This is a genomic window from Vibrio natriegens NBRC 15636 = ATCC 14048 = DSM 759, assembly GCF_035621455.1.
Taxonomy (GTDB): domain Bacteria; phylum Pseudomonadota; class Gammaproteobacteria; order Enterobacterales; family Vibrionaceae; genus Vibrio; species Vibrio natriegens.
Window position 1 is genome coordinate 1,671,684 of sequence record NZ_CP141823.1, and the last position, 57,671, is coordinate 1,729,354.

The 57,671-nt window shown below is 44.4% G+C and carries 42 protein-coding genes (2 of these 42 cut by a window edge); 23 read left to right on the forward strand and 19 right to left on the reverse strand.

All coding sequences use genetic code 11. From position 1 onward, the window contains the following. On the reverse strand, positions 1 to 1,935 hold the 5' portion of the coding sequence (gene katG, locus VER99_RS21910) for a catalase/peroxidase HPI (RefSeq protein ID WP_020335989.1). Its footprint begins 240 nt before the window's first position; 1,935 of the gene's 2,175 nt are visible here — the first part of the coding sequence; its start codon is at positions 1,933 to 1,935; the stop codon falls past the left edge of the window. Positions 1,936 to 2,815: 880 nt separating this feature from the next. Between katG and VER99_RS21915 the strand changes: the two genes are divergently transcribed. The 6 genes from VER99_RS21915 (at position 2,816) to VER99_RS21940 (ending at position 9,269) form a co-directional block, all read left to right on the forward strand. Further along, positions 2,816 to 4,201: an FAD-binding oxidoreductase gene (locus tag VER99_RS21915; protein ID WP_020335987.1), complete on the forward strand. Its 1,386-nt coding sequence runs from the start codon at positions 2,816 to 2,818 to the stop codon at positions 4,199 to 4,201. A 410-nt stretch (positions 4,202 to 4,611) separates the two neighbouring features. After that, positions 4,612 to 5,340 (forward strand): arginine ABC transporter ATP-binding protein ArtP, encoded by a 729-nt coding sequence (gene artP / locus VER99_RS21920; protein ID WP_014234361.1) that lies wholly within the window; start codon positions 4,612 to 4,614, stop codon positions 5,338 to 5,340. A gap of 100 nt (positions 5,341 to 5,440) precedes the next feature. After that, positions 5,441 to 6,172 (forward strand): lysine/arginine/ornithine ABC transporter substrate-binding protein, encoded by a 732-nt coding sequence (locus tag VER99_RS21925; protein WP_014234360.1) that lies wholly within the window; start codon positions 5,441 to 5,443, stop codon positions 6,170 to 6,172. Between the two features lies 1 nt (position 6,173). Beyond that, on the forward strand, positions 6,174 to 6,863 hold the full coding sequence (artQ, locus tag VER99_RS21930) for an arginine ABC transporter permease ArtQ (protein ID WP_020335985.1): 690 nt from the start codon (positions 6,174 to 6,176) through the stop codon (positions 6,861 to 6,863). After that, a complete protein-coding gene (artM, locus tag VER99_RS21935; RefSeq protein WP_020335984.1) occupies positions 6,860 to 7,528 on the forward strand; it encodes an arginine ABC transporter permease ArtM in 669 nt (222 codons plus the stop codon). The genes artQ and artM overlap by 4 nt, the downstream gene beginning before the upstream one ends. Positions 7,529 to 7,838: 310 nt before the next feature. Beyond that, positions 7,839 to 9,269 carry an alanine/glycine:cation symporter family protein gene (locus VER99_RS21940; RefSeq protein ID WP_231113068.1) on the forward strand — a complete coding sequence of 477 codons (1,431 nt, stop codon included), beginning with the start codon at positions 7,839 to 7,841 and terminating at the stop codon, positions 9,267 to 9,269. Between the two features lie 84 nt (positions 9,270 to 9,353). Here VER99_RS21940 and thpR read toward each other — a convergent pair whose 3' ends face one another. Next, positions 9,354 to 9,884, reverse strand: coding sequence for an RNA 2',3'-cyclic phosphodiesterase (gene thpR, locus VER99_RS21945; RefSeq protein ID WP_024372977.1), 531 nt, complete (start codon positions 9,882 to 9,884; stop codon positions 9,354 to 9,356). Positions 9,885 to 9,919: 35 nt separating this feature from the next. Then, a complete protein-coding gene (locus VER99_RS21950; protein WP_020335981.1) occupies positions 9,920 to 10,810 on the reverse strand; it encodes a LysR family transcriptional regulator in 891 nt (296 codons plus the stop codon). Positions 10,811 to 10,953: 143 nt separating this feature from the next. On the opposite strand from VER99_RS21950, the gene VER99_RS21955 reads away from it, so the two are divergent. From VER99_RS21955 to VER99_RS21970, 4 genes are all read left to right on the forward strand, one after another. Then, positions 10,954 to 11,424, forward strand: coding sequence for a nucleoside deaminase (locus tag VER99_RS21955; protein WP_020335980.1), 471 nt, complete (start codon positions 10,954 to 10,956; stop codon positions 11,422 to 11,424). A 120-nt stretch (positions 11,425 to 11,544) separates the two neighbouring features. Further along, the gene (locus VER99_RS21960) at positions 11,545 to 12,138 is read left to right on the forward strand and encodes a cysteine dioxygenase family protein (RefSeq protein WP_020335979.1); all 594 of its coding nucleotides are present in this window, start codon (positions 11,545 to 11,547) and stop codon (positions 12,136 to 12,138) included. A gap of 1,310 nt (positions 12,139 to 13,448) precedes the next feature. After that, the gene (locus VER99_RS21965) at positions 13,449 to 17,225 is read left to right on the forward strand and encodes a S8 family serine peptidase (RefSeq protein WP_020335978.1); all 3,777 of its coding nucleotides are present in this window, start codon (positions 13,449 to 13,451) and stop codon (positions 17,223 to 17,225) included. Positions 17,226 to 18,169: 944 nt separating this feature from the next. Then, positions 18,170 to 19,252 carry a YkvI family membrane protein gene (locus VER99_RS21970; protein WP_014234351.1) on the forward strand — a complete coding sequence of 361 codons (1,083 nt, stop codon included), beginning with the start codon at positions 18,170 to 18,172 and terminating at the stop codon, positions 19,250 to 19,252. Between the two features lie 189 nt (positions 19,253 to 19,441). On the opposite strand, the gene VER99_RS21975 is transcribed toward VER99_RS21970, so the two are convergent. Next, complete coding sequence (locus VER99_RS21975; RefSeq protein ID WP_020335977.1) at positions 19,442 to 20,323, reverse strand: LysR family transcriptional regulator; 882 nt, start codon at positions 20,321 to 20,323, stop codon at positions 19,442 to 19,444. 162 nt (positions 20,324 to 20,485) lie between these two features. Here VER99_RS21975 and VER99_RS21980 point away from each other — a divergent pair, with 162 nt between their 5' ends. Next, entirely contained in the window at positions 20,486 to 21,805 is a 1,320-nt protein-coding gene (locus VER99_RS21980; protein WP_020335976.1) for a DUF1254 domain-containing protein, read from the forward strand. 390 nt (positions 21,806 to 22,195) lie between these two features. After that, positions 22,196 to 22,675 (forward strand): YehS family protein, encoded by a 480-nt coding sequence (locus VER99_RS21985; RefSeq protein ID WP_020335975.1) that lies wholly within the window; start codon positions 22,196 to 22,198, stop codon positions 22,673 to 22,675. Positions 22,676 to 23,233: 558 nt separating this feature from the next. On the opposite strand, the gene VER99_RS21990 is transcribed toward VER99_RS21985, so the two are convergent. The 3 genes from VER99_RS21990 to VER99_RS22000 form a co-directional block, all read right to left on the reverse strand. Beyond that, positions 23,234 to 24,187 (reverse strand): DUF2860 family protein, encoded by a 954-nt coding sequence (locus VER99_RS21990; RefSeq protein ID WP_020335974.1) that lies wholly within the window; start codon positions 24,185 to 24,187, stop codon positions 23,234 to 23,236. Between the two features lie 129 nt (positions 24,188 to 24,316). Continuing rightward, positions 24,317 to 25,246: a LysR family transcriptional regulator gene (locus VER99_RS21995; protein ID WP_020335973.1), complete on the reverse strand. Its 930-nt coding sequence runs from the start codon at positions 25,244 to 25,246 to the stop codon at positions 24,317 to 24,319. A gap of 7 nt (positions 25,247 to 25,253) precedes the next feature. Beyond that, positions 25,254 to 26,216, reverse strand: a complete 963-nt coding sequence (locus tag VER99_RS22000; RefSeq protein ID WP_020335971.1) for a LysR family transcriptional regulator — start codon at positions 26,214 to 26,216, stop codon at positions 25,254 to 25,256. A gap of 153 nt (positions 26,217 to 26,369) precedes the next feature. Here VER99_RS22000 and VER99_RS22005 point away from each other — a divergent pair, with 153 nt between their 5' ends. After that, positions 26,370 to 27,431: an alpha/beta hydrolase fold domain-containing protein gene (locus tag VER99_RS22005; protein WP_020335970.1), complete on the forward strand. Its 1,062-nt coding sequence runs from the start codon at positions 26,370 to 26,372 to the stop codon at positions 27,429 to 27,431. Between the two features lie 550 nt (positions 27,432 to 27,981). Here the strand turns inward: VER99_RS22005 and VER99_RS22010 are convergent. After that, entirely contained in the window at positions 27,982 to 28,896 is a 915-nt protein-coding gene (locus VER99_RS22010; protein WP_020335969.1) for a LysR family transcriptional regulator, read from the reverse strand. Between the two features lie 98 nt (positions 28,897 to 28,994). Between VER99_RS22010 and VER99_RS22015 the strand changes: the two genes are divergently transcribed. Then, the gene (locus VER99_RS22015; RefSeq protein WP_024372979.1) at positions 28,995 to 29,474 is read left to right on the forward strand and encodes a GNAT family N-acetyltransferase; all 480 of its coding nucleotides are present in this window, start codon (positions 28,995 to 28,997) and stop codon (positions 29,472 to 29,474) included. A gap of 281 nt (positions 29,475 to 29,755) precedes the next feature. After that, complete coding sequence (locus tag VER99_RS22020) at positions 29,756 to 30,694, forward strand: LysR family transcriptional regulator (protein WP_020335967.1); 939 nt, start codon at positions 29,756 to 29,758, stop codon at positions 30,692 to 30,694. A gap of 114 nt (positions 30,695 to 30,808) precedes the next feature. Here VER99_RS22020 and VER99_RS22025 read toward each other — a convergent pair whose 3' ends face one another. Continuing rightward, positions 30,809 to 31,300, reverse strand: a complete 492-nt coding sequence (locus VER99_RS22025; RefSeq protein WP_020335966.1) for a VOC family protein — start codon at positions 31,298 to 31,300, stop codon at positions 30,809 to 30,811. 277 nt (positions 31,301 to 31,577) lie between these two features. Between VER99_RS22025 and VER99_RS22030 the strand changes: the two genes are divergently transcribed. Next, the gene (locus tag VER99_RS22030) at positions 31,578 to 32,174 is read left to right on the forward strand and encodes a tyrosine-type recombinase/integrase (RefSeq protein WP_020335965.1); all 597 of its coding nucleotides are present in this window, start codon (positions 31,578 to 31,580) and stop codon (positions 32,172 to 32,174) included. A 201-nt stretch (positions 32,175 to 32,375) separates the two neighbouring features. On the opposite strand, the gene VER99_RS22035 is transcribed toward VER99_RS22030, so the two are convergent. Further along, the gene (locus VER99_RS22035) at positions 32,376 to 33,455 is read right to left on the reverse strand and encodes a LacI family DNA-binding transcriptional regulator (RefSeq protein ID WP_024372981.1); all 1,080 of its coding nucleotides are present in this window, start codon (positions 33,453 to 33,455) and stop codon (positions 32,376 to 32,378) included. A 249-nt stretch (positions 33,456 to 33,704) separates the two neighbouring features. On the opposite strand from VER99_RS22035, the gene VER99_RS22040 reads away from it, so the two are divergent. After that, positions 33,705 to 35,807 carry an alpha-galactosidase gene (locus tag VER99_RS22040; protein ID WP_020335963.1) on the forward strand — a complete coding sequence of 701 codons (2,103 nt, stop codon included), beginning with the start codon at positions 33,705 to 33,707 and terminating at the stop codon, positions 35,805 to 35,807. A gap of 115 nt (positions 35,808 to 35,922) precedes the next feature. Continuing rightward, positions 35,923 to 37,692 (forward strand): solute:sodium symporter family transporter, encoded by a 1,770-nt coding sequence (locus tag VER99_RS22045; protein WP_020335962.1) that lies wholly within the window; start codon positions 35,923 to 35,925, stop codon positions 37,690 to 37,692. Positions 37,693 to 38,151: 459 nt separating this feature from the next. On the opposite strand, the gene VER99_RS23035 is transcribed toward VER99_RS22045, so the two are convergent. Next, complete coding sequence (locus tag VER99_RS23035) at positions 38,152 to 38,289, reverse strand: helix-turn-helix domain-containing protein (RefSeq protein WP_076633463.1); 138 nt, start codon at positions 38,287 to 38,289, stop codon at positions 38,152 to 38,154. A gap of 373 nt (positions 38,290 to 38,662) precedes the next feature. Here VER99_RS23035 and VER99_RS22050 point away from each other — a divergent pair, with 373 nt between their 5' ends. Then, the gene (locus VER99_RS22050) at positions 38,663 to 40,792 is read left to right on the forward strand and encodes a D-(-)-3-hydroxybutyrate oligomer hydrolase (protein ID WP_236614677.1); all 2,130 of its coding nucleotides are present in this window, start codon (positions 38,663 to 38,665) and stop codon (positions 40,790 to 40,792) included. A gap of 135 nt (positions 40,793 to 40,927) precedes the next feature. Here VER99_RS22050 and VER99_RS22055 read toward each other — a convergent pair whose 3' ends face one another. The 3 genes from VER99_RS22055 to VER99_RS22065 form a co-directional block, all read right to left on the reverse strand. Continuing rightward, a complete protein-coding gene (locus VER99_RS22055; RefSeq protein ID WP_236614676.1) occupies positions 40,928 to 42,439 on the reverse strand; it encodes a sigma-54 interaction domain-containing protein in 1,512 nt (503 codons plus the stop codon). 665 nt (positions 42,440 to 43,104) lie between these two features. Beyond that, positions 43,105 to 43,527, reverse strand: a complete 423-nt coding sequence (locus tag VER99_RS22060; RefSeq protein ID WP_020335958.1) for an NAD-dependent epimerase/dehydratase family protein — start codon at positions 43,525 to 43,527, stop codon at positions 43,105 to 43,107. A 123-nt stretch (positions 43,528 to 43,650) separates the two neighbouring features. Beyond that, positions 43,651 to 45,441, reverse strand: coding sequence for a S8 family serine peptidase (locus VER99_RS22065; protein ID WP_020335957.1), 1,791 nt, complete (start codon positions 45,439 to 45,441; stop codon positions 43,651 to 43,653). Between the two features lie 352 nt (positions 45,442 to 45,793). On the opposite strand from VER99_RS22065, the gene VER99_RS22070 reads away from it, so the two are divergent. Then, the gene (locus VER99_RS22070; protein ID WP_020335956.1) at positions 45,794 to 46,366 is read left to right on the forward strand and encodes a dioxygenase family protein; all 573 of its coding nucleotides are present in this window, start codon (positions 45,794 to 45,796) and stop codon (positions 46,364 to 46,366) included. Here VER99_RS22070 and VER99_RS22075 read toward each other — a convergent pair. After that, positions 46,359 to 49,076 (reverse strand): cation-transporting P-type ATPase, encoded by a 2,718-nt coding sequence (locus tag VER99_RS22075; protein ID WP_061778629.1) that lies wholly within the window; start codon positions 49,074 to 49,076, stop codon positions 46,359 to 46,361. The two genes, VER99_RS22070 and VER99_RS22075, sit on opposite strands and share 8 nt — an antisense overlap. Before the next feature lie 260 nt (positions 49,077 to 49,336). Here VER99_RS22075 and fdhF point away from each other — a divergent pair, with 260 nt between their 5' ends. From fdhF to VER99_RS22090, 3 genes are read left to right on the forward strand one after another with little or no spacing between them, the layout of a single operon-like run. Further along, positions 49,337 to 51,529, forward strand: a complete 2,193-nt coding sequence (gene fdhF, locus VER99_RS22080; RefSeq protein ID WP_020334981.1) for a formate dehydrogenase subunit alpha — start codon at positions 49,337 to 49,339, stop codon at positions 51,527 to 51,529. Further along, complete coding sequence (locus VER99_RS22085; protein WP_020334980.1) at positions 51,526 to 52,578, forward strand: 4Fe-4S dicluster domain-containing protein; 1,053 nt, start codon at positions 51,526 to 51,528, stop codon at positions 52,576 to 52,578. The genes fdhF and VER99_RS22085 overlap by 4 nt, the downstream gene beginning before the upstream one ends. Further along, positions 52,568 to 53,392 carry an iron-sulfur cluster-binding protein gene (locus VER99_RS22090; RefSeq protein ID WP_020334979.1) on the forward strand — a complete coding sequence of 275 codons (825 nt, stop codon included), beginning with the start codon at positions 52,568 to 52,570 and terminating at the stop codon, positions 53,390 to 53,392. Before VER99_RS22085 ends, VER99_RS22090 begins: the two co-directional genes overlap by 11 nt. A 17-nt stretch (positions 53,393 to 53,409) precedes the next feature. Here VER99_RS22090 and ppsA read toward each other — a convergent pair whose 3' ends face one another. The 4 genes from ppsA to pdhA all read right to left on the reverse strand — a co-directional run. Beyond that, positions 53,410 to 55,824, reverse strand: a complete 2,415-nt coding sequence (ppsA, locus tag VER99_RS22095) for a phosphoenolpyruvate synthase (protein ID WP_020334978.1) — start codon at positions 55,822 to 55,824, stop codon at positions 53,410 to 53,412. Between the two features lie 61 nt (positions 55,825 to 55,885). Continuing rightward, complete coding sequence (locus VER99_RS22100) at positions 55,886 to 56,131, reverse strand: acyl carrier protein (protein ID WP_014234339.1); 246 nt, start codon at positions 56,129 to 56,131, stop codon at positions 55,886 to 55,888. Continuing rightward, on the reverse strand, positions 56,128 to 57,441 hold the full coding sequence (locus VER99_RS22105) for a dihydrolipoamide acetyltransferase family protein (protein WP_020334977.1): 1,314 nt from the start codon (positions 57,439 to 57,441) through the stop codon (positions 56,128 to 56,130). The genes VER99_RS22100 and VER99_RS22105 overlap by 4 nt, the downstream gene beginning before the upstream one ends. Before the next feature lie 13 nt (positions 57,442 to 57,454). Beyond that, positions 57,455 to 57,671, reverse strand: partial view of a pyruvate dehydrogenase (acetyl-transferring) E1 component subunit alpha gene (gene pdhA, locus VER99_RS22110; RefSeq protein WP_020334975.1) — the 3' end only. It continues 1,790 nt past the right edge of the window; only the last 217 of its 2,007 coding nucleotides appear in the window; its start codon lies beyond the right edge, outside the window — the gene reads right to left on this strand; the stop codon is at positions 57,455 to 57,457.

Below are 57,671 nucleotides of genomic sequence, written 5' to 3' on the forward strand. Positions count from 1 at the left end.
GTTTACGAAGAAGTCATTGGTCAGCGCACCTACACGGTCAGTAAACACACCATGTTGAGTACCGCCGTGGTTAGTACCAAGTACACGCATACCACCTAGTAGTACCGTCATTTCTGGACCGGTCAGACCAAGCAGCTGTGCACGGTCTAGCAGCATTTCCTCTGGTTTAACGGCATAATGCTGTTTCTGCCAGTTTCGGAATCCGTCAGCCACTGGTTCAAGGACATCGAATGACTCAACATCGGTTTGCTCAGCCGTAGCATCGCCGCGACCAGGTGTAAATGGCACTGTAACGTCAAAACCTGCCGCTTTAATTGCTTGTTCAAGCCCGACATTACCAGCAAGCACGATAGTATCCGCCACGCTGACACCAGATTCATCTGCAATCTTAGTTAGTACATCAAGTACGCGAGCCAGACGTTGTGGTTCGTTGCCTTCCCATGCGTTTTGTGGAGCTAAGCGTATACGTGCGCCGTTAGCACCACCTCGAAGATCCGAGTGTCGGAATGTACGTGCACTGTCCCAAGCTGTTGAAACCAAATCAGAAACGCTTAAGTCCGTTGCTGCAATTTTTGCCTTTACTGAGTCTACGTCGTAGTTGGTCGTGCCAGCAGGGATTGGATCTTGCCAGATAAGATCTTCGGCTGGTACATCTGGGCCAATGTAACGCGCTTTAGGGCCTAAATCGCGGTGCGTCAGCTTAAACCAGGCTCTCGCGAATACTTCGTTGAAGTACTCTTGGTCTTGGTAGAAGCGCTCAGAAATCTTGCGATACTCAGGGTCAGCCTTCAAAGCCATATCGGCATCTGTCATCATTGGGTTGTAACGAATTGACGGATCTTCAACATCGACCGGCTTATCTTCTTCTGCGATATCTACAGGCTCGTATTGCCAAGCGCCGGCAGGGCTTTTAGTTAGTTGCCACTCATGTTCTAGTAGCATTTTGAAATAGCCGTTGTCCCATTGAGTCGGATGGCTTGTCCAAGCGCCTTCAACTCCGCTAGTTACGGTGTCACGGCCAATGCCGCGAGATTTGTGGTTATTCCAACCAAGACCTTGCTCTTCAATATCCGCACCTTCAGGGTCTGGACCTAAGTTTGCCGCGTCGCCATTACCGTGAGCTTTACCAACCGTGTGACCACCTGCCGTTAAAGCGACGGTCTCTTCATCATTCATCGCCATACGTGCAAAGGTAACGCGCATGTCGGCTGCGGTTTTAAGAGGGTCTGGATTACCGTCCACACCTTCTGGGTTCACGTAAATCAAACCCATCATCACTGCTGCCAGAGGGTTTTCAAGGTCACGTTCGCCAGAGTAACGGGTACCTTTACCACCACTTGGCGCTAACCATTCTTTTTCTGAACCCCAGTAAATGTCTTTTTCTGGATGCCAGATATCTTCTCGGCCAAAGGCAAATCCAAAGGTTTTAAGACCCATAGATTCATATGCCATGTTACCCGCAAGAAGCATTAAATCCGCCCAGCTTATTTTGTTGCCGTATTTTTTCTTAATTGGCCATAACAAGCGACGAGCCTTATCTAAGTTACCGTTGTCTGGCCAAGAGTTAAGTGGCGCAAAGCGTTGGTTACCAGTTGAACCACCCCCGCGACCATCAGTGGTGCGGTAGCTACCAGCGGAGTGCCACGCCATACGAATCATTAAGCCGCCGTAGTGTCCCCAGTCTGCTGGCCACCAATCTTGACTGTCCGTCATTAGCGCTTTCAAATCATTTTTTAAGGCTTCAACGTCAAGTGATTTAAGTGCTTCACGGTAGTCGAAGTCTTCTCCAAGTGGGTTTGTTTTTTTGTCGTGCTGATGGAGAATGTCTAAGTTAAGCGCGTTCGGCCACCATTCCATCACGGTCGAACCGGTGGAAGTCATGCCACCATGCATTACCGGGCACTTTCCTGCTGAGTTATTATCGCTGTTGTTCATAGGGTGTCCTTTTAGCAGTGAAATATTATTTTTTCTTAAAACAGAAAATGTAAGTGTTTTATCACTGTTTGATTATCTGTTTAGAAGTTAATGTTTATACATCTCAGTAACTTGTAATTGATAATAGTAAGGAACATGAGATTTATCATATCACTTAGACCGATTAATTTAATAAGCTAAGCCTATCAATCTAGAACTGATTTCTTAGCGCGATAAGAGGTAAATAACGTTTATGGATTCTCTGTGGAAGGGAGAGTGTTTTAATCTGAAATAGGAGAGGTGATAACGTGTGCTTGAAGTATTAGTAATATTCGTAGGCTAAAAATTATCTCGCCTTTCATAAATTAGTTTGAATAATAGATAAAAGGCCAGTGAAGTCGTTTTATATAATTAATGGTTATTAAAAGAGCCTAAATTTGCATAACTTTATCACCTTCATAAGCTTTGAACATTCATACACCTTTAAACTGAAGTTATTGGCTAACTATATGAAAATAAGGATGACTCTTATTTAATTGATTTAATTATCAGTAATGAGACGCTTTTTCATAACTATCTCAATGAATTGCTCATACACTTTAAGCGTTTTAAAAACTGTATCACCCCGAATCTATTGTTGGAGCTCGGGTTCCAAGGTAGACAAGTAAATTAGACGATTAAACCTAATTACAGTGACCTGATTAAACTCGAAAATACTGTTTTCCTTATCTTGCCTACTTTAGAAAATGGACGATCTACTTTTTAGCAATATATTGAGGTTTAAGAAGCAGATCATTGTAACTGGATAATAGCTACTCTAAATAAACGTTTAAGTATGAGGAGCTTGGGTGTCTTATTCAATACTCGCAAGTGCTCATGCAAAACGTATGAGGCAACTTGTATGAAAAGTATCGAAAGCGCTAAGGTCGAAGACTTTATAAAACATTTCGGTGGTGAGGCTATTTTACCTGATGATGCGTCTTATGATGAGGTTCGTAAAATTTGGAACGGCATGATAGACCGCAAGCCCGGTATGATCGCTCGCTGTAAATCGGCGGAAGATGTTGTGTTGTCAGTGAATTTCGCTAGAGAAAACAATTTGCTCGTCTCTGTTCGAGGAGGAGGGCACAACATTGCTGGTAATGCCGTGTGTGATGATGGTTTGATGATAGACTTAACTCTTCTTAACGAGGTTCAGGTCTATCCGTCAGCACAAAAGGCGATTGTCGGACCCGGTTGTACCCTTGGTGACATCGATGCGAAGACACAAAATTATGGTCTGGCCACTCCTGTAGGTATTAATTCTACGACGGGTATTGCTGGTTTAACGCTAGGTGGCGGCTTTGGCTGGCTAAGTCGTAAATATGGTATGACGATTGATAGCTTGGTATCTGCGAACGTGGTGACAGCAGATGGGCGTCAATTGCTTGCTAGTGAGACAGAAAATCAAGATTTATTCTGGGCACTTCGGGGGGGCGGTGGTAACTTTGGCATCGTTACTCAATTTGAGTTCCAGCTTCACCCTGTTGGTCCTGATGTACTTAGCGGCCTGATCGTATTCCCATTTAGTCAAGCCAAGTCCGTCATTAGTCAATTCGCCCAATTCACGAAAACCGCTCCAGAAGAACTCAGTGTTTGGATGGTTAGCCGTAAAGCGCCACCTTTACCTTTTTTGCCGGAAGAGGTTCATGGTAAAGAGGTCGTCGTTCTTGCCATTTGTTATGCGGGAGATCCTTCCGAGGGTGAAAAGCTGATTGAACCGCTTCGGTCATTTGGTGATGCTCATGGTGAGCACATCGGTGTACAACCTTTTGCCGCATGGCAGCAAGCCTTTGATCCACTTTTAACGCCGGGTGCACGTAATTATTGGAAGTCACATAACTTTACCGAGCTCAGCGAAGGGGTGATAGACGCTGCTATCGAATACGCAGGGAAATTACCGTCACCTCAATGTGAGATTTTTATCGCCTCTCTAGGCTGTGCCGCTTCCCGCCCTGCGCCTGAATCGATGGCGTATTCTTGTCGTGATGCTGAGTACGTTCTTAATGTCCACGGGCGTTGGGATGCCGCGGAGGATGATGAAAAATGCATTACTTGGGCGCGTGATTTCTTCGCGAAAACCAGACCTTTTGCCAGTGGCGGTGCTTACATCAACTTCCTGACTCAGGACGAGTCGGAACGCACCGAGTCTGCTTATGGCCCAACGTACGCACGTCTTCAGGAAATAAAGAAAAAGTATGATCCGAATAACTTATTCAGAATGAATCAGAATATTCCTCCGCAATAATATTTAGTTTCGGATATGTCTAACTCGTTCTAATTCAATGCCCTGATAGCTCAAGGAGTTGCGCTATTAGAACGTTGGCTGATTACAGCGGCACGTCGCATTACTAAAGGTTCCCCCATTACTGATTATGAATTTATCCAAGTGGTGGGGGACACCACGGCGAGTAAATCGCAATCCAATCCAAAGGTTACCTCCTGCACTTAATCACGTCTCAACTCATCGTTTTTGATGCACTTTCTTATTTACTCGACTCTGTAATTTGTTTACTCATCAAACCAGTCATATGCTCTGAGATGCTGTAATTTACACATACAATAATTTAACAAAATATATTTTTATACATATATATTGCATAAAACACACTTATTGGTAATATTAACGCCCGATGACAATTAATGCGGTATGACAGCATGAGTATTCAGGTTTGCGGGATCAACAAATCCTACGGTGATACACAAGTTCTTCACGATGTCAGTTTTAATTGTGAAAGCGGTGAAACATTGGTGTTATTAGGCCCAAGCGGCGCAGGGAAAAGCTCTCTGCTGCGCGTTCTCAACCTTTTAGAAGGTGCAGATAATGGCCAGTTAAACATCGCGAATGACGCTTTCGACTTTTCAACTGAAATTAAAGAAAAGCATGGTTTAGCGCTTCGCCGTAAAGTCGGTATGGTGTTCCAGCAATACAACCTTTGGCCTCATATGACGGTGATGGAGAACTTGATTGAAGCACCAGTCAAAGTCTCTGGCATGGCAAAAGATGAAGCTAAACAGCAGGCGATGCAGATTTTAGCGACCTTACATTTGGCCGATAAAGCGGATGCTTGGCCAATGCAGCTATCCGGTGGTCAACAGCAGCGAGTTGCGATAGCACGTGCTTTGATGATGAAACCAGAAGTTCTTTTGTTTGATGAGCCAACGGCTGCGCTTGATCCTGAGATTACGAACCAAGTAGTTAAGATCATTAAAGATTTAAGTGGCACGGGCATTACTCAGGTTGTGGTGACACACGAAGTGGATTTTGCCAAAAAGATTGCCAGCCATGTTTTGTACCTTGAGAAAGGGCATATTGTTGAGCATGGTACAAACGACGCCTTTACCAATCCGCAGACGACTCAGTTTGCTGATTATTTAAAACATTAAAAAATGTATACCCATAAAAGGGTGTAGCTATAAACAACCATCACAGATGACCGGCTGTCATTGCGAGTGTCAGCCCAAGACGTACACACGGAGTATTGCAATGAAAAAGATTTTACTAGCTTCACTAATCGGCCTTATGTCTGCAAATGCAGCAGCTCAAGAAGAAATCAAATTCGCGATGGAAGCGACGTACGCACCATTCGAATACATGGATGAAAATAACCAAATCCAAGGCTTCGATGTGGATCTTGCGAACGCACTTTGTAAAGAAATGGAAACAAAATGTAGCTTCTACAACCAAGCTTTTGACAGCTTGATTCCTGCATTAAAATTCAAACGTTACGATGCGGCTATCTCAGCGATGGACATCACTGATGCGCGTTTAGAGCAAGTAAACTTTTCTGATTCGTACTACGACAACTCAGCTGCATTCGTTTCTGTGAAAGGCAAAGTTGCGGATAAAACTCAGCTAGAAGGCAAGCGTGTCGGTGTACAAAATGGTACCACTCACCAAACATACCTGCTTGAGCAGCTTCCTGGTGTGACTGCGGTTCCTTATGCAAGCTACCAAGACGCATTCATCGATATGAAAAACGGACGTATTGATTCTGTTTTCGGTGATACAGCCGTTGTCGCTGAATGGTTTAAGAAAGAAGATAACCTGACTTACGTTGGCGAACGTGTAACGAATGCGAAGTACTTCGGTAACGGTTTTGGTATCGCGGTAAACAAAGACAATGAAGAACTTGTAAACAAACTGAATACTGCGCTTAAAACCGTAAAAGCAAACGGTCAATATGACGTGATCTTCAACAAGTACTTCGGTAACTAATATGGTGTTAACGGGTTACTCTTTATCGCTTGTGCAAGCTAGTTGGATGACAGTCCAGTTAGCTTTTACAAGTCTGTTAGTCGGTTTGATTCTGGCAGTGTTATTCGCCAGCGGTGAAATGTCTCGTCGTTTATTCGTGAAATGGCCAACAACAGCCTTTGTCACGGTGATTCGCGGATTGCCAGAGCTTCTTGTTGTGTTGTTCATCTATTTTGGCTCAACACAGGTTCTGTTTTTGATCACCGGTGACTTTATTGAAGTTAGCCCGTTTTTGTCTGGTGTGATTGCGCTGTCATTGATCTTCGCCTCTTACGCTTCTCAGACGTTGCGTGGTGCTCTCAAAGCGGTCGGAAAAGGGCAGAGAGAAGCAGCGAGCGCGCTGGGGATCGGTCCGATTCACGCCTTTGTACGCGTTGTTTTGCCCCAAGCGGTAAGACACGCTTTACCAGGGCTCACTAACCAGTGGTTGGTGTTGCTCAAAGATACCGCATTGGTTTCTCTGATTGGTGTGACTGACCTTCTTAAGCAAGCTCAGCTTACATCTGCTGCGACACACGAGGCGTTTACTTGGTACGCGACAGCGGCTGCCGTTTATTTGGTGATTACTTTGATAACACAACGAGCGGTGAAGCTAATCGATAAGAAGTTTTCGGTTAAAGGAATCAGCATGGGTCAGGAGGCTACCGCATGAACGAACAACACGTTTGGCAATTGCTTGAAGGTCTTGGCACCAGCATCCAACTGACCGCAGCGTCGTTGGTTGTCGGCTGTATCCTTGCTTTGTTGATGACACTAACGTTGATTCTGCGTACGCCAGGCTTGCATTGGTTGAGTCGAGGCATCATTACCTTGTTTACGGGAACACCACTGTTGGTACAGATTTTTCTGGTCTACTACGGCCCAGGGCAATTTGATGTCATCAGGGAGAGCTTCTTGTGGTCATGGCTAAGCCAGCCATGGTTCTGTGCCATGTTCGCTTTAGCGTTGAATACCGCGTCATACAGTACTCAGTTGTTTAAAGGTGCTTTCAACGCAATTCCATCAGGCCAGTGGCAAGCTTGTCGTGCGCTCGGCATGAACAAGTCCACTACGTTAAAAGTATTGCTTCCGTATGCGATTCGCCGCGCGGTTCCGGCATATTCCAATGAAGTGATCTTGGTCTTCAAGGGGACTTCTCTGGCGAGCACCATCACCATCATGGATCTTATGGGGTACGCGCAGCGTATCAACGCTCAAACTTACGATACGCTTACCGTATTTGGTGTTGCGGGTGCATTCTACTTAACGGTCAACGGCATTCTGACGCTGATTTTCCGTCAGGTAGAGAAGAAAGCTTTAGCATTCGAAGCTGCATAACACGCTATTACAAAACGCCATTCAATTTTAAATGCCTCTATTCACGGACTCTCGAATAGGGGCATTTTTTTGTTTCTCATCCTGTAGAAAAACAAATGCTACTTGCCATTTAAAGCGATCGCTTCCCGATGATCTTTAGCTACGCAATCTTTATTCCTATCCCCAAATTCACTGACTATCATAATAGTTACATGATGTTTTATCGAAAAAACAAAACTGATGTGCCGATTATCATGGACTGAAAAATTTATACTTATTTATCAAATGTATAGTTAATAAATCAGAAAGCCTTTAATTAATTTGAGGAATAATGATGCAATTACTTGAATCCTTTTTTGGTATTATCGGAGACCTCACATGGGGTTGGGCTCTTGTCCCGTTCCTCGTGATCTTTGGTCTATTCTTTACGATCGTAACTGACTTTGTTCAATTCCGGTTCTTCAAGCGAATGTTTCGCGTATTGCTGACGAAAAACCAGACTTCAGATGAAAAAGCTATCTCTGGTCGTGAAGCGCTTTTACTCTCTATTGGTGGACGTGTAGGTGGCGGTAACATCGCTGGTGTTGCTGTTGCAATCACGCTTGGTGGGCCGGGAGCCGTCTTCTGGATGTGGGCGGTGGCATTGGTTGGTATGGCGACCAGTTTGGTCGAATGTTCTCTCGCTCAGCTTTATAAACGAAAGGAAGGCAATGATTTTCGTGGCGGTGCTGCGCGTACGATTATTCATGGTCTTGGTGAGGACTATCGTTGGCTCGCCTACGTTTATGCGGTTTGTCTGATCGCTTCTTTCGCTATCGGATTTAATGCATTTCAGGGCAATACCGTTGCAGGTGCCGCTTCAGACAGCCTTGGTATTGACCGTTTGTACACTGGTGTGTTTCTTTCTATTGCTGTTGGATTCATTATCTATGGTGGTATCCATCGTATTGCGAAAGCGGCCGATGTTATCGTTCCAATCATGGCGGTTGCGTATGTTGCCTTAGCGTTGCTTGTCATCATTATCAACATTGCGGAGCTCCCAGGCGTTATTATGACTATCGTTAAAAATGCTTTCGGTATTGAGGAAGTCGTGGGCGGTGGTATGGGGGCTGCGTTGGCTAACGGTCTACGACGAGGTTTGTTCTCAAATGAAGCGGGTTTAGGTTCAGCGCCTAATGTCGCGGCAACGGCAGATGTATCTCATCCTATAAGTCAGGGGATTACTCAGTCACTGTCCGTATTTATCGATACGATTGTTGTATGTAGCTGTACCGCCTTCGTGATTCTACTCGGAGATGTCTATGTGCCGGGAGCCGAAGGTGTTGATGGCGTTGTCCTTACTCAACAGTCTTTGGTGTCTCACCTCGGTCAGTGGTCTCAGTACTATCTAACCGGTGCTATTTTGTTGTTCTCGTTTAGTTCGGTTATCTACAACTACTATCTGGGTGAAAACGCACTTACCTTTATGTCTCAGCGCAAATTGTCGCTGCACATTTTACGAATTGCCGTTATAGCTATCGTATTTGTTGGCGCGGTTGCACCAGGCGCGACTTCAGTATTTTTCTTCTCTGACCCGATGATGGGGATACTCGCCATCGTAAACTTGCTGGCATTGATTATGCTATTCCCAACCGCAATGCGTTTGTTAAAGGATTACAGGAAGAAACTTGCTGCCGGTGCTGAGCATCCGGAATTCAATCCCGATGAGTTCCCTGATTTGGATATTGACCGCACGGCTTGGGTACCGAAAAATAAAAAATAGCAAACCTGCTTTTCAATCCTGTTGAGATTACTTAGAAGGGGAGAGAGCGTTAATCGCGTTTGTTATAGTCACGAGTCAGGGAGCCTATCCCTGACTCTGAAGCACCTCATCGACAACTCGATAAGCTAGCTTATTGTCAACGTATATACTTTCCATTAGCGCAATTGAATAAACATCAACGTGTCGCGCCTTAACATCGACGTACTTTAGCTGTGTATCGCCAGTATCATGACGGAAAAGCGTAATATGGGGCATATACTTTTTTGCTTCAGTAGCAAAGCCTTGTGCTTTCAGTGCTGTCGTCAATTCTCTTTGTAAATTCATTAATGCGCGATTGCTTGCTATTCCCATCCAAACCAACCGACTTCGTTTTTGGTGAAACGCACCTAAATGATCGATTTGTAGACCATCACATTTTGATTTCAACTGACGCAAGATACGGATTAACTTTTGCTTCTGCTCTTGCGTCGCTTCACCGACAAAAGCCAACGTGAGATGGAGGTTCGCTGTACGAGTATGTCGGCCATTTATACCGCTTGAACGCAATAAATTTTGGTACGTCATTAAGTTGCGCTTTGTATCATCATCAAAGGTCAGTGCAAAAAATAACCGCATAAAACGCCCTCTCAAACCAGAATCGGTGTTTGTGGTCACTGGATTACTTTAAGAATACTATTGATTATACTTTGGGTCTGTTCGTTCATTTTTACAGTAGACGGCAAGCACACGCAGAGTTCTTCTTCTAGTCGTTTGTCTTTCAGTGGCGTAAACGCCAATTCACCATTCATCACTTGTTTTTCAATGTCATACCAAGTCATAAAACTGACTCCGGCACCTTCACGAACCAGGCTAGCAAGCAAATTAAACGAATTGCTTGTGGCGGAAATATCAAAGCTACTGTTCTGTCTCAGGATCTCCGAATAAAGACGCGTATGCACTGATAAGTTTTTGTCAGGAAAGCAAAGTGGCCATTTGAGGCACTCGTACAATTCTATGGATTTCGTTTTTTCATCGAATAGTTTTGGGAGGTGGACCAGCCCAATCTTAGTCCTGTGCCGTGCTGCAAATTGGATTTTTTCATGTCTGGCGACGTTAAACGCGATAATGAAATCCAATTGATTATCCAAAAGCAAGTTTGTCAGTGTTTGTGTGTCTCCGGTTGTAAAGTGAACACGTAAATTGTCGAATTGAGAGGAAAGCAAATTGTAAAGTTTAGGCAGAACACTGTGGCTTAGGCAGTCAACTGCGCCGATACGTAGTTGAATTAAGTTTTGCTGAGCCTCTTCCTTTAAGCTCCGTCGAAAGCGGTTTTCTTCAGTAATCCATTGTTGCGCTTGTTTATAAAGCGCCTGACCTTGCTCCGTTAGCTCAATCCCTTTTGGGAGTCTCACAAGTAATTGAGTACCGAAATCTTCTTCAAGAATATTCATCTGACGGCTCAACGCTGACGCGGCAATATGCAGCTTTTCTGCGGCTTTACGTACAGATTTTTCGTGTGCGATGACGACAAACGATCGAATTTCTTTTGTTAATGCAGACATGACTAATATCCGAGAATAAAAATACTGTTCTAAATATTAGCACGCAGCTTTCTAAACGTTCTAGTTTGAATAACGGTTACGCTCTCTTATAGTGTTTTCAGATTCAATAAGGGACTTAAAAACATCAATATATGGAGTTAGTGATGAAACACGACATTGAAAATCTGAAACTCACCATTGAGTTAGCAAAATTGAGTGTGGAAAGTGGGAATCATCCTTTTGGCGCAATGTTGATTGGTCCAGACGGAGAAATACTGATTCGTTCTGGTAACACTTATCAGCAAGATAAGGGAGTTGGTCATGCTGAGTCCAATGTCGCTCGCCTTGCCTCTCGTCAATATAAACCGGAATTTCTAGAGAAGTGTACGTTAGTGACATCAGTCGAACCTTGTTGTATGTGTGCCGGTTCGATTTACTGGGCTGGTATTGGTAGCGTGGTGTTTGGGCTTACAGAAAAGCGTCTTGCTGAATTAACCGGCGACAACCCTGAAAACTTAACGCTAGATTTAGCCTGCCGGGATGTATTCATGGCTGGACAGCGCAAAGTTGAAGTCCGTGGGCCATACGTTCAGCTAGAGGAAGAGATTGCTGCTGACCATATTGGTTTTTGGTAAGGCGGAATATCAAGAGGCTTCTACCTCTCAGTTCTCTGCATAGCGCGAGCGGAAATCCAAGGCCGACCGCACTACCTGCTATAGTTAAAACGTTTTATCCAACGAGACGGAAAGTCAGCAATGAGTAACATATCCAGGTTAAGGGACTTTATTAACGCCTTCACACATTTGGTCGATAAAGCGGGCCAAGATGAAGCGCGTATTATCATGGACGGCAAACGGCTCCTCTCCGAACTTGTCAGCTGCGATGATTGGTTGCCTGATCAGTTCGCTCAACCAAATCCAGAAACGTATCAGCAATACTTATTGCATTGCGACCCATTGGAGCGCTTTTCCGTGGTGAGTTTTGTTTGGGGACCCGGTCAGCAGACGCCAGTGCATGATCACACCGTGTGGGGTATGGTAGGAGTAATGCGAGGTGCTGAGTGTTGTGAAGAGTTTTATTTGGATCCAAAATCGAATAGATTACAACCGAATGGGAAACATGAACTCCAATGTGGTGACATTGACCTAGTATCACCTCGTATAGGAGATATTCATAAGGTATCAAACGCTCACTCAGATCGTACCTCGATCAGCATCCACATCTACGGTGCCAACATTGGGTCTGTGAGTCGACATCTCTATGACTTACAGACAGGGGAGGTAAAGCGTTTTATTTCTGGATATTCAAACAAAGTGCTGCCGAATATATGGGACCGTTCAACGGAGTAATGAACGGTCTGTTGATAAGTAATGACCAATGAGACTAGAAAGGTGCTACGCCGAAGCAGCTGTCTTCTTCAACGGTCAATATCAAGCTCAAGCTTTAGCACGAAGAACATTTTACTTGTACCACGAAAATATCCCTTAATATATTGGCTCACTTCATTCGTTATTTTGTGCAATAGCGATTAATATTTACCCAATACTCATAAAAATAAGTAGTCGTCGTTTAAAACGAACACGTAAGTTATTTAAAAATCATGCAGTTTATGGAAGTGAGTGTTTATATAGAGTAGTTGGTCCTGAAATAATACAGAAACTAAGAACTCGTATATCATTATAATTACTATGGGCAAATAGTATAAATATTGTCTTCAATAACAGCGGGAATTGTGTACGATCTTCCAACCATTATCTCTGCATTAGCGCCTAGGGTAATAAAATATTCCGCACTCGGTATCTCTACGCATTAGTTCAATTTGTAAAGAACGGTAATCGTGACGATATTTATAAATCTTGGCAACGTCTGTTCAAAAATTAATCTCGGCGCATGGTGCTTAAAGGCTTGGAAGAAGTCCTTAACAGACGTCGATTTACGTGTACATTCTGAACCTATTGAATGAAAGTCAGGTATTTTGTGGTTCTGTGTAGTCATTTGTCATGAACGGATTGCCAATGAGTCTCTTATGAAAATGATGCAACGTACGTGTAGGAAAATCACTAGTATCCCATTAGTGACTTTATCCATTTAACTCATCACGTCATTAATTTAGCGGAGTATTATATTTTAAAATAACACCTTTGAATTAGAATCACATTTTGTGCGGTAAATGAATGAAAATATAAATATTAAAAACATTTTAATATTTTTGATGCGGCTAGGCTTTTATTTTGATTTTAACTTAGATTTCGATGATATTTGAAGCTAAATGTTATCGATTATATTTTTAAAACGACGATTTTATTGAAAGCACTTTGCATTATCTGGCGTGATCTTATCCGCATGTATAGTGTTTCTTGTATCCATTAATATTGGTTTTAGAGGGTTTATTTAATATAACTACTCTCTGTTTTAAGGAGATAATAAGATTTTTAAACCGTACGCTAGTACGTTTAAATATAAATTTTATCCTCATAAAAACGAAAGTTGACGGTAAAAACACATAGTGATTATCTGGTGTAAATAATGTGGTAGTCATTTTTCTCATACTCAGGGGCTGTATGTACTGTGTTTGAAATAAAAGAGATTTGGTTTGCAGTCTGTAAAATCAAACGATAGCAAACTGTATAAATATAAAAATTTAGATATAAGGGAATATATGAGTAGTCGCTTTAAGCGCAGCAAGGTTGCTGTGCATTGTTTAGCGTTATTAGGTGCAAGTATGTCACTATGTACGCAAGCTGAAACGGAATTGGCTGCGGTACAAGGGGGAGCTAAAGGGCTTGAATTCACCTTGATTACTGGCGACAAAGTCAGTGCAGTTGTGAATAATGCCGGTGAACTTGGTGGTATTCGCATGCTGAATAAAGACGGTGTGGAAATTGCCACTTCTGTTTTCAAACGTGGTAACGACACCTACTTGGTGCCAGCCAAAGCACAGCCTTTTGTAGACTCACGCGCCATTGACTTAGAGTTGTTTAATATCAATAAGCTCTATCAGTCAAATTATGATGACGCGAGCACAGACCATCTTCCTGTGATAATCGAATACGCAGATGGATCGCTTGCAGGTGCAGCAACGCCCACTGTAATCGAAGGTACTTCGCTGACTGGTGAAATCGAATTAATCGACAGTGCCGCATTTGGCATCGAAAAAGAGAAAGCCGAGGCTGTATGGGAAAGCCTGACACAGGATGGACGCATTGAAGGAGTTTGGCTTGATGCTGTGATTCATGGTCATAAGCAATCTGTTGGCACCACGTTAACACCTACTGTACCTTTGACAGGCGCGTTGGGCCCTTCAGCCGTCACGTTTAATGGTGAAGGCGTCACAGTAGCGGTATTGGATACTGGCTACGATGTTGAGCATAGTGACTTGAGAGGGCAGGTGATTGGCGCAAAAGACTTTTCATATTCAGCAAACGGTGTTGATGATTTAAATGGTCACGGCACTCACACGGCTTCAACCATTGCTGGTACGGGGTCAGAATCGAATGGGTATTGGGCAGGCATGGCGCCTGGTGCTGATCTTCTCGTTGGTAAAGTTCTGAGCAACAGCGGTGGTGGCAGTACTTACGGTATTATTAATGGCATGATCTGGGCCGTCGAAAATGGCGCAGACATCGTCAATATGTCTCTAGGTGGTTCAGCCACAGCCTGTGAAGGCCCAATGGTAGACGTGGTTGAAGCATTTAGAGATCAAGCTCTGTTTGTTATTTCAGCCGGTAACAGCTTTACCCGTGAAACGGTGGGTTCGCCGGGCTGTGCGCCAAGCGCCTTGACTGTAGCTGCATTGGATCGTGAAAATCAGACGGCTGTGTTCTCTTCGCGTGGTCCATCACCAGATGGCCACTCAGCGAAACCAGATATCGGCTCACAAGGTGTCGATGTCGTGGCTGCTGCATCTGGAGGCGTGGGTAGCAACGCTTACCGCTCTTTGTCGGGTACATCAATGTCGGCACCTCATGTTGCAGGTGGTGCGGCGATTGTATTACAGGCTCGTCCAGATCTATCTCCAGTACAACTCAAACGCGTTTTAACTTCTTCAGTCTTTGATAATGACGCTCATGTGTTAGAGCAGGGCGCAGGCCCAATGGATGTGAACCGCGCAATTACTCAACCAGTTATTGCCGCGCCAAACGTAGAACTAGGTCGCTTTGTTGACGTGTCATCTGCTGTTAGTGTCGATGCGCATGTGACGCTGACCAATATCAGCAACAGTGATGTAACTTATAAACTGAGCATGGATCTGATCGGCGAAGACGGTATAACGCAATTGCCTGCGACTCTGGCGGGTTTAGGCGTTAAATCAGTAACGGTACCTGCGAATGGTTCAGTGGACGTGCCAATTTGGATTGAGCCACAAGTGGCGCTGCGCGATGGCGCTTATGGCACCATAACTGGACGTATTAAAGGCGAGGGTACTGGTCAATCGGATGATCAAATTATTGTGCCTGTTTCGTTTTTGATCCAGCCGCCAGAAGTCGAGCTGACATTAAACGCGTACGATAACCGCGGCAAGCCTGCAAACAGTTTCTCTAAAGCCTATATCATTAATGAAGAAGATGACTGGGGGCATGCACTTTCCTTTACCAATGGTCAAGCCAGCATTAGCCTGCCTAAAGGTAACTACAGTGTTATTTCACACATTGTAACTTACGACAATGATTCTGATTTTGGTGGACTACCAGAATCCGCAGCGCAGATGGCCTACCTTGATCACAAAGTCACTTCAGATACGGTACTGACTTTTGATGCTGGTGTGGCAGAAAAAGTGGAGTTTAAAGCGGATAAGCCAATTGATACACAGGGCTTCTCGTTTGGTTTCACCTACGCTCTGGATGACAATAAAGTAGCGAAACTCGCTGCGATTGATTTGATGCCGGATTATGTTGAAAACATGTATCTGTGGTCACAAGGTTACGACAGCCGTTTCCGTGCATTTTTATCTACTCATGCAACCGCTCCTGAAACTGTGCTAACCATGGAAAATGGTCAGCAGCTAAATGCCGTCGCACAAGGTCTTGCTGTTGGTTTTGATGGTGAAGGTAGCGCTGAAGTAGTACCTGTTGGTGAAGGTGGTTACAGCACAGATTGGAGCCAATTTGATTTGGCTGGCAAAATTGCTTTGATCCAAAACCCTTACAATGTCACTTCTTACATGGTGAAAGGTGCGCTGGAACAAGGTGCAATTGGTGTACTTTTCTATCGTCCAGGCACTAATGGTCGTTATAAAACAGCCTTTACTGGTATCCCGACTAAGCCGATTGTTGGCTTAAGTGCTGAAGAAGGTGAAATGTTGTTTGCAGAAATCCAAAGTGGTCGCAACAAGGTGAGCTGGTCAGGTACTGCCGTTGATAAGACGCCTTATACTTACCAACTACATCACATCACTGAAGGTCACAACAAAGGTGGCTTAATTCGTGTGCATGATAAAGACATGTATCACATTAGTGCAGCGTACCATGCTCAAGGTGAGGAACGCCCTGTTTTCCGCGACATGATGGCTCAAACCAACAGCACTGGTGAGTTCTATTCAACGGGCAGTCCACAAATGTTAGTTGCACCGGTTGTACGTGATGAATATTACACCGCAACCAGCAAAAACACCTGGACCAACATTGTAATGCAAGGCAGCCGCATTCAATCGGATGGCGCGTATTTTGATGGCCCACGAATTATGGAAGCTGGCGCTAAAGAAGAGACTACCTGGCTAAGAGGACCAAAAGGCGCAAGCTTGAACACGAGTTCTCATTCTGTTGGTTACCGCGATACCAATTTGATTCGCTGGAACTTCCCGCAGTTTGGGGATGCGTCAGGTCACGATGCTATTGCAGGTTACAATGGTCGAGCAGCCTATGGTTTATGGGTAAATGGTGAGAGCACGTACATGGACACTGGCACCTTAACCCTGCCTATAGAAAGTGCGGAAGTGCGCCTGGAGCTACGTAATTATAACCGTGGTGTTGCCGAGCGTTCACCGATTGACGACAAGCTAGGTTCGTTTTATCAGGGTATCTTTACCTTCATGACTGACCAAAGCATGCAAGGTGCGCAACCTATTTTGGTACCGAAAATTGATGTTCCAGTCGATATGCATAACAGCCATCCTGCAGGCGAGCCTGCAAAAGTTGTTCTTTCGGGTGAAATGGACAGCAATGAAGATGTGACTCTGGCAGAAGTGACCCTGCAATACGCTTATGGTCAGGAATGTGTAGTGAGCTATGTTTCTGCTTACTCGTACTGTCCAGTTTATGACAAACTGAATGAATCAGATTGGGTCAATGCTCAAGTGGCTTATGAAGATGGCCAGTGGGTTGCTACCGTGCCAAATGACGGTGAAGCAGGTGAATTTGTTCACTTACGTGTAGTAATGAGCGATACAGACTCAAGTTCTGCGCAAGTTACAACATTACGTGCTTACATGCTCAAATAAAGCTCGCTTATTACAGCCACAGTGACAATCTTTGGCGCGGTGTGGTTTTCTAGAAAGTAAAAGCCCCGAAAGGGGCTTTTTTATTGTTCCCATTTCCGTATTAGGCAAAGGCTAGGGTTACTACAGCAGCACTTTTAGGTGAAAACTCGGCATTAAATAGATCAGAGATAAATACTTTAGGCTGAATTAATCTACAACGCCCCTTAAATGGTACTGATTTAACGAATGTCTACTTTGTCATAACTTCTTATCCGACTGATCTAGCAAGACAGAGCTGCTGCTCAATGAATGAACATATCAACACATTTGAACACACATATCACATGTCTAAAAAATAGATAACTTGTAAAAAAACTCTGATTCCTCAGCGCAATGTTTTCTTATCTTTATTATTTATCTTATTCTAATTTAAGGAAATTTCACCTTTTAATGCTGAGGTTCTTAGTCGGTGTGTCACGAAGATTGTGTAATATCGAATATTTAACATCACTCAGTAGTGAAATGCTTAAATGTACACAATATCATCACAAAAATAAGAAACATTCCCATGGAAAAATAGATCGTAGTGAATAGTTAAATGAGAAGTAGGTTATAGTAAAACTATAATCAATTATAAGAGAGGTTATTTTTGTTAATTTAAATATTTGATATGTATAGAAAAATAATTAAAATTTCTCATATCTCATCCATATTGTTTAGATTAAATAAACGTCAATAATAGCACTATACTCTAAGGGTTAAACTTTCAAGAGTTTTAACAAAAAATTAGCAAACTTCCACTTTTGATCACATATAAAACAACACACTATGCAGTTCTGTTAACAGATGTGATACTTATTGCCCCCGCTGTTGTTACATCAATTAACAACAAGTAACCAAAAGAACTACAACTACAAATACAATTACATAAGTTGATTAATAGTCGACAAGGAGATTTGCCTACCATGTGGAACATTCTTAAAATCGCGAGTGCGTTTATCGGAATTATTGTCGGGGCCGGATTTGCCTCCGGACAGGAAGTATTGCAGTACTTCACAAGCTTTGGACATTGGGGCACAGCAGCTGCGGTGCTGGCAACGGCCCTATTTGCATACCTAGGTATGATGCTGACAATGCTTGGCTCTCAAACCAAGACCATGTCACACAAAAAAGTCATCTACCAAATTAGCGGCCGTTGGGTTGGCGTTATCGTAGACTATGTGATTATCTTCACCTTGTTTGGTGTAGGCGTAGTAATGATTGCCGGAGCTGGTTCCCTTCTAACACAACAATTTGACCTGCCAGGATACGTCGGAAGCGCTCTTCTAACGGTCCTAATCGGCCTGACCGCAATGATGAATGTAAATCGTGTTGTCGCGGTTATTGGTAGTATTACACCATTTTTGATTGTTGCTCTGGTTGTTATTTGTGCCTACAGCATCATCACAATGGATCAATCTTTTGATACCTTAGCGCCAATTGCTGAAAGTGTTGAATCAACACTACCTAACTGGTTTATCTCAGCAATCAACTACGTATCTTTCAACCTAGCGGTGGGCGCGGCCATGGCACTGGTTATGGGCGGTGCGGAATCAAACCCTAAAGTTGCAAAACTGGGTGGACTTCTTGGTGGTGCTGGAGTCGGCGTACTAATCGTACTTAGCCACTTAGCACTATTTTCTAAGATTGAAGTGGTCGCAGAATACCCAATGCCGCTACTAAAAATCATCGATATGATTTCACCAGCACTGTCAACCTTCATGACATTCATTTTGTTAGGTATGATCTTCAATACCGCAGTGAGCATGTTCTACGCATTTGCAGCTCGCTTTGTACCAATGAAAACGGCTAAAGCGAACAAGTTTATCTTTGCTACCTTGATTGTTGGCTTTGTGGCTAGCTTTGCCGGTTTCACTCAGTTAGTTGCTGTATTCTACCCGCTGATCGGTTACTTAGGTCTGTTCCTTGTTGGTGCACTTATCTATGCTCCAATTAAACTAAGAAAAGACGAAGCACAACTTCAGCAACCCGCTTTTGCTGCCGAATAATGTTGATTAACATTGACTAATAGTAAAAACGGCAGACCGGACCAATCGGGATGCCGTTTTTTATAAGAGTCAGTACATTACCTATCCAAATTTAAAGTTGAAATGGTAATGCCTCATACCACTCCCAGTAGGATTTTTCTCTACTTTTTCTTGTGTGGTAATCGATCTTTTTCCTAGCCTCTATTCACGTTATCTTTCAATAAACATCTTTGAGAACAATAAGTGTAGGCATTGATATAAGGGGGATTTTCTATCAGTCGTACGTGTATTTGATGCCCAAATGATGTCGAAATTAATAAATTCTGTTCCCGCAACCTGCATAAACTCTTTACCAAGCACCTTGCTAGGTAACACGTTTGCTACCTTTCTGCTCGTCATTATCTTTAACGCAAAAGAGGCACTGTCAATCTCATGGGCATAGTTGAGATCGATTCCATTGTTATGCAAATGTTCTATAAACTGGAATTTTTGCTCGTTCCAACCAATTGCTCTTTGTTTAATAAAAGGCCAGTGCTTCACTTCATCCCAATGGTACTCACCATGTTTAGCAGCAGACGCGATGATTAATGCGTCATCGCATATATGTTGCTGGTAGACCCCTGAAGATCTTTCAGGGTGAAGAAGGTGAACACCGAAATTAATTTGTCCTGATACGATTTTATTTTCAGTCTCATCTCCCCAAGAATGAAGAGTGACAGATGTGGAAGGGAACTTTTGCAACAGTTTTTCGTACAACGTGATACCAAACCTTTCTATCACTAAATCAGGCAAGGCAATATGAATAGGATCTGAGTATGTCGATGGTTCAAAGGTGGCTGGTTCGACCGCTTCTTCTAGGTCGCCAATAGCAACTTTTACTTTCGGAATAATGGATTGAGCATAACTGGTCGGTTCAAGCTTACCAGACATTCTAATAAACAGTTCGTCATTAAGTTGCTCTCGAAGGCGAGTCAACTGTTTACTAACCGCACTTTCTGTTAAACCTAAGGTCATCCCCGCTTTTTTCAGGTTTTGCTTTTCGGCAAGCACTAGCAGTGTTTTTAATAGATTGAAGTCGAGGTCAAAGCGCATTGATGGATCCTAATCTCAAGCTAAATTGAAAATTATTCAAGATTGAATTTTCTCACATTCCGGAAATTCCTAATAATATAGCAACAATTAGTTCAAAGGTTCTAATTATCAACTATATTCAATCGGTTGATTAGGTGATTGTTCATATTCTCGGAGAAGAAAATGATTGGTAAAAAACCATTTGTCTCGTTGCTAGTCGCTTCAGCGATGTTAAGCCCTTTTGCTACTCAGTTCGCTTTTGCTAAGCCTATCCCCGATAAGCTAGCTCAAGACGCTTTTATTTATGCTTATTCTATCGATGAAGCTTACAAATTTTTCTACGAAACTGCTGTTGAAACGGATACACCGCTCAATCGTTTTCAGAATATTCGTCATATTGCTGACGACTCATACACTGCCCATGTAACCATAAACAATGACACATTACATTTAATGGGGTGGTTAGATGTAGCCGCAGAGCCTGTTGTGGTAAGCGTGCCTGACATGGATGAAGGTCGCTATTGGATTCTACATACTATGGACATGGGTCACTACACTACATCCATGATTGGCTCTCGTTTAAGAGGGAACAAAGGTGGCAGCTTTATGTTTGCTGCCCGTTCGTGGACGGGGGATGTTCCTGCAAGTGTCGATGAAGTTATTTATGTTGATTCCAATATCATTAAGTTAATGGGCCGAATCATGGCTGTGGGCAAAGAAGACGAAAAGGTTGCCCTAAATTATATGGATGATTGGAATATTAGAACGTTATCGGCGTATCTTGGTGTTCCGGGACCAAAAGAGAAAGTCAGAACCTATCCTAAATATGACGAAACAAACTGGTTGCAACGAGTTAATTACGTTCTTTGTGATGGTGACATGGGTACCGCTGATAAGAAATGGCTCGATCAATACAAAGACATTGGTTTAGAACCTTGCAAAGAAGACTTTACCAAAGAACAACTCGCCGCCGCCAAAGTGGGTAAAGAGTTAGGGATGAAACATCTTCAAGAGCTCGCTCCGCAAATGACTAATGCAGGTAAATTGCTTGGTACGAGAGAGCAGCTGGGAGATGGTGAACGCGATTTGTTTGCTGAAGGTACATACTTGGGACAGTGGGGATTGCCGCCTGATGAATCTGTTTACCTAAAAGCAGAGACGGGAGGAGATGGTAAGAATATCAACGGCTCAGATGGTAAAAAATACGTGATGCACTTCAAAGCTCCGGATGTGAGTCAGTTCTGGTCGTTCACTGTATATGGGTCTGATAACCGTCTGATGGCTCACAACGAAATTAACCGTCACAGCCGCGGCGACCGTACTCTTAAACCCGATGCGGACGGCATGTATACGATTGAGCTAAGTTCGACTGGAAAAGAAAGTGATACCAATTGGCTGCCAATTCCGGAAAAAGATGCTTACATTATCTTGCGGATGTATGGACCGAGTAAAGAAATACAGCAGGGTGGATATGCATTTCCTACGTTAAAAGTCAGTAAGTAACTCGCAACGACTTATCGAATAAAGCGCCCAGTTTGGGCGCTTTGTTGTTTTGAGGTTTATTGATACAAAAAGTAATCAATTCTACCTGAATTATGGATAACCCCTAACTCAGAGATGCCCCATTCCTTGCCAGTAACCTTCTACCTCACAAATAACAGTGAGGTGGTTTGACCTACTTCTTCTAATCAGCATAGTGTCAATGAAGGTGGGGTCTTACCAACTTAGCCGACTAGTTCGAATAGGCCGTCTTATTTCTATTTTTTAACCTACCGAAGAAACGTGTTCTCTGTTAGAGTCACCGTCAACTACGCTATTGAATAAAGACACCCACAGATCGCATGTCATTGATGGATTTTTATTCACCCTTAGAACTCATTTTAGGAATCCCTAGTGACTAACAACGAAATTTTACGTCGTATCCAACACGCGTTAAACCTTAAAAACGCGCAGATAATGAAAGCTTTCGGGCAGGCCGAAGTCACTGTGGCTCACGATAAAGTGGCAAACTGGTTAAAAGATGAAAGCGACAAATCTTGCGTTAAGATGAAGGATCAAGAGTTAGCGGTATTCTTAAATGGCTTTATTAGCCTCAAGCGAGGAAAAAAAGACGGCGAGCAACCTAAACCAGAAGCCACGTTGACCAACAACATGATTCTCATGAAGCTGCGCATTGCGCTAGACATGAAAGCAGAAGATGTGTTGGACGTATTAGAAGTTGTTGGTATTAGTTTAAGTAAATACGAAATTGGTGCGTATTTCCGCAAGCCAAACAACAAAAACTACAAACAGTGTGAAGACCAACTGCTGTGCGACTTCTTAAATGGTGTGCAGTTTACCAATCGTCCCGATTCTGAAGAGTTTACTGGGTAATTTTTATCTCGAATCGAACGTGGTAATTGATTAAAAAAGCGAGAACCATTTTATTTGGCTACTCGCTTTTATCATGCTAAAGACCGATATTAGAGCTTCACAATCACGTCTACTCTTTGTCTTTCTTCAGTAGATACCTATCAAACCACGCTGAAATCTGGTCGGCTTTTAGAATCAAGACACACACCGCCCGACCCTACCAAGATAAACCCAAGCTAAAACCTTAAGCCAGTTAGGGGCCACTATTCTGGTCAAGATGTTCCAAACATCTTGTAGTGATTAACTAAAACTGGCCACGTATATAGAGTATTTACATACTTTTGGTAATGCTAAAAGTGGCTATTATACTGCTGGCTATTCACTCCTGATACTGTCTGTTTTCTCGCGCTCTGACTTTAAGCTGATTAGTGAGCCACAACCACTCAACAATACGAGAATACTAAATCATACAATGAAGTGACGAATTCGCATGTGGCTCCTTATTGCGAGTGTATTATTCTTCGTTTAGAGGATTGCTCTTTGGCCCCATAAGAGTGATAGGCCCTAACATAAGAAATATTAGAACTTGTAATTCATACCAACAGACATCAGCAAGCTATCGCTACTATAGAAGTCGATGTTTGAATCATTGATTGTACCGCCAACAAATGAGGTGACACTCCAGTTATCCCAACCTGGGATATTGTTATACTCGTAAGCGAGAAATAGTCGATACACATCATCGCTTCGAGTCTTAGAGAAGATCGGATTTTCCGCCGAAAAGTCTCTTAGTGTATAGCTTCCTGTTAGCACTAGCTGATAGTTGCTTGTTAGGTAGAAATAACTTAGTTCCCCCTTATAGGCATTAAACGATGCAGCGCTGCCATCAGCGTCATGGTCAGTGTAGCTAAAAGCTGTTATGTAGCCTGAGTTGGTGTTAAGCATTGTGCGGTACTGACCTTTAAGGTAATAGGTTTCACTATCTCGTAATAACTCCGCGTGATTAATACCTTCATTGTCAATCTCAGCAGTCGCATATGCCATGTCAAATGACACTCCGCTGTTCCACAGATTCGAGAGTTTCAATCGATATGCGTTGCCTTGGCGATCGGTGGTTTCTCTTTCTTGTCCAGTTAGATATGGGTTTGCCCACACTTCATCGGCGACAACGGTAGGAAGATAGCCGATGTCGAGTCTGGTGCCATTGTGGTAGTCATATTGATAACCAAGTTCAAATGCAAGTGTACCAACGGCCAAATCATCACGCGAAGTACCTAGGTAGACTCGTTGGTTGTTGTTTTCGTTTAGCGCGTAGTAAAGGCTACCTAGGGGCGCGACAAAATTCTGATTAGAACTATCGCCTTTACCTAGGTGATTTATTTGCGCCGAACTAATGGTATCTAAGTTAGAGTTAGTTCTGCTAAAGCCAGAGTTCAAAGACACCTCACCAGAGAAGCGTGAAGTATCAAACGCATTAGCTGAAGCGATAGAAACTGGTAGTAGAGCGAATACAGAAAGTACTATTTTGTTCATTGGTTGTTCTCATCAACATAAGTTAAGCCTTTCCATTTGCGACAAATCCTTAAGTTGGTGAGAAGCTTATATCGAGTTATTCACCCTTGATATGAATTAGAGAAATGCATTTTTGCTATATCTGATTCATTATTGGGGGATCTCCAAGCTATTAAAGTAACTTTGGATGATTTGGTGAAGATGTTGGTTAAGCGGATACCCCCGCTTTGACTGAAGATAGCCACCGCAAACCTTAATTTTCTGCATCTGTGTTGGTAGCTCTGGCAGTGGGTAACTTGCCAGACGATCATCAAGCAAGCTCATGTAACGACTCCCGTACATAATCGCATCTGACGTGCTTAATTTGTTGGTTAGAACTCGAATACTGTGGGTAACCAATGACACTCGGGGTTGAAAACCTTTGGCGAGATAAACTTCTTCAACAGGAGCGCGTTTAGAGTTAATACCGTCAATGATAACTCGCGCAATCGGCAAGTGATGGATAGATGCCCAGTCAGAGGTTTGGTTCAATACTGGATGGTTTTTACGAGCAATGAGACAAAGCTCGACCTCTTGTAACGTATGGTTATAAATCTCTTGTGGTAGGGGATAACCTTCGAAGTGGATCAAATAGTCAATGCCGCCGTTCAACACTTCCGCCAGAGAATGCTCTTGCCAGTAAACTAGACTGAAATTGGCATTTGGAAACTCACGGCGTAGCGTGTCAAAAATTCCCTCCCCGTGTAGCTCCAAGAAGAAAATGTTCATGGCAATTTTGACCTGGCCATTAAATGCTATTGGGTCGAAATTTTGGTAAGACTCTACGACTTTCATGAGCGGCGTTAACATTAAGTCACTCGCCTCGGCTAACTTTTCAGCCAGCTCAGAGGGTTCAACCCCGTGCGCTTTACGAATAAACAGTTGTTCACCAAATACGTCTCGAAGCTTTGCAAGTCCACGGCTAACACTGGTTTGCGAGATACCTAATCTGTCTGCAGCTGCATGTGTGTTGCGTGTTTCTACCACCGCTTTTAAGAGTTTTAATAAGTTTAAGTCGAGATCCTGCAGTCTATTTTTCATGCTAGCTTCACTGAGTTGACAAAGTTTGATTAAAAAAGGTTTGAATCGTTTGATGCAGATACTGACTAAATGGGCTTCCACGTCGTGTTTGTAGGTAGGAACCACCAATATCGAGGACATTGTGTCGCTGGATTGATGGCGGTAGTGGATAGCATTCAAGTTCAGGGGCTATCTGGCAAACGAATCGGCTCGAATAGAGAATGGCATCGCTGTTTTTGACCAATTCAACCGCTGTTCTGACGCTATGAGTGGTCAATAAGAAGTTCGCTTGATAGCCTTGTTTTTCATACAATTGCTCAAGAATCCCTTTTCTTGGGTTAATACCATCGAGATACAGTCGAACTATGGGTAATCGATGAATCGTATCCCAATCACTGCTTTTGGATAGAGAAGGGTGGTTCTTTCTCGCCAGTAAGACATTCTCGATTTTGGCTAGATTTCGACAGAACATATCTTGGGGCATTGAGTAAGACTCAAATTGAATCACGTAGTCAACGCCGCCTTGCAATACATCATAGAGAGAATCTTTTTGCCATTGTGAGATATTGAAACTGGCACTGGGTAAGGCGTAGCGTAGAGCAAGTATTAGACGCGGACCAAAGAACTCGAGTAAAAAGGTGTTGACCAATATGTTGACCTTGCCAGAGTACTTCTTTGGGTCAAAAGCAGAGTAGTCCTCAATGACTTTTTCGATTGGGTGTAGCATATCTACAGAAGCATCAGCCAACATCATTGCCAATTCTGATGGTTCGATCCCGTGAGCTTTGCGAATAAAAAGCTGTTCACCGAAACTCTCTTTGAGTTTGGCTATCGCGCGACTGACACTGGTTTGTGAAATCCCCAATTTTTGCGCCGCAGCGTGTGAGTTTTTAGTTTCAACTATTGCACGCAATACTCGCAGCAAATTTAGGTCTAATTCTCTGATGTTAATAGCTAACTCTCCCTGTAGTCCTTTGCTTAATCCTAGCAAATAACATGTTGCTGTGAGACGTTGATGATCACTTTAGTGCACCTAGCTTGCAAAAATGAATTTCTCTAATTCATACATATCATCAATCAGTTTGTTTATCTTAATGCCATCGAAGCAAGGAGTGCTTTTACATCAAACTGTATAGGTGAAAAAATGAAATCACGTAATCTCTTCCTTACTTTTATCGCAACAAGTTTTTTAAGCACTGGCGTCATGGCTAACACCGATAAAGATGCGCTACCTCTCTCAGCACAGCCTGTACCTCTAACCACGGCAGTTAGTCCTGAGTTTTATGAGTTTTCGAAAAACTTTCCGGCAGCTAATGTAGAGGCTCTGCAGAAAAACTTACCCAAAACAGAAAGCGAGTGGCGTGCTTTCGTTGATGCACGTGACACACCAGCCATCGAACGAGCAGAATCGCTAGCTAAGACGCTAGGGGTAACCATTGAAAAAGACTCTATTGGTGGCGTTGATGTATATTGGGTCACGCCAAAGGCGATTACGCCAGAGCTAAAAGACAAGCTCTATGTCGCGGTTCAGGGTGGTGCGTATATGTTGAATAGTGGTCTAGCATCAACATCAGAAGCCTCTATCATTGCTTCTAAGATGCAAATTCCAGCACTAGCGATCGACTACACCAAATCGATAGATGCACCCGCACCAGCAAGCCGTAATGATATTGTTAAGGTGTGGAATGCGCTTCTAAAAACGCGCTCTGCAGATTCTATGGTCATGGGGGGGACTTCTGCTGGCGGTGCTCTAACGCTTGCGGTGACACAGGAGCTCAATAAACAGGCTTTACCCGTGCCAAGCGCGCTTTATGTTGGAACGCCGGGTGTGGATATGACCATGACTGGAGACAGCCGTTATGTCAATGAAGGACTAGACCACATATTAGGTAGTTGGCGTGGTATGTCTTCTGCGTTAGTCAATGTCTATGTGGGTGAGCTAGAACTAACAGATCCTATTGTATCGCCAATTAACGGCAGCTTTGAGAACTTTCCGCCAACTTATTTGATCACTGGCACGCGTGACCTGTTATTGAGTGATACTGTACGAGTGCATCGCGAACTTAAGCGTGCAGGGGTTGACGCGGAACTTAATGTCTATGAAGGTCAATCTCATGCCGATTACGCTGTAGCTTTTGGTACCCCTGAATCTGAAGAGCATTATCAGGCACTGAGTAACTTCTTTTACGGGAACTTGGTGAAGTAATGTCACGCTAAGTAGATTAGCAGTTCACACTGCCAAAGCAATAGGTTCAGTTCTGGCGTTGCCACTACCCATACCAAATCGGGCCACTTATGTGGTCCGATTTTTAGTTGCAAACCGAAAGGGTATTGATTGAGGGATATGAGATGAGGGTGATGATGCTACACAGTCAAAACAAACGAACTAAATGCAGCGTATTGCGCTATTTTTGCTCAAGCGTAACGGCATTCTTCATAGTACTTATTCTTTCTGATGCTGGCGATTATTAAGCAACAAACGTTACTCATCTGACGATCTGGAGGCTATAAAGGAAGATGTAATATGACAGTGCGTGTACGCCATATTTTTATTAATCCGAGCACTAGAAATTAGAGTAAAAAACCTAAGAAGCTTATGTCCATCTTTGTTTCAGCTTGATCGGGCTGAAACATTTCTGCCCCAACTTTTTTAGGTGATAAGTCATCGTCGGTTTTTTACACTGATTATTGGATTAGTTTTTCTCATCATAATGGGTTTCAGTTTTCATATGACTGGCTGGAGATGTACGAGAGCATCATTCACAAGATAGGCTAAGTAATAAGTTAATCAGCCAGTGTACTTTAGGCTCTTTCTCCCTGACCTTGTGCCAATAGAGTTTTATTTGGTAATCCGGTATTGGGAATGGGGGATCGACATAGGCTAATTGCAAAGTATCCGCTAAGGTTTCTATGTATATTTCGGGAATCGCAAGAAAATAATCTGTATTTTTGAGTAAGTAAGGAGCACTAAGAACACTGGGTAATGTAATAGCGACATTTCTTTTCTTGTTTAACTTACCAAGAGTACAGTCAACAATGCCTCTTTGTTCGTTCCAGGGCGTAACGAGCACATGTGGATATTCCAGAAACGCCTCTAGCCCCAGCGATACATTGTTTTTCAGTGCTTCATGTTGGTTGTCCATCGCAATACTGTATTTTCCGCATACCCAGATTTCGTTCCCTATATGACTTGATTGCTCAGTTTCATGATCAAAACCCAGCGAGATATCAATTTCGCCTGACTCAAGTTGCTTGGCTGGTATTTGCTCTCCACTTTGTACAAATCGTACCGTGATATTAGGAAAATACTTGGCGAGATGACCCGTTAACTTCGGCATTAGACACCAAGCACTAAAGTCATATCCGGAAATGACAAAATGGTGCTTACCTACACTAGGATCAAAAGGAGTAGCACTTTTAAGCCCTGAGTACAATAAGTCAATGGCGGGAAGGACGGATTCGGCGAGCAATTCTGCTTGTTGGGTTGGTATCATTCTGCCGCTAATTCGAATAAAAAGTTCGTCATTGAGACGTTCCCGCAATCGAGAAAGGCTGTGGCTACATGCAGATTGGCTGAGGTTAAGTTTTTCAGCCGCTTGGTGAACAGATTGTGTTTTGTAGATGTAGTAGAAGACCTTCATTAAGTTCAGGTCGATATTTTCAAATTTCATTATGAATACTATACAGATTAACAATGCAAACAATGCACTTAAATCATATCAACTCAGTCGGTATACTGCGACCATTACAGTACATAAGGGCCAAAAACATGATGAAAATCAGACCAGCAAATTCTACCGATGCCAGTGTTATTTTGAAATTTATTCGGGAGTTAGCTGAATATGAAGAAGCACTACATTGTGTGAATGCAAGTGAAGAAGATATTGTTTCAAGCCTGTTTAATGAAGATTCTACGGCCAAGGCAATTATTTGTGAGGTTGATAGCTGCCCGATAGGCTACGCCGTATATTTTTTCAATTATTCCACATGGCTGGGAAAAAATGGTCTTTATCTCGAAGACTTGTACGTTACGCCGTCTTTCCGTTCATCAGGGGCGGGGAAATTGCTAATGAAAACACTCGCGAATGAAGCCATTGAAAAAGGGTGTGGGCGCTTTGAATGGTCAGTTTTACACTGGAATCAACCGGCTATAGATTTCTACCATCACATTGGAGCGGAGGAGCAATCTGAGTGGCGAATATATCGCTTAACCGGAGAAGCCCTGCATAATTTTGCTTTAGAGTCGTGAGCTTATGTTTAGATAACAGTGTTAAAAAGAGTAGGGTAACGTGAAAATGCCCCATTGTGGTTTAGTGTTGAAACTCCAAGTTACGCAGGTAATGCGTATTCGTATTGCCTAAAGTAATCCGAAGAAGTCTAAAAGCCAGCATTTCTAAAGTTATGAACTATCTTGCAATCTAACTTCTCAATCTGTCATTAACCTATTTGACTCTCTCTGGTTGAAGTTCGTCATGAATCTGTGGTTCTGTCTGAGCATAGGGACACAAAGAGTGGTTTTCAGTATAATTAATGATTATTGAAAATGTATTTATTAATAATTATTGGTTTCTAATTATGCTCAATCCTATTTGGCTTAACACTTTTAAAACATTGGTCGATGTTGGGCACTTCACCAAAACGGCCGAGTTACTCCACATGACGCAACCAGGGGTAAGCCAGCACATAACTAAATTAGAAGCTGCATGCGGTTATCCTCTGATAAAGAGATTTAACAAGAAGTTTGAGTTAACCATCTATGGGCGTAAAGTTTACGATTATGCTGTCAAACACTTTGAAGAAGAGTTTGAGTTATTACAGAACTTGGCACACGATGAACCTTTCCGAGGCCGCTGTACTATTGGCTGTTCGGGAACTTTCGCTTGGTTGATTTATTCAGAATTACTTTCTTTGCAAGCGAGTTATCCAGACTTATCCATTGAGTTAGAAGCAACACCAAACCAACGTATATTTGAGCAGATACTGCAGGGAAAATTGGATATAGGTCTAGTGACAAAAGAGCCTAACCCTAAATATTTCGCGAGCCGTATTGTTGGTGCGGAGTACCTTGCTCTTGTGCTGCCGCTTTCCGCAGACGAAAGCTTGCCGATAAATGAAATGTTAATGGAGTTGGGAGTAGTTCGTCATCCAGATTTGGCTCACTATTTCCAAACTTATGTTGATCAAGCGAATAATGATTTGCTTCGTTTGGTCGATTTAGAGGATGTTTCGACACAAAGCTACATTAACCAAGTGCATCAAATATTGGTTCCTATTGCTAAGGGGATCGGTTTTACGGTGGTGCCTCGATGGTGCGTCAATCTGTTCGCAGACAAAGAACAGCTAAAAATATTCGATATTACCGCTGATATACAAGAGCCTGTTTACTTGATTAGCAAACTTAATTCACCACTTGCTAGGCGTTATGAGCAGATCATTAAAGTTATCGAGAACTCTTTTGAAATAGTTTGATGAGAGTTAAGAGCAATTATTCAGAAGAGATTAGCTTTTTTGGCCTTATATCTGACCTAGGAATGAATACAAAAAAGTTGGCGTCAGAGCCAACCTTTTGCTTTACGTTTTTACTTATTCATAGTCTGAAGCGTAAGTGTCTTCGTAAGAGTGTGAGTAGAACTCAAACAGGTTGCCAAACGGGTCTTCTAGGTAAACCATTTGTGCTTGTTTTAGCTCGTCTTCTGGATGGTAACGCATGATGTCCATACGAACTTTACCGCCATACTCTTCAACACGCTTGATTGCGGTATCAAACTGTTCTTTTGGTAGCTGTAAGCAGAAGTGGAAGATACCTAGGCGAGAGAAGTCTACTTCAAGACGTTCTTGACGATCTTTCATCTCAAACAGTTCAACACCGATACCATCTGTTGTTACTAGGTGTGCAATGTTGAAGCCTTTGAAGCCATCACCAAAAACAGCAATACACATGCGCCCAATCGCAGACTCTCGTTCTTCAATCACTTTAGTGTTGTTCATTACAATGCGAAGACCTAGCGCTTTAGTATAGAACTCAACCGCTTTGTCCATATCACCAACCATGATACCTACGTGATTCATTTTCATAATTTGCTCCCAATACCTTTCATTTTGTAACTATCGTTTTGATAGAACTGAGTATATGGCGACATTTTTTAATATAAAATTATCATTATTTATTAAAATAATAATTTTGTATTATAACAAGGTAAGGTGTTACATATACGACCTCAGCGCGATCTAGGCTTGCACGAAAATGACCAGGGGTATTTCATACATCCCGCCGGACTGCGATCCAAACTGCAACAGTTGTAGTTGATAGCCAGACTTTATGTTGACCAATAGCGCCTATGAGGAGGTCAACATGAGAAAGTTATCTTCCGGAAAATGTAACGGTATAAAAAGGCCATTTAAGCTTGAAGAAATCTGGCGAATCAGGACCAGGCTTGAGCTTGAGAACGACCTGATGCAGCTTGCTCTGCTAAACCTAGCCATTGATAGTAAGTTGAGAGCGAGTGATTTACTAAAACTGCACGTATACGATGTTTCATCGCAAGGAGTGATTTACGAAAGGGTTCAATGCATCCAGCAAAAAACGGGCACTGATGTACACTATGAAATCACTCCTCGAACACAGCAAAGTATCAGTCGCTGGATCTACTCCGCATCCCTAGAAGCAAGTAGCTTTTTGTTTCCAAGTTGTCGCCGTAAAGGGCAGCCCATTAGCTACTCATTTTATCGTTCGATTATAAGGAACTGGGCTGCAAAACTGGGATTGACTGCTGGCTATTACGGCACTCATTCCATGCGCCGCACCAAAGCCACTTTAATCTATGCCAGAACGAAAAACATCAGGGCCGTACAGATCTTACTTGGACATTCGAAGCTAGATAACACAATTCGATACCTTGGCGTTGAGCTAGAAGACGCTCTGAGGTTGTCTGAGAAAACAGACTGCTGACAGACAGGAGCTGTTACAGGCTTTTCTTCTGAAAAGCCTGTGCCCCATTGTTACTTAGAGTAAATACTCACTCATCATGCGTTAATGCTTTTTCGCAATAAATTTTCTCATTAAGGTGATCTATTATTGGGCTTAACTGTTGTCGATCCTATATATTAAGAATATACGCTTATTGCGATCTAGGCAGCCTTTCACGTTATTCTAATCATCAAGCAATGATTCGACTTTTCTTAGTAGTTGTTTGATTTTTAGCTTGTTATTTTGATCCATTCTTTTACTCTCAGTACTACTACGACGAACGATAAGCTCAACAGGGATATTTATCTGCCTTAATCGCTGATTATTAGGAGAATGTTGATCTTTTAGGTTGATAGCCTCAATGACGGCTTGTTTGCCAATTGCGGTAAAGTCCTGCTTCACGGTAGTAAGGGGAGGAGTAAAATAAGCACTATCAGTAATTCCATCAAATCCAACAACAGCCACTTGGTCAGGAACATCTATCTGTAATTCATCAAGTGCTCGTAATGCGCCTAGGGCCATCTGGTCACTTGCAACTATCACTGCATCAAACGCAACTTGTTTGGCGACTCCCTCTTTTACCGCTAAATAACCGCTGCTCGCCATCCAGTCACCTTGATACTGATAACTTACTACTTTGTTTGCGGCATTTATTTCATGCAGCCAAGTATTCAGCCTGATATTTGATGCGCTAGATTCCGGAGGTCCGGAAATGAGTAAGAATTGTTCGCGTCCACCTTCAACTAAATGTTTTACAACTTCTGCTGATCCGTGCCGGTGCTCGCAGTGGACATAATGAACCGAGGTACCTTCCGGTACGTCAATAAATATTAAGTGTAAGCTCGGAAATTGCTCGTCTAGGTGTTCTGCTTCTTCAGCTGTCAGTGGAACATTAAGAATGACGCAATCAACCTGCTGAGCGATAAGCTCACGCATTGACGCTTGGACATGATTCAGTCCAGGTCCTGCAACAACAGAAAATGCCGTCCCGAGACTTAACTCGTTGGCTTTTCTTCTTACACCATTAGCAATAAGTGCAGCACCATGGAGCGCCATATCAAGCGTTATAAGTCCAATATTGGTTGACTTTGCACGGCTTAACATTTGCGCACCCTTGTTCGGTACGTAGCCGAGTTGTTTAATCGCTTGGTTTACTCTTGCTCGTGTTTTTTCTGCGACATTATCAGATCCGTTGGTCACACGAGAAACGGTTTGAGTTGATACGCCCGCAAGTTTGGCGACATCTTTAAAAGTTACATTCACAGTCATATCCAGTCATTCAGAACCAATCACAATATCATAATGAACTTATCGCTGAATATCTGTGCGATCATTCAAAATTTGTTTCCGAAAACATTTAATTTTGTTTCCGAAAACAGTAGATCTGAAGCATGTTTTAGTACATTAAATCCGTATTTTGATCACATTTACGTGCCATTTTTCTACTAAATTTATACTTATAGAGCAAGATAAGAATCAACTAATGTTTACGAAAACAATATTGGGTTTGCTATGAATAATTTTGTACATCTGCAAAGTAAGAAACACAGTTTAATCATTAAAACAGACAGAGCTCCCGAGCTCCTTCACTGGGGAGCAAAGATTGCACAGATTGATGAAGATCTCCTGCTTGCGACTGAACGTCCAATCTCACAAGCACGTTTAGATGTGGATGTGCCGTTGTCGCTATGTCCTGAATTGGGTAGCGGTCACTTTAATGCGCCCGGGATTGAAGGACATCGTGATGGCTATGACTGGGCTCCGGTATTCAGACTCACTTCGACGCTAGTAAAAGACAACCAAGTGACATTCATGATGAGTGATGATGTTGCTAAGTTGGAACTTATCGTTGAATTGAAGCTAGATTACGACACGGATGTTGTCCAAAAACGCGTAACAGTGAAAAACATCGGCGACAGCAAATACTATCTTGGGAAGTTATCTTCAACATTACCGTTACCAAATCATGCCAATGAGTTAATGACCCTCCATGGCCGTTGGTGTCATGAGTTTCAAACACAGCGTCAGCGTTTTGAACACGGTGGATTCATGCAAGAAAACCGTCGTGGACGTACATCTCATGAGAATTTTCCCGGGTTATTTGTCGGTACGAATGGATTTAGTGAGCAGGTTGGTCAGGTGTGGGGATTCCACCTTGCCTGGAGTGGTAATCACCAAATGCGAGCAGACGTGCGTAGTGATGGTCGCCGTTTTGTTCAAGCGGGCGAGCTTCTACTCTCTGGAGAATCAATTCTTGAAACGGGTAACGAGTATCAAACGCCTTGGCTGTATGGTTGTTACAGTAATTCCGGTTTGAATGGAATATCACAACGTTTTCAGCAATTTGTCCGTAACAACATTGTTAAGTTTCCATTAAATAAACCACGCCCAGTTCATCTGAACACCTGGGAAGGCATCTACTTTGACCACAAGCCAGAGTACATCATGCAAATGGCAACGGAAGCGGCTGAAATGGGTGTTGAACGTTTCATCATTGACGACGGTTGGTTTGTTGGGCGTGATGGCGAGCGTGCTGCTCTGGGGGATTGGTACTTAGACGAGCGAAAATATCCAAATGGTCTAGAGCCTGTTATTGAGCATGTTAACCAACAAGGTATGGAATTTGGGCTGTGGGTTGAGCCAGAAATGGTCAGCGAAGATTCTAACCTTTACCGTAATCACCCAGATTGGGTGCTCGGTCTTCAAGGTTATCATCAGCCATCTGGCCGCTGGCAGTATGTTTTGGATCTACAAAATGAAGATTGCTTTAACTACCTGTTTGAGCGTCTTAATGATCTTCTCACCCGATACAACATTACTTACCTGAAGTGGGATATGAACCGTGAACTTGTGCAGCCGGGTCATCAAGGTCGTCCTGCGGTACATGGTCAGACTCAAGCTCTGTACCGTTTAGTAGATGAGCTTAATAAGGCTCATCCGGAAGTAGAGATTGAGTCTTGTTCATCTGGTGGTGGTCGTATTGACTTTGAAATCCTCAAGCGCACACAGCGATTTTGGGCATCAGATTGTAATGATGCGCTGGAGCGTCAAGCTATTCAGAAGGGCATGGGCTACTTCTTCCCGCCAGAAGTAATGGGAGCGCACATTGGCCCAGCTGAGTGCCATTCAACAAATCGACGTCACGCTATCAATATGCGCGGTGTAACGGCTTTGAGTGGCCATATGGGCGTAGAACTCGATCCAGTAAAAGAGCCGAAAGCCGAAAAAGAAGCCTTTTCACGGTATATCGCTCTTCACAAGGAGTACCGTCATCTTCTTCACAGTGGCCGTAGCTTCCGAATCGATCCCGCGGATAAGAATCAGAACATCTATGGGGTCGAGAATGAAAACGAAATGCTCATCACGGTTTGTCAGTTGGCAATGCCAGATCACGCACTGCCTTCTCCTCTTCGTATCAGCTGCTCAGATGTGAATGCAAAGTATCTCGTCAAGCTGGTTGAGATGCCCCAAACCAGTTTCCAATTAATGAAGCAACGTCCTAAATGGTTGGACAAAACTCTAACGCTAGGTGGCGATAACTTGAAAGAAATTGGTTTGAACCTGCCAATTTTAGACCCTGAATCTGCACTGATTGTTCATTTACAAAAAATATAACAAGTGAACAGTAAAACTTAAAAACTATCGGGCAAGGGGGCTGTTACTGGCTAACCTGCACCTTTGCCCTGCGAAGCAATAACATTTAAAATCCGAATAGATTAAGGACAACATTATGCCAATGACAATCCTACTGTCGTTCTTTTTCTTCACAGGCTTTGTGGTGTTTTACACCTGGTCACGTGTGAAGAATCAGAAGAATGACTCAAAAGACGGCTTTTTCCTTGGAGGACGGAGCTTAACGGGTGGGCTTATCGCGAGCTCCCTGATTCTGACAAACCTTTCTGCAACGAGTTTTGTAGGGATGAGCGCCTTGTCGTTCAAAGGAAATATGTCTGTGATGGGCTACGAAGTAGCGTCTGGTATTACACTAATCATCATCGCTCTGTTCCTTGTACCACGCTACCTGAAACAAGGCATCACGACGATTCCTGATTTTCTGGAGTCTCGTTATGACCTTTCTGTAAAGCAGTTTGTGACGGTGCTATTCCTATTAAGCTACATTATCAATCTACTACCAAATACCCTTTACGCTGGGGCAATGGTTATTGGCGGTATCTTCGATGTTGAAACAATGTTAGGCATCAATCGCTTCCAGGCTATCCTTCTCATTGCATCTATTATCGGTGTGCTGGGTTTGTTCTATGCAATCTACGGTGGTCTAAAAGCAGTAGTAATTGCAGACACATTAAACGGCGTGGGTCTAATTGTAGGTGGCTTGATGATCCCAATCTTTGGACTGATCGTGCTTGGTGGCGGCAGTTTTATGGAAGGATTGGAAGTTATCACAACTAACGCGACAGACAAGCTCCAGGCAGTTGGTGCTGAAGATGATCCAAACGTACCATTCTCAACCATGTTCACTGGTTTACTTCTCGTCAACCTATACTACTGGGGAACTGACCAAGCTATCATTCAACGTGCGCTTGGGGCGAAGAACCTTAAAGAAGGCCAAAAAGGTGTGATCCTTGCGGGTGCAATCAAAGTCGTTACACCTTTATTCTTAATCATTCCAGGTATCATTGCATTCCATATGTTTGGTACTGCGGACGCAGCGGGTCAGAGTTACGAAGCAGATACGATGTATACACGCTTAGTTAACGAGGTGCTACCTAAACCACTTGTTGGCTTTTTCCTGGCGGCAATGTTTGGTGCCATCTTGTCTACCTTTAACGGAGTACTGAACTCATCTACAACATTATTTACGCTGAATGTTTACAAGCCGCTGTTTGATAAAGAGAACAAGCTTTCTGACGAACAGTTAGTAAATAAAGGCCGGGTATTTGGTCTGTTCATTGCAATCTTATCGGTTGGTATTGCGCCGTTTATTATGTTTGCGCCAAACGGTCTGTTCGATCTGTTGCAACGTCTAGCCGGCCTGTTCAGTGTGCCAATTTTCACTATTGTGTTCATGGGGTACATCACTAAGCGTGTGCCGGCAATCGCGGCCAAAGTTTCTCTTGCAGTGTTTGTCGGGACTTACGGTATTGTCCAGTTTACTCCGGCAACAATGCACGGTTATCTTGGTCCACTAAAGCCATTGGCAGAGTTACACTTCTTCCATCAGTTAGCGGTATTGTTTGTTATCTGCTGTGTGATTATGTACATCATTGGTAAAGTACGTCCACGTGACACTGACTACGTTCTGCCAGTGAATGAAGCTATGGATATTAAGCCTTGGGAATTCCGCTTCGAAGCTTCTGCGGTCATTCTATACATGGTGCTTGGTGCGTACATTACGTTCTCTGACCTTGGGTTGGTAGCCGGAGATACGTCGTTTATGGTGACGTACGCATTATGTGGCATTGTCATTCTGGGCGGAATTTTTGCTCGCATCAGAAAGAAGCAAGCTAAATTGGCGCAATTAGACCCGACGCAAGTTTAATGTAGGTAAGTAAAGATTAATTATGTAATAAAAGAGTAGAGTTTAGCTCTTAAACAACACTGCTCTTTTTATTAAGTCATTTATGGCAGAGTTGTTTTAGTCTAATTTGGGGTTATTTAAGAATCAAAACACGCTTTTCAAAATCAGTTGAAATGTATCTTATGCTAAAGATCATATCCATCAACGCTGGGCATTAGATGCAAGATTTTGCAATACCTTTAGTAATCCGTATTTTGCTAATTTAGAATAACCACTGACTCATTTTTGTCCCAACACGTGTTATGTCTCGATGTGCGAACTAAGATGAACCGCTAGCGTTGTTATACAAAAAGTAATGAATTGGAAAACTTAAGCTACGACGTACTGATTCACGCACAATATGGTTCAATTCTTCTGCAGGTGCTTCCCGGTAGGAGTGTAAAAACAGCGGATTTGGACCCTCAATACATCACTGGCGGATTAAAGTTTTGGAATCGGCAGAGAGGTAACCCCACGCTCAACCTGACTGACATATCCCATTGAAAGCTGAATACGCTCGGCCATCTCAGCGATAGTTACGCCTTTAGCCTTACAAAAATGCTGAATCTGGCGGCCAATGCGTAGGTTATCGCTATCTACTGTTTCATTTCTTTTTTATTCATATTGTTGGGCTGTAGAACCCGCTCTTATAAATCTCATGTGCCTGAGTTTCAATGCAAGAACTTCATAAGTTCACTTTTGTTGGAAACGGTTATTCATGTATACCGTTTTATAGGTCTTTCTCTCATTGTCTTAAATTCAGGATAATGTCCAGTTTTTTAGACGGTCTTGTGTCCAGATTTATGGATATTAGTGAGCAGGGAGGATAATAAATCATTGCTTATCAGCTGGTTAAGTGTTTGGCATATATCTTGGATTAGTGAGTTACGTTGGATTGGTTCGACTTTTATCCATTCTGAACAACTTAGAAAAACAACAAGACGAGGTTGATATGCAAAGGACTGTTATTTTAACGACTGCCAGCTCACTGGTGCTATCGGGTTGCTTAGGCTCTTCCGACAGCTCAGAAAAAACCACGGATTACAGCGTACTGCCCAGTTATCTTTCTGGTTCGGTTGATGTCATTCAGGTAGATGGTATAAGTGATGATTTGCTCACAGGTATGGCTCTGAATAGCAATACTGGTGCAGTAACACCGGAAACGGTGGGGATAGGTTCTAGTCCGGAACAGATCCGTCGCTACCAGTTAGGATCCAGCTATAACAGTATGATGGATCCGGTAACGCCCGGTGGCTGGGGTATTCATTGGGGGCCTTTGGTTACTGGAGGGATTAGTTCTCATACGGTAGAGGCGTTTACCGGCCAGGTGTCAGGTACGGAATATCAAGCCATTGTGGATGATGGCTCTGGTAAAACCAATGTCAAACTGGTGGTGCAGGTCCCGAGTAGTTTCTCTACTGAGAGCCCTTGTATTATTGCCGGGCCATCATCCGGTTCCCGTGGTGTTTATGGGGCGGCAGGTACGGCAGGTGATGCGGCGTTAAAACGGGGTTGTGCCGTAGCCTATACCGATAAAGGCACCGGTGATGGCGTACACTTTATTGGCAGTCAGCAGGTGATTAATCTGGATGGAAAGGTTGTTGATGCCATCAGTGCAGGCTCCTCTTCTGCATTTACCGCTGAGTTTGCAGAAGGCTTTGCGGATGCTGCTGATCCGCGTACTGCAACAACCAAACACGCTCACTCCCAGCAGAATCCTAGTAAAGACTGGGGCTTGAATACCTTGCAATCCATTGAGTTTGCTTTCTACGCCTTACACCAGGCTTATCCTGATCTGGCTTTTAATCCTGACAATACCACAGTGATTGCAGCCAGTTGGTCCAATGGTGGCCGTTCTGTACTAATGGCTGCAGAGCAGGATACGCAAGGGCTGATTGATGGTGTGGTTGCTGTTGAGCCGAGTACGGCAATGAATCAGCATGATTTTACCATTACTCAGGGGGAGCGCAGCTGGGGGCCTGAATCGGTAGGCTGGAGTTTATACGATATGCATGCCTTTGGTGCGGTGTATCAGCCCTGTGCTAATAACCTGACCGAAAACGACAGTGCCGATCTGGTTAACTCTGCTAAGTCTCCTGAACGTTGTACCCGCCTGCAACAATTAGGGCTGTTAACGTCCTATTCTGCTGATTTGCAGGTACTGGCTCAGGAAGCACAGGATCTGATGAATACTGTCGCGGGGTTCCTGCCTGAGCAGAATCTGGGTATGCCAGCGTTTACTAATATGTTTTCTGAAATCACCAATACTTATGGTAACTCCTACGGTCGTTACAGTATCTCGGACCAGCTGTGTGGTATCAGCTTCGCCAGCTATAACGGCGGGACGAAACAGTTCGAGGTGCTGAGTGATGAAGATAAGGCGCTGCGCTTCCTGGGACAGAATATGATCGCTGGTGGTAGCCGCTGGATTCAACCGGTCAATATGAATTCGTATGATCCTTATGGGGCGACGGCGTTTAACTCCACAGCGGATAAAAATTTGGATGCAGATCTGTGTTTCTTTGCGATGTCCCACTACGGAAAGGCCAAGCTAACTGAGTTGGGGATTCTGGATACTTACAAAGGCAACGGTGATTTTGACCGGGTTCAGGCGGGTATTCAGGAAGCGATAATGAGTGGTGATCTACAGGGTAAACCAGCCATAATTATGCATGGTCGTGCCGATCAGGTGGTTGCACCAAATCATGGTGGTCGCGCCTACTACGCCCGTAACCGTCAGGTAGATGCCCGCGATGATGTCGTGTACTGGGAAATCGAAAATGGCCATCACCTGGAGATGTTTGCCTATCTGTTAGCCCCGAATCTGGGTTTCTATGCCACACCACCTAATATGCAGCACCGTTATGCCTATATTCATCCTTACTTTGAACAGGCGCTTAATCAGATGTTTGCTCATCTGAGCTCAGGCGAGGCGCTGGCTCCGAGTCAGTTGGTTCGCACGACGTCGATGCAGGAAAGCGGTGAAGAGCAGATTACAAATGACATGTTTGGTGAAGTGCTGGCTATGCCGGGTGAAGATGTTGTCCGCTGGCAGGATAATACGCTGGTGATTCCTCAATAATCCGCTTGCCTAAACACGTTTCTATTATTGGCTGCCCCGATCAGTTCTCTTGTGCTGGTCGGGGCTTTTTATGTCTACAGGTTAATACGCCTTTTCACCGACTGATGGGTATGAGTGGCAATGAGTGTTTGCTGTTCATGAGTTCTTTATGTACTGAATATCCAGCTTACGCATCTTTTCATACAAACTTGCACGGGATATGCCCAGCAGCTTAGCGGTTTGTACCTTATGCCCTTGAGTGTAAGCAAGTGCGGTTTCAATAGCGTTACGCTCTGCTCGGGCAATCTGTTCATGCAGTGGTTGTGGTGGAGTGTTGGCCTGAGGCAGAGTGGGGGAAAGTCGGTTAGCTGATGAAAGAGTGTATATAGGCAATCCCGTGTTCGGATCTATTCTCGGTGATATTGGTTGCGTCTGTGCAGTCTGTTGAAACTGTGCTGTTGGAACTAACAGTGGCTGAATCAGTTGGACATCAATCTCGGTGTGTTCCTCTGCCATAATCACCGCTCGTTCCAACAGGTTTTGCAGTTCCCGTACATTGCCCGGCCAAGAGTGCTGACACAGTAGGTTAATGGCATCCGGTGTCAGGTACTTAACTGGCAGATGCAGTCTGATACAGAGCTCATCCAGCAGGCGTTCTGCAATCAGGTCAATGTCTGCCTGACGTTCACGAAGAGGGGGCAGATGGATCGGCATGGCATTAAGGCGGTAGTAAAGGTCTGCGCGAAACTCGCCGTTTTCTACCATTTTTGGCAGATTACGACTGGTGGCGGCAACGATGCGAATATTGACTTTTTTTACCTTATTGGAACCCAATGGCTCAAACTCTTGCTCCTGGAGGGCGCGCAGCAATTTACTTTGCAGCTCCAGTGGCATATCGCCAATTTCATCAAGAAACAGGGTGCCGCCATCGGCCAGCTCCAGTTTACCTTTACGCCCCTTGTTGGATGCGCCGGTATAGGCTCCGGGGGCGACACCAAAGAACTCTGCTTCGATCAGGTTATTGGGAATTGCGGCGACATTAAGTGAGACAAAGGCGTTATGGGAGCGGGCTGAGAGTTCATGCAGGGCGTGGGCAAACATCTCCTTGCCGGTGCCCGTTTCGCCGGTCAGTAGAACAGAGATATCAAATCGTGCCGCTTGTCGTATCTGATGTTTGACATTCTGCAGTTGTTCGCTGCGGCCCGTAATCTGAGATAAGCGGTATTTATTTTGTCTTGCCTGATTTAACTCCTGGGTGACATTGTCCAGTTGTTGCTGCATTTGGTTGAAGCGGTTGGCCAGGGAGTGAAAACCTTTGCGTTGCTCCAAAGCAACAAAACCAAAGGCTCCGATCACCTCTCCCTGATCCGATTGCAGAGGAATCACGCTCACCAGTGTCCACTGTTGTTTGACCCATAACAGTTCCAGCAGTACCGGTTCTCCACTGTCGGAGACTCTGGGTAGAAAACTATTTTGAATATAACGGGTGATAGGCTCACCTACAGGGTTATGGCTCAGCCCCAGAAACTGACGATAGCCCTTACTTATCCAGGTGATGCGGTGCTGTTGGTCAATAGCGATGGTATTGCTATAAAAGGTGGCAAAGGAATCCGCTAGGGTTTTGAAGGCGGAGTCCTTGAGTGTCGCTGTTGCATGTAGTTCTGTCATAATCAGCTTATTATTTTTTAGAGGCATTCTCTAATTTATATCATGGCCCCGACCATGAGAGAGATCCATGAGAATGACCGGCAGAATCGCCATGGTGAATGGTATCTTCGGAGTATCGTTATTCATAATCCCTCTTACTCTAGATTTTTGAGTATAAAACTCAAAGGTAACTGAATAAAAAAGATAACATTTCAGTCACAAAAGGAAACAAATTAATTTATATATTTGTAACAACTTTCTTTGTCCAAGGTAACAGAATCTATATTATTTTGGGGTCATGACTCAAAATCGTAAAAGTGGTATTACTGCGTTTTATTGTAGGTACCATTAGGATGTTTCCGATGAATGCAATTGACACTCACTTTTCGAATTGAAAAGTTGAGCACCCTGGTAATTGAGTAACGAAGTCAGCGCCCATCAACTTTGACGGCGTGTATACTCCTGCGGCTGAATGAGAATTTAATAGGTGTTCAGCAATGGCGAGAGAGCCTGTAACGGTCAGGTCGTAACCATTCGTTGTAAGGATACGTACGGTTTTCTTCATTCCCTCTGCATTTATTGCTTCTCCCCATACATAAGTTTTTGTCTCTTCACTTTACCTGCAAGCCATAATTGCCAGCGTTTGAGCACACGATATTTAGGTTGAACTTGAAATACCTCTGCGTCTAGCTCGTAAACTGATGGTAATTAAGTCTGTTGTCGTCATATGGCAAGTGCCAGGTCTGTCCGTACCCATCCGGAGTGTTACCGATAAGAGCTATTGCCCGACTAGCATCTGGCGTATAAATGAGGTTGCGTTTTACATCATCACACAAAAAGACTTTGGCAATTTTACCTGCAACAAGAGCGTCGATAATGGTCGAGTTCGTGATGCTTTGCGTCTTACCCGGACCATAAAATTCAGGCGCACGACAGATAACAGCTTCGATTGAACCTTGCTTCATCGCGTCAAGCAGCATACTAGTGATCTGAGCACGAACTTGTCCTTTAACTCCATTAGGTGCAAAAGGCGCGTTCTCTAATTGAGGTGAATCGGTTTGTGTAAGGTTGAAGCGCGAAAAGTAATCGCCTTTGAATTGACCTCGCAAGACGACCGCTAGAAGTAGTTCTAAGTTCTGATTTATAACTTAATGTTTACGTAGTGATGAAAGGAACAATCCCTTTCAGCGCACTATATGCTGAAAGGGACGTCAGTCATTAAAACTGTGTGGCTAAAACTCAACTGTCACTGTATCAGAACAGTCACTATTTCCAATGCTGCCAGCGTTACATACGTGATACGTGAATGTGCCCCCACCTTTACCAAGATTGGCGTCAGTATATTCCCCGTTATCAACCACATTTTCGATGAGTGGGCTACCATCCCGGTATATATCTATTCCTTTGCCGTCATCTGTTGCTGTCCATACAAGATCAGCGTACATGGTTCCTCTGACTTTGCGAGGGATAACGGTGAGATCAATACCATAGCCTGATCCACCACCTGCGTTAGGATCGTCAACCGGAATGTTTTGTGAATAAGTACCTGTTACTCCACCGTCATCAGTTACTGTTAACGTAACAGAGTAGGTACCATACTCTTTATAGGAGTAACTTGGATTCTGAATAGTCGACGAATTACCATCACCAAAGTTCCAGAACCAACTTTCAATATAACCATCGCTATCATCAGAGACGTCAGTAAAGTTAACGGTTAGCCCACTAACATCATCACTATCAATCGAATGGGTGAATTCTGCCGTAGGTGCTTGATTAGAGGCTTGATCAACTTGAACTAGATTAGGGAACAAGTTACTAACATCCAGTAACGGTTCTTGAGTCGCGTCATCCGAATCATCGGTCCAATCAAAATTACCCGCACCTACAACGACACCATATAATATAGACACATCTGCTGCATTCGAAGGTGGATTAGAGCTCGCCAATAATGCCAAGGCACCGGCCACATGCGGAGAAGCCATGGATGTACCACTAATTGTGCCGTACTCTCCCTGCTCCAGTGGATAGGTAGATCGAATACAGACGCCCGGAGCTGCAATATCAACAGCACTACCCCAGTTACTGAAATCAGCCAGAGTGTCATCTTGATCTGGGCGACAGGTCTGAGAGCCAAAACCTCCAGGCGCACCATCAAAGTCTGCCAGGGCACTTACGGTTAATACGTTATCGAATGCTGCGGGACTATAATTATTTGCATCATCGCCATCATTACCTGCCGCAACAACAAAAGCGACACCAGCGTCAACGGCTCCTTGAATGGCATCGTATTCAGCCTGGTTGAAACCAGGGCCGCCCAGACTCATATTGGCCACTTCAATATTTCCGTTAGCTGCTATCCAATCGATCCCAGCAACGATCCATGAGGCATAACCGCTGCCTCTGGAATTTAGCACCTTCACTGACCACAGACGGGCTCCGGGGGCAACCCCAACCACACCAATATCGTTATCCAGAGCCGCTATGGTTCCGGCTACATGAGTACCATGATAGTGGTCATCATCACCACCACTACCACAGGTTGTGTTAAATGGCCCTCCAGTTGCACAATTAACGCCTCCAACGACATTCAGATCCGGGTGCTCAAAATCGATGCCGGTATCAAGTACAGCAACATCCACATCTACTCGATAATCATCGTTACTATCAATATCAATGCTAGTATTCGTATCAGCGAAAATTCTTTGGATACCTGTTGGAGGGATCTGAGCTGAAATATAGCGTAGATCATCTGTGGCGACATATTTGACCTTAGGGTTTCTTTCTATAGCCGCAACCGCTTGGGGCGGTACTGTGATAGAAAAGCCTTTCAGGGCGTGCTGGTAGATAAAGCCAATATTGCCGCCAACCTGACGTGATATTTCGTTGGCTGTAGCCGCTGGGTTATCGATATGGTCATGAAAAACGACAATATATCCTCCGGAAGGAGGCGCTGCTATCGTGATTGGTATAACGCCAATCAACGCTGTCAGCGAGAGTAGCAAAGTAACTAAAATTGGTTTCATCGTAAGTGCTCCAAACTAGGTTAATCTTTTCCAGTGGTAATTAGCTGTCCGGATGATCTTCAATTTAAGCGTAGTAGCTGATAGCGTTATAAATAAACTCAGAAACCATCAAATTTGAGATATATAACTTCAAATAGTTAGCTTTCTGGTTAGAGTAATTGTGATTAAAGGTGAGATATTCTACGCGTTTCTGTCCGATAACAGCCTAGACCCTAAAAGTGAAGTTTGTAATCTCCATCGACTTTGTTGTTTGACTAACTACCGAGGAGCATACCGCTAGTACGTTAACGCTTAAGTGGAAAATTGCTCTGTGTACACCACAATTAAAGTAGTCAAAAATTAGGGTGGCATCATGGAACGAAGGCATTTTCTAGCTTTATGGACACTACTGTTTGCTCCATCGCTCAAAGCGATGAGTCCAATGAAACCTACACCAGCGCAAACAGAGGGGCCGTTTTATCCGGTTAAGCGAATACCGCTTCGTGAAAACTTGATTTTGCAGCCTGATGGATTAGTGGGTGAGCCCATTGTATTACATGGCAAGGTCGTGGATACGTCTGGTAATCCAGTCTTTGGTATTAAGGTTGAGATCTGGCAGTGTGACGGTCAGGGCATTTATGACCATCCCAATCAATCGAGCAACGAAAAGTTTGATCCTCACTTTGCTGGCGTTGGTGCCGCTATTACGGACAAAAACGGGCGTTACCTCTTCCAAACCTTATATCCCGTTGCATACGGTTCGCGTCCTCCTCATATACATGTAAAACTGTGGCGAGGAGATAAAGAACTGTTAACCACGCAACTCTATCTGAAAGGCAATACTGGTAACGAGTGGTGGGGCGGCAAAGCGCGCGACTATTTGCAATTTGAGCCAATAAAAATCGACAATCGCTTAACGGGAGAGTTTACCTTTGTGATTACATAGATAGCAGACTGCTTTTTATTTTACTTAGGCAATACTTTTCTAATTCGACTAGAAATAGCACTGAAGAGGCGACGATCACTATTCGCAGCCATACATCAAACTCCAGAGCTGTTGTTCCAAACAGTACCTGCATGAAAGGTAGATAGGTGAAGCAAGCTTGAAAGACGATCAGCACCACGATCGCAATTAATACGTAGACATTGCCTATTAACCCTTGTCGACAAAAAGCGGTGTCGAGAATAAATCGAGTATTGAACAAATAAAATATTTCAAACATAACCAATGTGTTTACTGCAACGGTACGCGCTCTACTAATGTTTTCTTGCTGTTCCATTTCCCAAACAAACATGCTGAGAGTACCAAGCATTAATATCAGGGAAACAAATACCACTCGCCAGATCAGGTGTGAAGTTAATAGCGGTGATTTTGCTGAGCGAGGTTTACGTTGCATTAGATTTGGTTCTTTGGGTTCAAAAGCCAAGGCTAAGGCAAGTGTAACGGCCGTGATCATGTTAACCCAAAGAATTTGAATGGGTGTGAGGGGCAAGTCTTTGAACCCCCAAACTACCGCTGCGAGGATAATCAACGCTTCTCCGCCGTTGGTTGGCAGAATAAACAGAATCGCTTTTTTCAGGTTATCGTAGACAGCGCGTCCTTCTTCTACCGCGGCTGTAATCGACGCGAAATTGTCATCGGTGAGCACCATTTCGGCGGCTTCTTTGGCGGAGTCTGTGCCAGTAATACCCATGGCTGTCCCTATGTCAGACCGTTTGAGTGCTGGGGCATCATTCACGCCATCTCCAGTCATCGCAACTATCTGTTGATGTTTTTGTAGCGTGTCGACCAGTCGCATTTTATGTTCTGGGCTAACGCGAGCATAAACATCAATGTCTTTGGCAACGGCAAAAAGCTCATCGTCTGTCAGCGCATCGATTTGCTGGCCAGTCAGCGTGTTATGTGAATTGATGAGTCCAATCTGGCTTGCGATTGCTTGTGCCGTAAGCGCATGATCGCCAGTCATCATCTTTACGCGTATTCCAGCATTCTTACACACACTAATAGCGTTGATGGCTTCTTGTCTGGGCGGATCTATCAGGCCAAAAAGCCCAAGCATGATGAGCCCATCTTTGACGTCATCAAAGGTGAGTTCAAGCTGAGTATAATGAGTTGGCCGATATGCAATTGCCAAAACCCGCATCCCTTGTTTGGCCATCATTTCAATCTGCGTGTGCCAGTAATTACGGTCAATTTCAGTGGTCAAACTGTTCGTATCTGTATCGATATGTTGTTGATTACAGATTTCAATAACTCGTTCTGGCGCACCTTTTATGAAAATAAACGCTTGTCCTTCATGATTATGATGAAGTGTTGCCATAAAGCGGTGTTCCGACTCGAAAGGGATAAGATCAGTTCTTGGAAAGTTTTTCGTCTCTGTCTCAATATCTATGCCCGCTTTCATTCCGGCGATAAGCAGTGCTCCCTCCATCGGGTCACCTTGTATTTGCCACTTTCCATCATGCAGTTGAATGTTGGCATCATTACACAACACCGCAGCTCTCATCGCCTGAATAAGAAAAGGATGCTGCTCAGGGTAAATCGATGTGTTATCAATAGTCACTTCACCATGAGGGTCGAACCCTGTGCCGCCGATTCCGAACTCGTTGTTTGTAGTAATGACTTTTTGTACGGTCATTTCATTTCGCGTAAGGGTTCCGGTCTTATCGGTGCAGATAACTGAAACCGCCCCTAGCGTTTCTACGGCAGGTAAACGGCGAATAATGGCATTACGTTTGGCCATCCTTTCTACGCCAATAGCAAGCGTGATGGTCATAATTGCGGGTAACCCTTCTGGAATCGCCGCAACGGCTAGGCTGACAGCCGCAAGAAACATATCTGTGATCGGGTAACCTTGAATCAGCAAGCCATAAATGAAGGTAGCAAGAGCCACAATTAAAATCCCAGCGGTTAAAAGGCGACTGAACTGAGCAATTTGCTTAAGGAGTGGGGTGGTGGTGGGTTTTACTCGAGAAACCAGAGAGCTAATTTTTCCCAGTTCGGTGTCTATGCCAGTTGCCACAACGACACCTGAGCCTTGTCCGTGAGTAATCATCGTTCCTGAATAAGCCATGCAATAACGGTCTGCTAATTCACTTTCGGGACTGACGGGGTGAGTGGTTTTCTCTATTGTCATTGACTCACCAGTGAGTATCGCTTCAGCCACTTGTAAGCCTTTAGTGCGAACCAAACGAAGATCGGCGGGAACTCGGTCACCTGATTGGAGGATCACAACGTCACCAATAACAAGATCTTCGGCATTGATAGTCGCTTGATGGCCGTTTCGCAGCACTAAAGCGGTTGGAGCAAGCATGGATTGAATAGCATTGAGCGCATTTTCTGCTTTGCCTTCCTGCAGGAACCCAATAATGGCATTAATGATCACTACGCCTGCGATTACTGCTGCATCCACCCAGTGACCGAGCGCAGCGGTGACGACCATAACCACTAACAACACATGAATCAGGACATTGTTAAACTGGCCGAGTAAGCGTTGGAAAATCGATCGACCATGAGAAGTCGGAAGCTTGTTAGCTCCAAACTTAGCTAGGCGTTGAGATGCCTCTTGAGGCGCTAGGCCGCCTGTTTGGCTAGAGAGCGTAGCAAAGGTATCTTCGATGGATTTATTGTGCCAAAGGTTGCTAATTTTATCCATGAACCTGCCTCTTACTAGTGGCACTTAAGAATATGCTCTTCGTTTTATAATTATAGAATATCGGCTAGATGATGAGATGAGAAAACAGGGGGAGTATCATGACTTAGCTCAGTGATTTTGATTCACTTCATCTCAATCAACTTGTGCATAAAGAGAACCCTATTGAAGTAACGCCTCGCGCGCTACTTTTGGTGTCAGAACGCAACGGGTAACTGTGGACTGCTATAATTTATCTAGGTTCACGTAGCAAGGTTAAGGCTATGAGCTCTCAGCCGAAAAACTCGTCAAAAGCTTCTAAGGCTCCGGTATCTGGTGTGGGCCATTCCATGCCATCAATTCCACTTCTCAATCATATTGCTGTTTGCCCCAAACCGACGCAAACCGTGTGCCCATTTTGCGGTGTAGGGTGTGGGATGCTGCTTTCGTGTAATGAACATGGAAAAGTTTCTGGTATTAGCCCGTTAGAAAGCCATCCTATCAGCGGGGGGAAGCTGTGTGAAAAAGGATGGAGTAGTCTCTATGCCATTTCACCTGAAAACAGAATAACTCAGCCATTAAAGCGCATTAAGGATAAATTTACCCCCATCAGTTGGGACGAGGCGCTAGAGGAAATCAGTTCATCTCTGCTTAGTATTATTGATGAGTTTGGTTCTGACGCGACTGGGGTGATCAGTAGTGCTCGAGCGACCAATGAAGATAACTACGCGGCTCAGAAATTTGCTCGTGCAGTACTAGGTACCAATAACATCGATCATTGCGCCCGTATTTGTCATAGCCCGACTGTCGCAGGTTTACAGCAAGTTCTTGGCTCAGGTGCTATGACTAACAGCATCAAAGATATAGTCGAGGCGGAAGTGATCTTAGTGATCGGTGCAGACCCTACGGAAAACCACAGCGTTCTCGGAGGGCAGGTGATGCGTGCCAAACTGGCCGGAGCCAAGTTAATCGTTATTGATCCCCGAGTGACGCGTTTGGCTAAGCTAGCGGATTTGCACTTGCAGCTTACACCGGGTAGTAATATTGCGCTCATCAATGCCATGATTCACGTTATTTTAAGTAATCACTGGCATGATGAGGAGTTTATCGCTGGCCGTTGCGAAGGATTTGAGTCTCTGGAGAAACACGTTGAAGGAATAACGCCTGAATCCGTGGAGAGTGTTACTGGCGTCGACGCTAATCTGATTCGGCAGGCTGCCCAATATTATAGCCAATCCGAGCGAGCGATGATTCTGTACGGGATGGGTATCACGCAGTTTGTTAGTGGTACTTCCAGTGTGATTGCGTTGGCGGATTTGGCTCTGATTTGCGGACATATTGGCAAACCGGGCACGGGCATTAATCCGTTACGCGGACAAAATAATGTGCAGGGCGCTTGTGATATGGGCTGTTTACCTAACGTCTACCCGGGATATCAGTCCGTGGAAGACAGTATTGTTCAGCTGCGCTTTTCTGATTACTGGGATTGCGATGTGGCATCGACACCGGGTTTAACATCATTAGGCATGACCAAAGCGGCGTTAGCTGGGCATTTTCGGGCTCAAATTCTTTTTGGTGAAGACCCCGTGGTAACCGATCCGGACCAAAACCACGTTCGACAAGCTTACAAATCTTTGGACTTGCTGGTGGTTGCCGAATTGACCATGACTGAAACAGCAAAACTGGCTGACTATGTTCTTCCTGCTGCTTCGTTTGCTGAGAAGTCGGGCACCTTTACCAATTGTGAACGTCGCGTACAGCACATTAACCCTGCTATGACACCTATTGGCGAAGCCATGGCGGATTGGCAGTGGTTGCAAGCACTGGCAAAGAAAATGGGGAGTGACGCATTAAATTGGAGTAACAGTGAAGAACTGTTCGATGAGATGGCAGCGATTACACCTGCTTACCAAGGGATGAACTACGCCAAGCTGGATAAGAACTACGGTCTACAGTGGCCTTGCAACGACGATGCGCCCGAAGGTACCGCGGTGCTTCATGAAAAAGAGTTTCCTATCGGACGGGCTCGTTTGACACCCGTTAAATACATACCGATTGATGAATCCACCGACTCTGACTTTCCACTGCTATTAACCACCAATCGGCTGCATTTTCACTATGGCTGTGGTTCCATGACGCGCAAATCACCGTTGTTGGAACGAGAAATCCCTCCTGGAATTTTGTTTATTAACCCTAAAGATGCTGATCTCCTCGGGATTTCTTTGTATAGCCCGGTCAGTGTTCGATCAAGACGCGGCTATATCGAAACACGAGCGGTGATCACCGATGATGTTGCGCCTGGAGTGGTGAGCATGCCTTACCATTTTAAAGAGGCACCATCGAATCAGCTCACCAATACGGCGCAAGATCCCGTCACCAAAATGCCAGAATTAAAAGCCTGTGCTGTTGAGGTGGAGCTATTGCCTGTTGGGCATAAGCCGCTCGCTCCTTGGGAAAAACCGGGAGAAGGAAAATGACAAAGACTTACCTGTTAGATTCTTTAGATGAACTCCGAATGCATTTACTACAGAGTCGTACTCTGTATCAGGTCGTTGCGAATAGTGAGAATGGGACAGAAGATTATTTTTGGCAACAAGTGCTTGCACAAGACCTACCGCCTTTGATCAATCAATTACCGACCCATTCGGCTAAGGGGTTCTTCTTCACTGAAAACGAGCCACTGTACGTATTTGACGGGAAGTTGTTTAAAGAGACACTGCCAAACGTGGAACCGTTTGTTTTGTTTGGTGTGCAAAGTTGTGATTTGGTCGCGATTCGTTATCAAGACGAGTTCTTTGAGCAAGACCCATACTATCAAGCTCGCCGCAAACAAGCGTTGTTGGTCGGTGTGGATTGTACTCACCCATGTAAGCACGGCTTCTGTCCTACCGTTAATGCGGGTCCGAGTGTGCGAGACGAAACCGCGGATTTAGTTATTCATCCTTTAGACGAGGAATCATGGCTATTGGTGGTATTGTCAAAGTTGGGCGAAGAGGCAATACAAGGACTCGATCTTAAAGTGGCGTCGACTCATCATCGGAGCAAGCGCTGGGGAAATATCGCCCATTGTGAGCAGGCTTTCCCCGACGATCGTTATCTTATCGAAGGTATCGAAAAAATAAGTGAAGGCTTAGTGACAGAAGAGTTTTGGCAACACGTGGGCATCCAATGTTTAGGGTGTTCTGGGTGTACGACTCTTTGTCCAACGTGCTCGTGCTTTGGTACTCGCTCAATTACAGAAAAAAATGGTTCTAAAGACCCTCATGCTTCTCAAGGTAACAATGTTTCTCAAGTCAGGTTTTGGGACTCCTGTTTATATGAGGGATTCCAGCGTGAAGCCAGCTTTCACAATCCCACTAAGGAAGCTGGGAAAAGGGTAGAGCGGTTCTGGTATCACAAATTCAGCATTGATTTTGTACCTGAGTTTGGACGTTATGGCTGTGTGGGGTGCGGACGATGTGAGCAGACATGCCCTGGAGTTATTGGCGTACATTCACTAATGAAAAGGATAGCCGATGATGTTTAACCTCACGCCGGATAGTATCGAAATTATTGATTTTTATGATGATGGCGAAGACACGCGCCATTACCATTTTCGGCTACTCGATTTGGACAGAAAATGGATGAAAACCCAAAGTGGTCAGTTTTTCATGCTTTGCGTACCGGGGAGTGGTGAAGCACCGTTTACCTTTACTCAGCTACCTGACGATAAGGGAAATTTTAGAGCACTGGTACGCAAAATGGGCACTGTCACAACGGCTCTGTTCAGAAAAGAACGTGGGGAAATATTGGGCGCTAGGGGGCCTTTTGGTCATGGGTGGCAAGTCAGTGAACTGGTGGATAAGAAGGTTTTAGTCATAGGTGGTGGGTGTGGCCTCGCGCCCTTGGTTAGCGTTGTTGAACAACTTATCGATCAGCAAAGTTATACTCAGTTGGAAGTGGTTTATGCTGCACGTAACAAGCAAACTTTGTTACTGAAACCAGAGCGAGAGCGTTGGAAGCACTGCATTCCTATGTTCAACGTTGTTGAAGATCTCACTGGGCTGGATGAGCAAGATTATTATCCCGGTACGGCAATCGGCGTTTTACCAAAAGTTCTGCATTCATTTGGTGAGCAGCCAGACTGTGTGCTGGTTGCCGGGCCTGAAGCGATGATGAGTGTGGTGAGCGAATATTTAGTTTCTTACGGTATCGATGCGAAAGATATTTACCTGTCCGTCGAGCGAAGAATGCACTGTGCGGTGGGGTTGTGCGGACATTGTTACCTGAAAAATCATTATGTTTGCACCCATGGCCCAACATTACGTTGGGCCGAGGTGGGTGAATTATTAACCGTATAGTGCTGTTTAGGTTTGCGTTACGGTTTGTTGGCTTGAGAAATTTCCTGTTCCGCTTTGGCTACCACTGTACAGCCTTTGGCGAACGAGTCTGGGTTGAGTGAAATTGAATCAATGCCACAAGAGACAAGAAACTCAGCAAATTCCGGGTGATCAGAAGGTGCTTGCCCACAGATACCGACTTTGCATCCTTTGCTGTGTGCGACATGGATGACTTGCTCAATCAGGCTTTTAACCGCGTCATCTCGGGCATCAAACATCGGTTTCAGTTCTGCTGAGTCACGGTCAATCCCCAACACTAGTTGAGTTAAGTCGTTACTACCGATAGAGAAGCCATCAAATCGCTCTGCAAATCGGTCGGCAAGAATGACATTGGATGGTATCTCGCACATTACATAGACTTGCAGCCCGTTTTCTCCTCGTTTAAGCCCTGCTTCCGCCATTACTTCCAGCACTTTGTCGGCTTCACTGACGGTACGACAGAATGGGATCATCACGATGATGTTATCGAATCCTATCTCTTCTCTGGCTTTTAAAATCGCCTTACATTCAAGTTGAAATGCTTCTTTGTAACGAGGATGGTAGTAACGTGAGGCTCCGCGTAAACCGAGCATCGGGTTCTCTTCATGAAGCTCAAAGAAATCCCCGCCAAGCAAGCCACGATATTCATTTGATTTGAAATCAGACATGCGCACAATGACTGGCCTAGGGTATTGGCTTGCGGCTATTTTACTGACGCCAAGGGCGAGGTTATCGACAAAATAATCCGCCAGTGTATCAAACCCTTCACACCGTGTTCTGATTTGGTTTTCGACCTCAGGATCGGTGATTTGCTCTGGGTGTAACAGTGCCATCGGGTGCAGCCCTATATGGCTGGAGATAATAAATTCGATACGGGTTAAACCAATCCCAGCAGTAGGTAGTTGCCACCAGTGGAAAATACCATCCGGCATGGCGGCGTTGATCATGATTTTCGTTTTAGTCGAAGGCAACGCTTTGAGATCGATCTCTTGCGTGGTGTAGCTGACTTCGCCTTCATAAACCTGACCAACTGCACCTTGAGCACAACTCAATGTCACCAGTTGTCCTGATTGGAGTTTCTGTGTCGCGTGTTCGGTACCGACAATCGCAGGAACTTTAAGCTCGCGGCTAACAATCGCCGCGTGGCTGGTTGGCCCACCTGAGTCGGTGATGATACCAGCCGCTTTACGCATTAACGGCACCCAGTCCGGATCGGTGCGCTCAGTCACCAGAATGGCTCCCTCTGGAAATGAGTCGATATCATCAGGAGACAGCACTGTGTAGGTTTGGCCGATTGCGATGGCACCGCCGACACTGGCGCCTTCAAGCAACACCGGTGCGGAGGTTTTTTCCAGCTTATAGTTGACCAACAGAGCGGCATCTCTATGGGATTCCACAGTTTCTGGTCTCGCCTGAACCATATACAATTGCTGGGTGAGGGTGTCTTTTGCCCACTCCATGTCCATAGGGCAGCCATAATGGCGTTCGATGATCACCGCCCACTTGCTCAGCTGCAATATTTCGTCATCACTTAGTACCAATTGACTGCGCTCTTCGCTACTGGTTGACAGGGTAATGGTTGGCTGAGTGACGTTTCCTGACTCATTGAACTGCATTTTTTCCAGTTTATTACCGAGCTGTTTTTCAATGATAGGGCGTTTGTCTGGTTGCTCAAGCAGAGGTTTATAAACCATAAAGCGATCCGGTGTGACCGAGCCTTTAACAATGGTTTCACCTAAACCCCAACTACCATTAATCATGACCACATCCGGGAAGCCGTTTTCAGTATCCAGACTGAACATAACCCCCGCGCATTGTGATTCGATCATCTGTTGAACACCAACGGATAAAGCGACTTGTTGGTGCTCGAAGCCTTGTTCTTGACGATAAACAATGGCGCGGTCGGTATAAAGGGAAGCGAAACATTGTTTGCAAGCTTCAAGGACTTGTTGATCACCACGAATATTCAGATAACTTTCTTGCTGACCAGCAAAACTGGCTTCAGGGAGATCTTCTGCGGTGGCGGAGCTACGAACGGCGACGGAAGCTGAAGGCACACCAATTTGTTCGCATAAAGCGTGGTATGCATCTAAGATCGAGTTCTCTTGCTCTGGGGTAAAGCTTGCCTGACTGATTAGGGTGCGTATGTTCCTACCGGCTTCCGCAAGGCTGATCTCTTCGCGATTCATCCGGTCGAGAAATTCGCCAATTGGATCGTTCAGTTCATTTTGCGCGAGAAAGTCGCGGAAGAACTGCGCGCTGGTGGCAAAGCCGTCTGGTACCCGAATACCGCTCTCACTGAGTTGGCTGAGCATTTCACCTAAACTGGCATTTTTGCCTCCGACGAGGCTGACATCTGTTTTATGAAGCTGTTGATAGCGATATATCAACGGTTGCGCGTTTTGTGTAGACATAGTCAGCGTCCTTGTTTTGTTTAAAGGGCTGTCTGCCGTCATTGGCGCGATAGTGCTGCGCCTACTGACACCTTTCTTGCAGATAGCTTTTTAATTGGTTGTAACTGCGTACTTGGGTGTAGTCTCCTTCCGGGATACTAACGCCGGTACTCTTTTTCAGAGACGCGAGGAGATTAAGAAAATCCATCGAATCCAGATCGCACTCTTCGCGCAAATCTTCATCAAGGTCTATTTCGTCCATTTCAATTTCCGGTGCGATGTGTTTTATCGCGTCGGCAATCGTGGTTGGTATATTGATATTGCTCATAAAGCCTCCGGATGTTGAAGTTGCTTCGCCAATGCTTGCAGAAAACGAGCTCCTGTGACGCCGTCACTTACACGATGGTCAGCGGCTAGTGTGACGGTCATGATTTCTCCGACTTCTATTTGATTCTCTCTTATTACTGGAGCCTGACGCTGGCGGCCAAGACCAATGATCGCCACCTGAGGTGGGTAAATCACACCAGTAATACTGTCGGCTCCACGTTCTCCGATACTGGTTACCGTTATGGTGGTCTGGCTAATCTCGGAGCTGCGAAGTCGTCCGCGTCGGCTACGCTCCGCTAAATCGCGTAGTGCATCCATGGTTTGATCCACGGACAACTGGTCCGCATTGAGAATGCCCGGAATAACCAAACCGCCTTCTCGCAGACTGATGGTATTACCGATATTCACCTCCTCAGAGGGGGTGAAGCGACCGTCTTGATAAAATCCATTGAGATCAGGGAATTTTACCAACTGACGGGCGATGGCGTTTAGAATAACGGCGGGTAGCAAAAGCCGTTGCTCTGGTTCGCGCTGTTGATTCTGTTCCGCCAGCCAGGTTTGTACTTTAGTCAGGTCAATGTCCAACGCGAGATAATAGTGGGGAATCTCTTTTTTCGAGCGACTCATGGCTTCACTAATTGCTTGCCGCATTGGTGATACGTCTTGTCGTACTGCTTTTGTTTTGTCAGCAGGTGGCGGTGTTTGTGAATCGGCGTCTTTAGGTAAGTCTCGTAGGAGAACGGCACCATATGGGCCACTGCCAGTTAACGTCGAAAGTTCAATGCCTGATAGATGCGCCGTTTTTCTTGCGACTGGCGATGCGTATTGCCGTTGTTGGCTTTCAGAAGGCGAGGTCTCTGAAATGTGTTTTGATAGCCCGGTATAAGTTACGGTGTCACTTATTGGTTTTGGCTCATTGACTGAAGGTCGGGCTGTTTTAGGCGCAATGTAAGGCGGCAATTCTTCAGCTTCTGCTTCGGCTACAGGCTGTGATGTATCTGCTGTTGTTGATACCGGTTGTGTGTGCTCAATATCATTGGAAACGGAGGTGTCGCTTGTCATTCGAGCCATGACACTACCAACCGGCAGTTTGATGTCCGGCTCTATCAGAAGCTCAGTGATGGTGCCCGTATGGTAAGACTCCATGTCTATCGCACCTTTACTGGTCTCAATTATCGCAATGATGTCACCTTTTTCTACATGATCGCCCGGCTTTATTTGCCACTCCATCAGCGTACCATCGCGCATGTCGGCACCAAGTGCGGGCATGGTGATATCAATTAAGGAGCCATCGCGCGTATTGTTTTCCATGAGCTGATACTCCTCATTTATTCTGCCAATCGGGCGACATAAAGGTTGCCTTTGCTGCGCTCACGATTTTTTCCACTTGCGGAATGGCGGCCTGTTCTAAATGGTGAGGGTAAGGTATTGGCACTTCTTGTGTACAAACCCGGCCGACTGGGGCATCGAGTTGCCAAAAGGCGTTTTCCATAATGATTGCGCTGACTTCACCAGCCAGACTTCCGGTATACCAACCTTCA

Excerpts from the sequence above, each read along its gene's own strand:
- VER99_RS22105 (WP_020334977.1), bottom strand. The coding sequence starts at position 57,441 with ATGGAAAACAATACGCGCGATGGCTCCTTAATTGATATCACCATGCCC.
- VER99_RS22020 (WP_020335967.1), top strand. The coding sequence starts at position 29,756 with ATGATTATTGAAAATGTATTTATTAATAATTATTGGTTTCTAATTATG.
- VER99_RS22010 (WP_020335969.1), bottom strand. The coding sequence starts at position 28,896 with ATGAAATTTGAAAATATCGACCTGAACTTAATGAAGGTCTTCTACTAC.
- VER99_RS22055 (WP_236614676.1), bottom strand. The coding sequence starts at position 42,439 with ATGACAGAACTACATGCAACAGCGACACTCAAGGACTCCGCCTTCAAA.
- VER99_RS21970 (WP_014234351.1), top strand. The coding sequence starts at position 18,170 with ATGTGGAACATTCTTAAAATCGCGAGTGCGTTTATCGGAATTATTGTC.
- fdhF (WP_020334981.1), top strand. The coding sequence starts at position 49,337 with ATGAGCTCTCAGCCGAAAAACTCGTCAAAAGCTTCTAAGGCTCCGGTA.
- VER99_RS22070 (WP_020335956.1), top strand. The coding sequence starts at position 45,794 with ATGGAACGAAGGCATTTTCTAGCTTTATGGACACTACTGTTTGCTCCA.
- VER99_RS21995 (WP_020335973.1), bottom strand. The coding sequence starts at position 25,246 with ATGAAAAATAGACTGCAGGATCTCGACTTAAACTTATTAAAACTCTTA.
- VER99_RS21915 (WP_020335987.1), top strand. The coding sequence starts at position 2,816 with ATGAAAAGTATCGAAAGCGCTAAGGTCGAAGACTTTATAAAACATTTC.
- VER99_RS22075 (WP_061778629.1), bottom strand. The coding sequence starts at position 49,076 with ATGGATAAAATTAGCAACCTTTGGCACAATAAATCCATCGAAGATACC.
- VER99_RS21980 (WP_020335976.1), top strand. The coding sequence starts at position 20,486 with ATGATTGGTAAAAAACCATTTGTCTCGTTGCTAGTCGCTTCAGCGATG.
- VER99_RS22025 (WP_020335966.1), bottom strand. The coding sequence starts at position 31,300 with ATGAAAATGAATCACGTAGGTATCATGGTTGGTGATATGGACAAAGCG.
- VER99_RS22090 (WP_020334979.1), top strand. The coding sequence starts at position 52,568 with ATGATGTTTAACCTCACGCCGGATAGTATCGAAATTATTGATTTTTAT.
- VER99_RS22005 (WP_020335970.1), top strand. The coding sequence starts at position 26,370 with ATGAAATCACGTAATCTCTTCCTTACTTTTATCGCAACAAGTTTTTTA.
- VER99_RS22045 (WP_020335962.1), top strand. The coding sequence starts at position 35,923 with ATGCCAATGACAATCCTACTGTCGTTCTTTTTCTTCACAGGCTTTGTG.
- VER99_RS21965 (WP_020335978.1), top strand. The coding sequence starts at position 13,449 with ATGAGTAGTCGCTTTAAGCGCAGCAAGGTTGCTGTGCATTGTTTAGCG.
- VER99_RS22015 (WP_024372979.1), top strand. The coding sequence starts at position 28,995 with ATGATGAAAATCAGACCAGCAAATTCTACCGATGCCAGTGTTATTTTG.
- VER99_RS21975 (WP_020335977.1), bottom strand. The coding sequence starts at position 20,323 with ATGCGCTTTGACCTCGACTTCAATCTATTAAAAACACTGCTAGTGCTT.
- artP (WP_014234361.1), top strand. The coding sequence starts at position 4,612 with ATGAGTATTCAGGTTTGCGGGATCAACAAATCCTACGGTGATACACAA.
- VER99_RS21950 (WP_020335981.1), bottom strand. The coding sequence starts at position 10,810 with ATGTCTGCATTAACAAAAGAAATTCGATCGTTTGTCGTCATCGCACAC.
- VER99_RS21925 (WP_014234360.1), top strand. The coding sequence starts at position 5,441 with ATGAAAAAGATTTTACTAGCTTCACTAATCGGCCTTATGTCTGCAAAT.
- VER99_RS22085 (WP_020334980.1), top strand. The coding sequence starts at position 51,526 with ATGACAAAGACTTACCTGTTAGATTCTTTAGATGAACTCCGAATGCAT.
- VER99_RS22100 (WP_014234339.1), bottom strand. The coding sequence starts at position 56,131 with ATGAGCAATATCAATATACCAACCACGATTGCCGACGCGATAAAACAC.
- VER99_RS21955 (WP_020335980.1), top strand. The coding sequence starts at position 10,954 with ATGAAACACGACATTGAAAATCTGAAACTCACCATTGAGTTAGCAAAA.
- VER99_RS22065 (WP_020335957.1), bottom strand. The coding sequence starts at position 45,441 with ATGAAACCAATTTTAGTTACTTTGCTACTCTCGCTGACAGCGTTGATT.
- VER99_RS21990 (WP_020335974.1), bottom strand. The coding sequence starts at position 24,187 with ATGAACAAAATAGTACTTTCTGTATTCGCTCTACTACCAGTTTCTATC.
- VER99_RS22040 (WP_020335963.1), top strand. The coding sequence starts at position 33,705 with ATGAATAATTTTGTACATCTGCAAAGTAAGAAACACAGTTTAATCATT.
- thpR (WP_024372977.1), bottom strand. The coding sequence starts at position 9,884 with ATGCGGTTATTTTTTGCACTGACCTTTGATGATGATACAAAGCGCAAC.
- VER99_RS21960 (WP_020335979.1), top strand. The coding sequence starts at position 11,545 with ATGAGTAACATATCCAGGTTAAGGGACTTTATTAACGCCTTCACACAT.
- VER99_RS22050 (WP_236614677.1), top strand. The coding sequence starts at position 38,663 with ATGCAAAGGACTGTTATTTTAACGACTGCCAGCTCACTGGTGCTATCG.
- VER99_RS22030 (WP_020335965.1), top strand. The coding sequence starts at position 31,578 with ATGAGAAAGTTATCTTCCGGAAAATGTAACGGTATAAAAAGGCCATTT.
- artM (WP_020335984.1), top strand. The coding sequence starts at position 6,860 with ATGAACGAACAACACGTTTGGCAATTGCTTGAAGGTCTTGGCACCAGC.
- VER99_RS21940 (WP_231113068.1), top strand. The coding sequence starts at position 7,839 with ATGATGCAATTACTTGAATCCTTTTTTGGTATTATCGGAGACCTCACA.
- ppsA (WP_020334978.1), bottom strand. The coding sequence starts at position 55,824 with ATGTCTACACAAAACGCGCAACCGTTGATATATCGCTATCAACAGCTT.
- artQ (WP_020335985.1), top strand. The coding sequence starts at position 6,174 with ATGGTGTTAACGGGTTACTCTTTATCGCTTGTGCAAGCTAGTTGGATG.